Raw genomic sequence first — 55,097 nt, forward strand, 5'->3', positions numbered from 1 at the left:
CGCTGCGCCCCCCACCGCCGCCGCGCCGGCCGTCCCGGCTGCGCCCGCTGCCGGCGCCGCGCCGTCGTCCGGCAGGTCGTACTTCGGCAGCGCGTCGTTGCCCGCCTGCGAGCTCGCTTCGCCGCGCGCGTTGTCGATCAGCATCTGGCGACGTTGCAGATACGCGTTGCGCACGAACGAATACTTGTCGAGCGCGGCTGCGTCGAGCACGTCGCCCGCGCCGAGCAGGTTCGCGCGCGTGTTGACGAGGTTCACGCCGAACAGGCCCCAGCTCAGGCCATCCGGCTTCACGTACGTGAGCGGATTGCCGACGTAGTCGACGCCGAGGCCCGCGGTGTCGCGCAGCGTGCTCGGCCCGAGCAGCGGCAGCACCAGATACGGGCCCGACGGCATGCCGTAGCGGCCCATCGTGATCCCGAAGTCGGCCGTGTGCTTCGGCAGCTTCGCGAGCGTCGCGACGTCGAACAGGCCGCCGACGCCGAATACCGTGTTGATCACGACGCGCATCAGGTCGCCGACGCCGTCCGCGATCCGCAGCTGCACGATGTTGTTCGCCGCGATGTAGACGTCGCCGATGTTCGAGAAGAAGTTCGTCACGCTGTCGCGCACCGGCTGCGGCACCACGTACTGGTAGCCCTTCGCGACCGGCTTCAGCGCGTACGTGTCGACGGTGTCGTTGAACTTGTACATCGTCCGGTTGAAGCCTTCGAACGGATCGCCCTTGGTCGGCGTCTGCACGGTCGCGCAGCCGCTCAATGCGGCGACTGCCGCCACCGCGAGCGCGGCGTGCCTGATGCGGATCGTCTGCATGGTCTTTACCCTCTTGTCTTGTATTCTCTCGTGTGGTTATTGGGCCGCCGAGCCCGACACGGCCGATGCCGGCACCGCCACCGGTGCGGGCGCGGCAGGCGCCGCCGGCGCGCCGGCGGCCGGCTTCGAGCCGCCCGCATCCGCCGCCTTGCTGTACAGGAACTGGCCGATCAGGTTCTCGAGCACGATCGCGGACTGCGTCATCGTGATCGTATCGCCGGCCTTCAGCATTTCGGTGTCGCCGCCCGGCTCGAGCCCGATGTACTGCTCGCCGAGCAGGCCCGACGTCAGGATCTTCGCGGACGAATCCTTCGGGAACGGGTATTGGCTGTCGAGATCGACCGTCACCACCGCCTGATACGTGTTCGTGTCGAAGCCGATCGACTTCACGCGGCCGACCACGACGCCGGCGCTCTTCACGGCCGCGCGCGGCTTCAGCCCGCCGATGTTGTCGAATTTCATCCTCACCGAGTAGGTCGGCTGAAACGACAGCGAGCTCATGTTGCCGACCTTCAGCGCGAGGAACAGCAACGCGAGGAAGCCCACCACCACGAACAGGCCGACCCAGAAGTCGAGAGCAGTCTTTTTCATCGTCATCCCAAAATTTGGCTTGGCTGAGGCTTAGCTGAACATCAGCGCGGTCAGCAGGAAATCGAGGCCGAGTACGGCGAGCGACGCGAACACGACCGTCTTCGTGGTCGCGCGCGACACGCCTTCGGGCGTGGGCTTCGCTTCATACCCTTGAAACAGTGCAATGAACGTCACGGCGAAGCCGAACACGATGCTCTTGAGCACGCCGTTGCCGACGTCGGCCCACACCTGGACGCCGCTCTGCATCTGCGACCAGAACGCGCCCGGATCGACGCCGATCAGCACGACGCCAACGAAATAGCCGCCGAGCACGCCCACCGCGTTGAAGATCGCGGCGAGTAGCGGCATCGCGATGATCCCGGCCCACATGCGCGGCGCGATCACGTTCTTGATCGGATCGACGGCCATCATTTCGAGCGCGGTGAGCTGCTCGCCGGCCTTCATCAGGCCGATCTCGGCCGTGAGCGACGTGCCCGCGCGGCCGGCGAACAGCAGCGCGGTGACGACCGGCCCGAGCTCGCGCACGAGCGACAGCGCGACCAGCAGGCCGAGCGCCTGCTCCGATCCGTAGCGGTTCAGCGTGTAGTAGCCCTGCAGCCCGAGCACGAAGCCGACGAACAGCCCCGACACCGCGATGATCACGAACGAATAGTTGCCGAGGAAATGGATCTGCTTCGTGACGAGCCGCGGCCGGCGCAGCAGCGGGAAGAATTCGAGCACGAGGCGCACGAACAGGCGCGTGCCGTAGCCCGCGCGTTCGAGGCCGCCGATGACGTAACGTCCGATCGCGCTGATCATGCGCGCCCTCCGCCGAGCCCGAAATCCGCAGCGAGCGGCGGGCTTGTGTAATGGAATTTGAACGGGCCGTCCGGCGCGCCGTCGATGAACTGGCGCACGCTCGGGTCGGTCGATGCGCGCAGCTCGTCGGGCGTGCCTTGCGCGATCACGCCGCCGTTCGCGAGAAAGTAGACGTAGTCGGCGATCGCGAACGATTCCGGCACGTCGTGCGTGACGAGGATCGACGTCGCGCCGAGCGCCTCGTTCAGCGTGCGGATCAGGTTCGCGGTGATGCCGAGGGAGATCGGATCGAGGCCCGCGAACGGCTCGTCGTACATGATGAGCTGCGGATCGAGCGCGATCGCGCGCGCGAGCGCGATGCGGCGCGCCATCCCGCCCGACACCTCGGACGGCATCAGGTCGCGCGCGCCGCGCAGGCCGACCGCGTTGAGCTTCATCAGCACGAGGTCGCGGATCAGGTCTTCGGGCAGGTCGGTGTGCTCGCGCAGCGCGAACGCGACGTTGTCGAATACCGACATGTCGGTGAACAGCGCGCCGAACTGGAACAGCATGCCCATCTTGCGCCGCAGCGCGTACAGGCCGTCGCGCGTTTGCGCGCCGACGTCGGCGCCGTCGAACAGCACCTCGCCGCGGCGCGCGCGCACGAGACCGCCGATCAGGCGCAGCACGGTCGTCTTGCCGCAACCGGAGCCGCCCATCACGGCGACCACCTGCCCGCGCGCGAAGCGCATGTTCAGGTTCGACAGGACGAGGCGGTCGCCGTAGCCGAAGTCGACGTCGCGGAGTTCCAGCAGTGTCTCGGTAGGAGAGGGGCTCACGGAGCTGACAGTCCTTTTACGCAGAACGCCGAATTATAGGGCCTGCATCGGAATGATGTCGTGTCGCCGTTTCGAGCCCGGCGGTCAACGATTGTCAAATTGTCAGGGAAAACATTGCTGCAACGCAACGATCGCCGCCCGATAATCCGGCGCGCCCGTCACCGCGCTGACGACCGCGACGCTGCCGACGCCCGTCGCCAGTACGTCAGGCAATGTGTCGAGCGCGACGCCGCCGATGGCGACGAGCGGCGCACGCGCGCCCGCGAAGCGCGCATAGCGGGCGATCCGCGCAAGGCCCTGCGGCGGCGCGGCGACCGCTTTGGTCGCGGTCGCGAACACCGGACCGAGCGCAAGATAGCTCGGCCGTTCGTGCAGTGCGCGGAGCATCTCGTAATAGCCGTGGCTGGACAGCCCGAGCCGCAGCCCGGCGCGCGCGATCGCGGCAAGATCGGCGGTTTCGACGTCCTCCTGGCCTAGATGAACGCCGTACGCGCCCTCTTCTGCTGCGATCTGCCAGTGATCGTTGACGAACACGCGCGCATCCGGATAACGGCGCCCCGCCGCGACCGCCCGGGCGATTTCCCGGCGCAGTACGTCCGGCGTCGCGCTCTTCATGCGCAGCTGCACGGTCCGCACGCCGCAATCCAGCACGCGCTCGACCCAGTCGGCGGTCGGCACGACCGGATAGAGGCCGAGCTGCGCGGGGCACGGCGGAAATGGCGGCTCCGGCGCGGCGGGCAGCCCGGCGATGCGCGGAAAGCGAGCGGCGTCGATCGGCCACGCATCGGCGCTGCGCGTCTCGTCGCCGTCGCACCACGCGAGCGCGAGCACGAGCGCGTCGACCGGCGCGAAGCCGCAATCGAGAAAGGCGGCGAGCGCCGCGATCCAGTCGTCGGCGAGCGGATGCGCGGCCTCGAGCGCATGGCGCGCGCCGGCCGCATGCAGCATCGCATGCTGCTCGCCGAACTCGATCGCGACCGCGTCCGGCGACACCGGCCGCGACACCGCGGACGCGCGCGCCTGGCCCGCGCGGTCGCCGGCCGATACGATCAGCACGTCGCCGTCCGCGGGCGCGTCGGGCGTCGCCAAGCACAGGCGCCACGGCGCCGAGCCGCGCGGCCAGTCGCCGAGACGCGCGCGAATCCGTTCGGCCGCTTCGGCCAGTTCATCGGCCGGCGGCCAGAATGCATCGGCGAAGCGCACCGTCATGCGCCGCTCCCGTCCTGGTGCCAGAACGGCATCCCGACGACCGGCGTGCTCGCGTGCGCGGTCTCGCGCGCGTCCATCGGGCCGGCGAGATACGCGGCCCGGCCGGCTTCGACGCCCTGTGCGAATGCGCGCGCCATGATTTCGGGATGCGTCGCCTGCGACACGGCGGTGTTCAGCAGCACGCCGTCGAAGCCCCATTCCATCACCTGGCATGCATGCGACGGCACGCCGAGCCCGGCATCGACGATCAGCGGCACGTCCGGCAGCCGTTCGCGCAGCACGCGCAGCCCGTACGGGTTCACGACGCCTTTGCCCGTGCCGATCGGCGCGCCCCACGGCATCAGCGCCTCGCAGCCGACGTCGAGCAGGCGTCGGCCGATCACCAGATCTTCGGTGCAGTACGGCAGCACCTTGAAGCCGTCCTTCACCAGTTGCGCGGCCGCTTCGATCAGCCCGACCGGGTCGGGCTGCAACGTATAGTCGTCGCCGATCAGCTCGAGCTTGATCCAGTCGGTCTCGAACACTTCGCGCGCCATGTGCGCGGTCGTCACGGCTTCGGCGACGGTCTGGCAGCCGGCCGTGTTCGGCAGCAGCGGCACCGCGTGGCGCTTGAGCAGATCGAAGAAGCCGGCTTCGGCCGTGCCGCCCGTCATCTGGCGGCGCAGCGCGACCGTCACCATGCCGGGCCGCGACGCGGCGATCGAGTCGGACAGCGACTGCAGCGACGGATAGCGCGACGTGCCGAGCAGCACGCGGCTCGCGAAGGTTTCGCCGTACAGCGTGAGCGCATCGGCGGAGGTGAGGGACGTCATGGCGTTTTCCTGGAAGAGCGGGGACGAACCGGCGGCGCTCAGCCGCCCGCGACGGGATGGACGACGTCGAGCTTGTCGCCCGCCGCCAGCGTGCGCGCCGCGTGCTGCGTGCGCGCGACGAAGTTGCCGTTCAGCGCGACCGCGTACGGCGGACGCGCGCCGTACGCGGCGAGCGCGTCGGCGACCGTCGCGCCGTCGGGCAGCGTCAGCGTCTGTTGATTGATCTGGATATCCATGAGGCTTCGTCGGAATCGGGCGGCGGCGCGCGTCAGGCCGGCTGATGCGCGTCGTCGCGGTGATGAAGGAGCGCCGGCCAGCGTGCCGCATCGCGCCACGCGGCGAATGCGTCGGCGTCGCCGAATGCGCCGCCGAGCGCGGCTTCGGCCAGCGCGACCGCCGCGTGCGCGACTTCCGGCGCGATCATGAAGCCGTGCCGGTACAGGCCGTTGACGGCCAGCGTCGTCGCGCCGTCCCAGATCACCGCAGGGCGATGATCGGGCAGCGTCGGACGGCACTGCGCATTCAGTTCGAGGATGCGCGCCTCGCCGAACGCCGGATGTACCGAGAACGCGGCGCTCAGCAGTTCGAGCGCGGAGCGTACGCTGACGGGCGACATGTCCTCGCCTTCGACTTCGGTCGCACCGATCACGTACAGATCGTTCTGCTTCGGCGCGATGTACAGCGGATAGCGCGGATGCAGCAGCCGCACGGGCCGCGTGAGCCCGATGCCCGGCGCGTGCACGCGCGCGACTTCGCCGCGGATGCCGCGCAGCGCGGGCAGCGCCGCTTTTGCACCGAGCCCGCGGCAATCGATCGTGAAACGGGCGTCCGGCAGGTTCGCATCGTCGATCGCGACGTGCCAGTGCAGATCGACGCCGCGTTCGGCGAGACCGACCGCGAGCGCGCGCAGCGCCTGCCGATTGTCGAGCTGGCCTTCGCGCGGCAGCAGCAGCCCGCGCGCGAAGCGGCCTGCGAGCGCGGGTTCGGCCGCATCGATCTGCGCGCCCGCGAGCGTCACGAAGCCGCCGTCGAGCAGGTCGGCCGGCGCGTTCGCGTACACGCGGCGCTCGAACAGCGGCGCTTCCGCGCGATCCGCGTGATGCCAGACGACGAGCGTGCCGTGATGCTGGAAGAACACCGGTTCGGGCAGCTCGGCGAGCCACTGCGGCCAGCGCGCAAGCGACGCGGCGCCGAGCTCGGCGATCAGCCGTTCCGCGCTTGCGGCCTCCGCGAGCGGCGCGAGCATCGCGGCCGCGATCCACGCGGCCGACTGCTCGCCGTCCGGGCCGCCGCGCTCGTAGAGCGCGACGCGATGCCCGTTGCCCGCGAGCCGCCAGGCGATCAGACGGCCGACGAGGCCGCCGCCGAGCACCGCGAAGTCCGGCCGGGAAGCGGCGACGTTCATTGCGCGCCCTCCTCGCGGCCGGGGCACGTGCGCGATACGCGTCGCGACGTGCATGCGCGGCCACGTGCGGACGCACATGACATCGGATCGGCAGCGGGACAAAAGACTGAAGTTTGAGCGGTCATCATTCCTTCCGTAACGCGCGACGCGCGTACCCAAAGGACGAAACCGGCAACGAAGGCCGGCCGGGCGGAACTCGGGCGCTGACAATGGGATGGCGGCCAGCGCGGCCCGGCGGGATCGGAAACTTCCCTCGCCGGTATTACCCGGATCGGGTGCGAAGGGTCTTTCTCAGCCTCGCGGCGCCTGCCGGAACGCCTGCCGGCCGCACACGAAGCACCCCTGTTTCGTCGTCGGCCATTAGACCATAAAAGCGGAAAGCGCCGCAAACTGTCCCCGTTCGGCGAATTCGAGCGTCGGCCGGCGCCGCTCTGGCACAATGCCCGCAGGCCGGCCGCGCGAGCGGCCGGTTGCCGCGTCACCGCCGGCCCTTAAGCGCCGTTTAAGACGCGCGGGCCACCATCCGAGCGCCCGCGGTCAGTCGGGCGCCTCGCACCGGCATGCCGTATCGCGGCGCGCGTCCGGTTTCGCCCGGCCCGCGCGCCGGCCACTCATCAGGAAGCACATGACCCAATCGATCGATCCCGTCCGCTCCGCCTCCGACGCGCCGCAGGACGAGCGCCCGGTATCCGCATGGAGCCTCATCAAGCCCTACTGGGTGTCGTCCGAATGGAAAGTCGCGTGGGCGCTGCTCGTCACGATCATCGCGATCAACCTCTGCGTGGTCTGGATCAACGTCCAGCTGAACAAGTGGAACGCGCAGTTCTACAACGCGCTGCAGTCGAAGAACGTGCACGATTTCCCGAACCTGCTGATGCAGTTCTCCGCGCTCGCGTTCGGTTTCATCATCCTCGCCGTGTACGGCCGCTATCTGCGGCAGATGCTCGGCTTCCGCTGGCGTCAGTGGCTCACCGAACGCTTTCTCGCGCAGTGGCTCGGCGATCGCGCGTTCTACCGGATCGAGCGCGACCGCCTCGCCGACAACCCCGACCAGCGGATTACCGACGACCTCCAGTCGTTCGCGACCACTACGCTGTCGCTGTCGCTCGACCTGCTGTCGACGGTCGTCACGCTCGTGTCGTTCATCACGATCCTGTGGTCGCTCGCCGGCGCGCTGACGTTCACGCTCGGCGCGACGCCGATCGCGATTCCCGGCTACATGGTGTGGGCAGCCGCGCTGTACGCGGTGGTCGGCTCGCTGATCATCCAGAAGGTCGGCCATCCGCTCGTGTCGATCAACTATCAGCAGCAGCGCGTCGAGGCCGACTTCCGCTTCGGGCTGATTCGTGTGCGCGAGAACGCCGAGCAGATCGCGTTCTACGACGGCGAAAAGACCGAGAACGGCAATGCGCACGGCCTGTTCATGCGCATCCGCGACAACTGGTGGCGCGTGATGAAGTACACGAAGCGCCTCACGTTCGTGCTGAGCTTCTACGGGCAGATCGCGATCATCTTCCCGCTCGTCGTCGCGGCGCCGCGCTATTTCGCAGGCGCGTTCTCGTTCGGCGTGCTGATGCAGATCTCGTCCGCGTTCAACACGGTCAGCGATTCCTTCTCGTGGTTCATCAACAGCTACGCGACGCTCGTCGAATGGCGCGCGACCGTCAACCGTCTGCGCGAATTCAAGCGCGTGATGCGCACGTCGCATCTGAAGGAAAGCCTGTCGCCCGCGACCGAGCACGGCGGCATCAACCTGCACTACGTCGACGCCGCGAAGCTGTCGACGTCGTCGCTGAAGCTGTCGCTGCCGAACGGCAACGCGCTCGCGAACATCGGCGACGTGACGATCGAACCGGGCTCGCGCTGGCTCGTCGTCGGCAAGTCGGGCTCCGGCAAGAGCACGTTCATGCGCGCGCTCGCAGGCCTCTGGCCGTTCGGCGACGGCGCGATCGACGCGCCGGTCGGCGCGCGGATGATGTTCGTGCCGCAGACGAGCTACCTGCCGATCGGCACGCTGAAGGCCGCGCTCACGTATCCGGCCACGCCCGATGCGTTCAGCGACGACGCGTGCCGCGACGCATTGCGCGCGTGCCGCCTCGAAGACTACGTCGACCGGCTCGATGAGACCGCCCACTGGACGCGCGTGCTGTCGCCCGGCGAACAGCAGCGCCTCGCCGGCGCGCGCGTGCTGCTGCACAAGCCGGACTTCCTGTTCCTCGACGAAGCGACGAGCGCGCTCGACGCGGACAACGAGGCGCGGCTCTATCACCTGTTCGCCGAACGGCTGCCGAAGGCGGCGATCGTCAGCATCGCGCACCGCGAGTCGCTCGCCGCGTTCCATGTCGGCACGATCAACGTGGAGCGCGTGAACGACAGCGACAAGGTCGCCGCGTAACGTCGAGAAATGAAAGGCCGGCGCGCGATGCGCCGGCCTTTCTTCGTATGGAGACCCGTATTGCGGTGTGCGGCCTAGCTGCCCGTCTGCCCTGCGGGCACGACCGGCGCAGACACGATCGGCCGATGCGACACGCCGTCGTGCGACAACCGGCTTTCGAACAGCGTCAGCGCGTCGAAGCGCAGTGCGACCGACCGCCCCGGCGCGCCGCCGTGCGCCGGCTGGCCGACCGCGTCGCGCGGCAACCGCGCGAGCGTCACGTGCGGCCGGAACGGGCGACGGTCGGCCGGCACGCCGAGTTCCGCCAACACCGCCGACAACCCGGCATTCAGCGCCGCGCAGGCGGGATCCGCCGCGAGTTCCGCGACGATCAGCCGTGCACGCGGCAAGCTCGGCCACCACGCGATCCGTTCGACCGGCAGCAACGGCAGCGAATGCGCGGCCGCCAGTGCCGGCAGGCGCGCCGCAAGCGCATCGCACCGTTCGCGTTCGATCGCGCCGATGAACGCGAGCGTCACGTGCAACTGTGCGGACGGCGTGCGACGCGCGCCGCGAGTGACCGGCAATGCGTGCAGCGCGTCGCGCGATGCCGGATCGGGCATCAGCGCGACGAATGCGCGAAGGCGGTGGCCGTTGACGGCTTCGACGGCCCCATGCACGTGTGCTCCCATCCGGTGTCCTCGCAAACAGCGACTGAGACGGCTAAAAATCGGCCCTGAATGTCATTAGGGTAGGTGACGCGTCGCGAAAAATACGGAGAAATGCGTCGCACACGGACCTCCTTTGCAATTGCAAAAACCGCGTGCCCTCTCGGACGCCGGTTTCCACGTGATGCTCAAAGTACGCTTCCCGCATCAGTCCGGAATACGCCCCAACCGACCTTGCGTACAGGGCAGTCTTCGCGGATGCCCACACGACGAGCAACCGCTGCAACGCACGTCGGTCGACACAATGCTTCGCCAGGTCAATGTCGCGTAATCGCTGTTCCTGACGCCAAACGCGCCGGGCGCCAACGCCAGCGATTGCGGGACGCATAGGTTGTGGTGTCGTCCACGCCGCTCTTCGTTTGCAATTTGCAGTATTTCGGTCCGCTCGGTAGCCGCATTGGCTCGTGGATTCGCCCCGCTGTCGCAGATCTCAAAAAATATCCGTTCAATCAGCGCATTAGCATCGTTTCTTTCATTTTTATTTCAATCTGAGAGAAACGATGCGCGAGGACCACGACGGTGAAGTTCGGATCGTACTGAGTGCGGCCCAGTTGGCTGCGGTACTGAAGCGCCAGACGATCAGTCCGGGCGAGATGTTGAGCAACCGCTTATGGGGCGGCCTGCAGGTCGTGGGCGGCGTGCTCGAGATGACGGGGGCCGCGGCGTTATGCATCGCGCCGGAGCCGACGGGTCTCACGAAACTCGGTTGTGTCGCGTTCGGCGTACACGGCGCGGACACCGCGGCGGCCGGTCTGAAACAGATCTGGACCGGGCGACAGACGAGCGCACTGCTGCAGCACGGCGTGAGCAAGCTCGTCGACGCAGCAAAAGCGCCGCCGGAAATGGCCGATCATGTGGGATTGTCGCTGGATCTTGCGGTGCCGTTCGGGCTCGCAGGCGCGATCAAGGCGATTCGGGCGTCGAGCATCACGGCGGGGCGGATCGATTTGATTCGGCATGAGGCGACGGCGGTCAACCCGAGGTTGGGCGGACATACGATCGCCAAGCATGTCGGCAAAACGGAAGAGCAGTTGAAGAAAAGGCTGATGTTGGAGCCCCATCTTCGCTTCGCATCATCGTTTATCGATCTCCAGACAGCGGAACGCGCTATTTCGGAAGTCATGCGAGCTCAGGCGCTTCAAATTCAGCGATGGGCAAGCTCGGCCACGCGCAACAGCACGCTTCGGATCATAGGTGATGTCGGTCACACGGTCGGATACACGCTCGCGCGAGGAGCGGGCACCGTTTCCAATTCAACAAAAATAATGATCATCACCAAAATGACCGCATACAACGAGATGCCATACTTCATCCTGACCGCTTTCCTGTTGTAAGGAGCCCCGTTTGAATACGACACACGTCGAACTCGATCAGTTTATTTCCATCTACTTCGGCCAGGATTTCGATCTATTTGGAAATACGATTCCGGAAATCGTTGCCGATTACGTCAATTCCTCGACTGAAACCGAAAGAAAAAAGCTACTTTTTGACATAGACGACTTCATTTCACTTCATCCCACCGACTTGGAAGACGCTTTTGAAAATCAATTCGGCAAATGGTTCGGCGTAGACCTATGGGGCCATACAGCGAAATCGTTTCTCGAAGAAATTAAAAGACTGCTGCTTTGACGGATTAAAGCGCATCCTGGCCGGCCGGCAGCCGCGCCTGTGCCGTAGTCGTGCAAATGACGCCGCCACCCGGCAGGACCGGAACGCGCGTTGGATCGACGTATGTTACCGCCGTCATTTAGCGCTTGATCCATGGATATATCGCATCGACGCGCCGATCAGGCTGCCGACAACGGCACCGACAAAAGCAAATGCAGCTGCCCGACAAAACTCGACACATCACTGCTCTCAGACGATCGCAATACAAAAAAACCGGGCGCCCTCCCGAGCGCCCGGCTTTCATCGCAACGAACTCCGCCGGCAATATTCAGCGCGGCAGTTCCGAATGTCCCATCAGATAGGCGTCCACCGAACGCGCGCACTGGCGGCCTTCGCGGATCGCCCAGACGACCAGCGATTGTCCGCGGCGCATGTCGCCGGCCGCGAACACCTTGTCGACCGACGTGTAGTACGCGCGATCGCCTTCGGTTGCCGCGCGCGCGTTGCCGCGCGCATCTTTCGCGACGCCGAACGCTTCGAGCACCGGCGCGGCTGGCTGCGTGAAGCCCATCGCAAGCAGCACGAGATCGGCCTTCATCTCGAACTCGGAACCCGGCACTTCCTGCATCTTGCCGTCCTTCCACTCGACGCGCACCGCGATCAGCTTCTCGACCTTGCCGTTCTTGCCTTCGAAGCGCTTCGTCGCGACCGCCCAGTCGCGCTCGCAACCTTCTTCGTGCGACGACGACGTGCGCAGCTTGATCGGCCAGTACGGCCACACGAGCGCCTTGTTTTCCTCTTCCGGCGGCTGCGGCAGCAGTTCGAACTGCGTGACGTGCTTCGCGCCGTGGCGGTTCGACGTGCCGACGCAGTCCGAACCCGTGTCGCCGCCGCCGATCACGACGACGTGCTTGCCCTTCGCGACGAGCTGGTCGACGAGCTTGTCGCCGGCGTTCACGCGGTTCTGCTGCGGCAGGAACTCCATCGCGAAATGGATGCCGGCCAGTTCGCGGCCCGGCACCGGCAGATCGCGCGGCGTTTCCGAGCCGCCCGCGATCACGACCGCGTCGAATTCTTCCTTCAGCTTCTCCGGCGAGATCGTTTCCTTCGCGAGGTTGCCGATCGATTCCGGCAGCGGATCCTTGCCGATGAACACGCTCGTGCGGAACGTCACGCCTTCCGCTTCCATCTGGCGCATCCGGCGGTCGATCAGCCACTTCTCGAGCTTGAAATCGGGGATTCCGTAACGCAGCAGCCCGCCGATCCGGTCGTTCTTCTCGAACACCGTCACGTCGTGGCCGGCGCGCGCAAGCTGCTGCGCAGCGGCGAGGCCCGCCGGGCCGGAGCCGACGACGGCGACCTTCTTGCCCGTCTTGTGTTCGGCCGGCAGCGGCTTCACCCAGCCTTCGGCCCAGGCCTTGTCGATGATCGCGTGCTCGATCGACTTGATGCCGACCGGATCGTCGTTGATCCCCAGCGTGCACGCGGCCTCGCACGGCGCCGGGCAGATGCGGCCCGTGAACTCGGGGAAGTTGTTCGTCGAATGCAGGACTTCGATCGCCTGCTGCCAGTCCTGGCGGTAAACGAGATCGTTGAAGTCCGGGATGATGTTGTTGACCGGGCAGCCGTTGTTGCAGAACGGGATGCCGCAATCCATGCAGCGCGCGCCCTGGATCTTCGCGTCCGCATCGGACAGCGCCGCGACGAATTCCTTGTAGTGCTTCACGCGCGTGAGCGGTGCTTCGTACGCCTCGTGGCGGCGTTCGAACTCCAGAAAACCGGTTGCCTTGCCCATAAGGTGCTCTTCTGTTCGGTGTATCGGGTGGGGGAGCCGCGCACGGCGTTCATTCGCGGGCGGCCTTCGCTATGTCGTTCGTCGCTCAGGCGGCCAGCACTTCCTTCGCCGCCTTCTTCGCACCGATCTCGCCCAGCGCGCGCTTGTATTCGTGCGGGAACACCTTCACGAACTGGCGGCGCGCCGCGTCCCAGTTTTCCAGCAGCGATTTCGCGCGCGGCGAACCCGTGAACTGGAAATGACGCTCGACGAGCCCCTTGAGCAGCGCTTCGTCGGTCGTGCCCGCATGCCACAGCGCGCGGTCGACCGTACGCTCCTGCTCGGCCTGCTGCAGCACCGGATCGAGCGCGACCATCGACTTGTTGCACTTCGCCGCGAACGTGCCGTCCGGATCGTAGATGTACGCGATGCCGCCCGACATGCCAGCTGCGAAGTTGCGCCCCGTCTCGCCGAGCACGACGACCGTGCCGCCCGTCATGTATTCGCAGCCGTGATCGCCGGTGCCTTCGACGACCGCCGTCGCACCCGAGTTGCGCACGCAGAAGCGCTCGCCCGCGACGCCGCGGAAGAATGCTTCGCCTTCGATCGCGCCGTACATCACCGTGTTGCCGCAGATGATGTTCTCCTCGGACTTGCCGCGGAAGTCGTTGGTCGGACGGATAATGATCCGGCCGCCCGACAGGCCCTTGCCGACGTAGTCGTTGCCGTCGCCGACGAGGTCGAGCGTCACGCCCTTCGCGAGGAACGCGCCGAAGCTCTGGCCCGCGGTGCCTTTCAGCTGGATGTGCACCGCGTCGTCCGCGAGGCCGTCGTGGCCATGCTTCTTCGCGATCACACCCGACAGCATCGCGCCGACCGTCCGGTTCACGTTGCGCACCGGCTGGATGAACGACACGTGCTCGCCGTTCTCGATCGCGGCCTTCGCCTTCTCGATCAGCACGTGGTCGAGCGCGCGGTCGAGCCCGTGATCCTGGCTTTCGACGTGACGGCGCGCGACGCCTTCGCAGCCTTCCGGCTGATAGAACACGCGCGAGAAGTCGAGGCCCTTCGCCTTCCAGTGCTCGATGCCCTTGCGCGTATCGAGCAGATCGGCGCGACCGATCAGATCGTCGAACTTCGCGATGCCGAGCTGCGCCATGATCTCGCGCACTTCCTCGGCGACGAAGAAGAAGTAGTTCACGACGTGCTCGGGCTGGCCCTTGAACTTCGCGCGCAGCACCGGATCCTGCGTCGCGACGCCGACCGGGCACGTGTTCAGGTGACACTTGCGCATCATGATGCAGCCTTCGACGACGAGCGGCGCCGTCGCGAAGCCGAATTCGTCCGCGCCGAGCAGCGCGCCGATCACGACGTCGCGGCCGGTCTTCATCTGGCCGTCGGCCTGCACGCGGATGCGGCCGCGCAGGCGGTTCAGCACGAGCGTCTGCTGCGTCTCGGCGAGGCCGAGCTCCCACGGCGTGCCCGCGTGCTTGACCGACGACAGCGGCGACGCGCCGGTGCCGCCGTCGTGCCCGGCGATCACGACGTGATCGGCCTTCGCCTTCGCGACGCCGGCCGCGACCGTGCCGACGCCCACTTCCGATACGAGCTTCACCGAAATGCTCGAGCTCGGGTTCACGTTCTTCAGGTCGTGGATCAGCTGCGCGAGATCCTCGATCGAGTAGATGTCGTGATGCGGCGGCGGCGAGATCAGCCCGACGCCCGGCACCGAGTAGCGCAGCTTGCCGATGTAGTCGGACACCTTGTGGCCCGGCAGCTGACCGCCTTCGCCCGGCTTCGCGCCCTGCGCCATCTTGATCTGGATCTGGTCGGCCGACGCGAGGTACTCGGCGGTGACGCCGAAGCGGCCCGATGCGACCTGCTTGATCTTCGAGCGCAGCGAGTCGCCGTCCTTCAGCGGAATGTCGCTGACGACTTCGTCGCCGATCACCGACTTCAGCGTCTCGCCGGCCTTGATCGGAATGCCGCGCAGCTCGTTGCGGTAACGGTTTTCGTCTTCGCCGCCTTCGCCGGTGTTCGACTTGCCGCCGATCCGGTTCATCGCGATCGCGAGCGTCGCGTGCGCTTCGGTGCTGATCGAGCCCAGCGACATCGCGCCGGTCGCGAAGCGCTTGACGATTTCCTTCGCCGGTTCGACGTCGTCGATCGGGATCGCCTTGGTCGGCTCGACCTTGAACTCGAACAGCCCGCGGAACGTCATGTGGCGCCTGGTCTGATCGTTGATCAGATGCGCGTATTCCTTGTACGTCTGGTACGAGTTGCTGCGCGTCGCGTGCTGCAGCTTCGCGATCGAGTCGGGCGTCCACATGTGGTCTTCGCCGCGCACGCGATACGCGTACTCGCCGCCCGCGTCGAGCATGTCGCGCAGGACCGGGTTGTCGCCGAACGCGTCGCGGTGCAGGCGGATCGCCTCTTCCGCGACTTCGAACAGGCCGATCCCGCCGACCTTCGACGCGGTGCCCTTGAAGTACTTCTCGACGAGGTCGCTCGACAGACCGACCGCTTCGAAGATCTGCGCGCCCGTGTACGACATGTACGTCGAGATGCCCATCTTCGACATCACTTTCTGCAGGCCCTTGCCGACCGCCTTCGTGAAGTTGTAGATCGCCTTCTCCGGCGACAGGTCGCCCGACAGCCCTTCGGCCATCTTCGCGAGCGTTTCCATCGCGAGGTACGGATGCACGGCTTCCGCGCCGTAGCCGGCGAGCAGCGCGAAGTGATGCGTTTCACGCGCGGAGCCCGTCTCGACGACAAGGCCCGTGCTCGTGCGCAGCCCCTGCTGGACGAGGTGCGTGTGGATCGCCGACGTCGCGAGCAGCGCCGGAATCGCGACATGCTCGGCGTCCGTCTTGCGGTCCGACACGATCAGGATGTTGTAGCCGGACTTCACCGCGTCGACGGCTTCCGCGCACAGCGACGCAAGGCGCGCCTCGATGCCTTCCTTGCCCCACGCGACCGGATAGCAGATGTTCAGCTCGTACGCGCTGAACTTGCCGCCCGTGTACTGATCGATCGCGCGGATCTTCGCGATGTCCTTGAAGTCGAGCACCGGCTGCGACACTTCGAGCCGCATCGGCGGGTTGATGTTGTTCGTGTCGAGCAGGTTCGGCTTCGGGCCGATGAACGACACGAGCGACATCACCATGTTCTCGCGGATAGGATCGATCGGCGGGTTCGTGACCTGCGCGAACAGCTGCTTGAAATAGTGATAGAGCGTCTTGTTCTTGTTCGACATCACCGCGAGCGGCGAGTCGTTGCCCATCGAGCCCACCGCTTCCTCGCCCTGCTGCGCCATCGGCGCCATCAGGAACTTCAGGTCCTCCTGCGTATAGCCGAATGCCTGCTGGCGATCGAGCAGCGACGCGCCCTGCGCGCGGCCGGCCGCGACTTCCTCGGCCTTCGGCTCGATCTCGTCGAGCTTGATGCGCACGGCGTCGATCCAGCTCTTGTACGGCTTCGCGTTCGCGAGGTTGTCCTTGAGTTCCTTGTCGTCGATGATGCGGCCGTGCTCCATGTCGATCAGGAACATCTTGCCCGGCTGCAGGCGCCACTTCTTGACGATCTTCGATTCCGGGATCGGCAGCGTGCCGGCTTCCGACGCCATGATCACGAGATCGTCGTCGGTGACGATGTAGCGCGCCGGACGCAGGCCGTTACGGTCGAGCGTCGCGCCGATCTGGCGACCGTCGGTGAACGCGATCGCGGCGGGGCCGTCCCACGGCTCCATCATTGCGGCGTGGTATTCGTAGAACGCGCGGCGGTTCTCGTCCATCAGCGTGTGCTGCTCCCACGCTTCCGGGATCATCATCATCACCGCGTGCACGAGCGGATAGCCGGCCATCACCAGCAGTTCGAGACAGTTGTCGAACGATGCGGTGTCCGACTGCCCCGGATAGATCAGCGGCCAGAGCTTCGGCAGATCGTCGCCGAGCACGTGCGACGCGATCGCGCCGGTACGCGCGTTCAGCCAGTTCACGTTGCCCTTCACGGTGTTGATCTCGCCGTTGTGCGCGATCATCCGGTACGGGTGCGCGAGTTCCCACGCCGGGAACGTGTTGGTCGAGAAGCGCTGGTGCACGAGCGCGAGCGCCGACACCACGCGCTCGTCCTGCAGGTCGCGGTAGTACACGCCGACCTGGCCGGCAAGCAGCAGCCCCTTGTAGACGACCGTGCGCGCCGACATCGACGGCACGAAGTATTCCTTGCCGTGCTTGAGCTTCAGCGCCTGGATGCGGTGGCTCGCGGTCTTGCGGATCACGTACAGCTTCCGCTCGAGCGCGTCGGTCACCATGATGTCCTTGCCGCGGCCGATGAAGATCTGACGGATCAGCGGCTCGCTCGCCTTCACGGCGGGCGAAATCGGCATCGTGTGGTCGACCGGCACGTCGCGCCAGCCGAGCACGACCTGGCCTTCGGCCTTCACCGTCCGCTCGAGCTCCTGCTCGCACGCGAGCCGCGACGCGTTTTCCTTCGGCAGGAAGATCATCCCGACCCCGTACTCGCCGGCGGGCGGCAGCGTGACGCCCTGCTTCGACATTTCCTCGCGATAGAACGCGTCCGGAATCTGGATCAGGATGCCGGCGCCGTCGCCCATCAGCGGATCGGCGCCGACCGCGCCGCGGTGATCGAGGTTCTCGAGAATCTTCAGCCCCTGCTGAATGATCTCGTGGCTCTTCTTGCCCTTGATGTGAGCGACGAAGCCGACGCCGCAGGCGTCGTGTTCGTTTTGCGGGTCGTACAGACCCTGTGCGGCGGGTACCGCGGCGAGCGGCTGCTGGTGGTCGTTCATGGGGACACCGTCGTAAAGGGGCCTCGAAGGCCGTTGAACCGTGTTGTTGTTGCCGCCGGTCCCGCTTCCGACGGGAAACGGCGCGGCCGACAGTGGATAGGCAGGCTGCGCCCGGGCCACCGGAATTCGGAATATACGCGACGAATCAAAGGAATAGCAACAAAAACCGCATGATATATCCCTAATTAAATTGATGCCTCGATCTGGTGCCGTTTTATTGGGGGCGTAACAATTTGGTGCAAAAAGAAGCGGCGCCCGCAGCGCCGCTCCGTGACTCGCCTGCCCGCGCTACTGCTGGACCGGCGGCGTGTTTTCGCGCACCTTTCTGGGGCGTCCGCGCGGCAGCGGCGATACGCGGCGGTTCGCGGTGCGCGCCGCCCATTCGCGGTAGTTGTCGCCGCCGAGCACCCAGCCCTTGAGCGTCGCCTGCTGCAGCTGGTCGGCCTGGCGCTCGTCGAGCGGCTGCTCGCAAAGCTCCTTGTATGCGCGCTGGCGGTCGAACGGCGTATTGCCGAGCGCCCAATAGAGCTGATGATCGGTGATCAGGCTGTCGACGGTGAGCCCGACGTGATGCCGGTAGCTCGACCAGCGATAGGCGTCCGGCGTCGCAACGAGCTGCGCGCGCACCGGGCTCAGCTCGACCACGCGGCTAGCCAGCAGGAAATAGCGCTCGCCTTCGATGACCGTCGCGCGATAGCGGCCTTCCCACAGGGTGCCGCGGCGCGAGTAGCGCCGGTTGAAATGGGCGACGTAGCGGCGTCCGACCGCCTGCATCGCCTTCGGCAGGCTCGCTTCGTCGCTCGGCGTGACGAGCAGCTGAACCTGGCGCGGCAGCAGCACATAGGCGTGCACCGAAAGATGGTGATCGCGTGCGGCGGCCTTCAGACAATCGATGAAGAGTTCGTAGTCCTGGTCGTCAACGAACGCGGGTTGCTGATCCAGGCCGCGCAGTATCACGTGCTGCGGCTGGTCGGGAACGTAGAGTCGTGCTAACCGTGCCATGCTGAATGTCCGTTTGAACGCGTTAGGAAATACCCGGAGGTCCGAAAGTGCGCACCTGCGTAGAATGCCTGTCCCTGCGGCGCGCGAAAGCGTACGGTCGTACGAATCCTAGGGAGAAAACTCTAACTTACGAGCTTGTTTGGTTTTAAACGCAGTCGTCATAATGAGCACGCCTTTGATCGGAGGAGACACAATGAAACGAAAACTGGCCATTACGGGGGCCGCTGCGCTCGCATTCGCATTCGCGGGCGGTACGGCACACGCACAATCTGCAGGTGATTTCTACGTCAGTACCGGCTGGTTCCATCTCGCACCGCAGGACAGCAGCGATCCGCTGTACGTGTACGGTGTCGGCGGTACGCCCGTCAATCAGTCCGTTCCCAACACCGGCGCGGGCATCAGCGACGCCGACACGCTCGGCCTTGCGACCGGCTACTTCATCACCGACCACATTTCCACCGAGTTGGTTTTCGGTGTGCCGCCGAAGTTCGACATCAACGGCAAGGGTCAGTTCGCGCGCTTCGGCGTGCTCGGCCGCGCGTATCAGTGGAGCCCGGCGGTCCTGCTGCGTTACCACTTCAACGACGCGAACGCGAAGTTCCGGCCGTACGTCGGTATCGGCGCATCGTACGTGTGGTTCACCGGCGCGAAGATCACGAACGGCGCGTTCGAGAACGGCGTGCTCGGCGGTCCGACCAGCGCGACGACGAGCAACCAGTGGGCGCCGGTCTTCAACGCCGGCTTCACGTACAACTTCACGAAGCACTGGTTCGCCGGGCTGTCGATATCCTATGTGCCCGTGAGCGTCACCGCGACCTTCACGACCGCACGCCGGACGCCGGTCGGCACACTGACCGAAACGTCGAAGGCGCACATCTCGCTGAATCCGATCGTCACGTACCTGAACGTCGGCTACCGCTTCTAAGCGTAGTCGAATATTTGGGGAATGGTTAATCCTGCTGCAATTTGTAGCGGATTTTTCGCCGCGTAACGTCTCCACGATGCAAAACGCCCCGGACGGGCTTCCGCCGGGGCGTCATTTTTCGCCTCGGGTCCGTTCCCGCAAAGGGTTTTGCCCGACGTCGCGACGTGCGCTACGCGACGTCGTCCAGCGCGGCCGGACCGATCAGGTCGATGCGGTCGGTACAGACGGAATCCACGCCCCAGCGCACGAGTTCGCGCGCGCGGTCGAGGTCGTTGACCGTGTAAACCAGGATTCGCAACCCGGCCGACTTGATCGCTCGTACGAGCGGCTCGTCGAGCCGCGCGTGGTTCGCGTGCAGCGATACGCAGTCGAGCGCGTCGACGACCTGCGCGTGCCAGTCGCCGGGCACCGCGTCGTACAGCATTCCGCGCGGCAATTCGGGCGCGGTTTCGCGCGCCTGTCGTAATGCGTCGAACGAAAACGACGACAGCAGCGGCGGCACGGCCGCATCGCGCCAATACGCAGCGGCATCCGCCGCGACGCGCCGCCCGGTGTCGCGCTCGCGCCCCGGGCACGGCTTGATCTCGACGTTCGCGGCAAGCGCGTGCGCGATGCAGCGCACGGCGGCCGCCTCGAGCGTCGGCATCCGCTCGCCGGCGAAGCGCGCGTCGAACCACGCGCCCGCATCCAGCGACGCGAGCGTCGCATAGCGCATGCCCGCGGCCGGCCCGCTGCCGTTCGACGTGCGATCGACCGTGTCGTCGTGCAACAGGAACGTGACGTCGTCGGCCGACAGCTTCGCATCGAACTCGACCATCCGGTGGCCGCGGCGCGCGCCCTCGTCGAGCGCGGCAAGCGTGTTCTCCGGTGCGAGCGTGCCGCCGCCGCGGTGCGCGACGACGCGCGGGTACGGCCAATCTTCACGGGAAATCATCGTGTCGTCCTCGCAGATGGTTCGACGCGTTCAGCCGGCACGCTTGCCGGTGTCGGGATCGAAGAAATGCAGCCGATGCGCAGGCAGCGCCGCGGTCAGCGCGCTGCCGCGCGCCGGACGATCGGCGTGCGGCAGACGCACCGCGACGTCGTGATCGCCCCAGCGGCCGTGCGCGAGATTGTCCGCGCCGAGTAACTCGCACGAATCGACCGGCAGCGTCGCGTGCGGCACGCCGGGCTGCGGCGTCATGTGCTCGGGCCGCACGCCGAGCACCCAGTCGCGGCCCGTCGCGATCGCCGCGCCGATGCCGGGCGCGCCGGCCACCGGCAGCGCGGGGCCGCCGCCTGCGACCGCGAACGTCGCGCCGTCGTCCGACAGCCGGCCGTGCAGCAGGTTCATCGCCGGCGAGCCGATGAAGCCCGCGACGAAGAGCGTCGCCGGCTTCTCGTACACGTCGACCGGCGCGCCGATCTGCTCCGCGTAGCCGCGATTCATCACGATCACGCGCTGCGCGAGCGTCATCGCCTCGATCTGGTCGTGCGTCACGTAGACGCTCGTCGTCGCGAGACGTGCATGCAGCCGCTGAATCTCGAGCCGCATCTGCACGCGCAGTTTCGCGTCGAGGTTCGACAGCGGCTCGTCGAACAGGAACACCGACGGCTCACGCACGATCGCGCGCCCCATCGCGACCCGCTGGCGCTGACCGCCCGATAGCTCGCGCGGCCGCCGCGCGAGCAGCGGACCGAGTTCGAGGATCTTCGCGGCCGCGGCCACGCGCGCGTCGATCGTCGCGCGGTCGATTCCGCGGATCTTCAGCCCGTATCCCATGTTCTGCGCGACCGTCATGTGCGGATACAGCGCGTAGTTCTGGAACACCATCGCGATGTCGCGGTCCTTCGGCTCCAGCGCATTGACCACGCGGTCGCCGATCGCGATCTCGCCGTCCGTCACGCTCTCGAGCCCCGCGATCATCCGCAGCAGCGTGGACTTGCCGCAGCCGGACGGACCGACCAGTACGATGAATTCGCCGTCGGCGATCTCGACGTCGATCCCGTGCAGCACGTACTGCTTGCCGTCGTACGATTTCCTGACGCCTTTCAAGCTCAGCGCAGCCATAGCGGGTCCTTCTCCTCGGTTGCCGTTCGTCGGTTATTTCTCGGCGTCGACGAGGCCGCGCACGAACCAGCGCTGCATCGCCAGCACGACGACGAGCGGCGGCACCATCGCCAGCAGCGTCGCCGCCATCACGTATTGCCATTCGGTCGCGGCATCGCCGCTCGCGATCATCGTCTTGATGCCGACCACCGCGGTCGACAGCGATGCCTCCGTCGTGATCAGGATCGGCCACAGATACTGATTCCAGCCGTAGATGAACGTGATCACGAACAGCGCGGCGATGCTCGTCTTCGACAGCGGCAGCACGACGTCCCAGAAAAAGCGCAGCGGCCCGGCGCCGTCGATGCGCGCCGCGTCCATCAGCTCGTCGGGCAGCGTCATGAAGAACTGGCGGAACAGGAACGTCGCGGTCGCCGATGCGATCAGCGGCAGCGTGAGCCCGGCATAGCTGTTCGTCAGATGCAGCGTCGACACGACCTGCACGGTCGGAAAGATCCGCACCTCGACCGGCAGCATCAGCGTGACGAAAATCAGCCAGAACGCCGTGTTGCGGAACGGAAAGCGGAAATAGACGATCGCGTACGCGGACAGGATCGACACCGCGATCTTGCCGACCGCGATGCCGAGCGCCATCGCGAAGCTGTTCAGCAGCAGACGGCCGAACGGCGCAGCCGTGCCGCCGCTGCCGTGCCCCCAGATATACGCGACGTTCTCGAACAGGTGCGTGCTCGGCACGAGCGACAGCGGCACCGTAAACACTTCCTGCGCATTCATCGTCGCCGCGCAGAACGCGACGTACACCGGGAACACGATCAGCACGACGCCCGCGATCAGCACCGCGTGACAGAACAGGTCGAAACCCTTGCGATTCTCGATCATGCGTATTGCACCCTGCGTTCGACGAAGCGGAACTGGATCACCGTGAGGCCGACGACGATGATCATCAGCACGACCGACTGCGCGCCTGAGCTGCCGATGTCGAGCCCCTGGAAGCCTTCCGCGAAGATCTTGTAGATCAGCGTCCTCGTGCTCTGCGCGGGGCCGCCGGCGGTGGCCGCGTCGATCACCGGGAACGTGTCGAAGAACGCGTAGACGAGATTGACGACCAGCAGAAAGAAGCTCGTCGGCGACAGCAGCGGCAGCACGACGTTGAAGAAGCGCCGCACCGGCCCCGCGCCGTCGATCGCCGCCGCCTCGATCAGCGAGCGTGGAATCGCCTGCAGCCCCGCATAGAAGAACAGGAAGTTGTAGCTCACCTGCTTCCACACCGACGCGAGCACGACGAGGAACATCGCCTGCCCGCCGTTCAGCGCGTGATTCCACACGATGCCGCCCTTCGCGAGCGCATAGGTGACGAGGCCGATGCTCGGATTGAACAGGAACGCCCACAGCACGGCGGCGATCGTCGGCGCGACCGCGTACGGCCAGATCAGCAGCGTGCGGTACGTGCGCGCGCCGCGGATCACGCGGTCCGCGCAGGCGGCGAGCAGCAGCGACACGACGAGCCCGCTGACGGTCACGCATGCGCTGAACACGAGCGTCGTGCGGAACGAGTCGAGATACAGCGGATCGGCGAACAGGTTCGCGAAATTCGCAAAGCCGACGAATTCGCTCGACGTGCCGAACGCGTCCTGCATCTGCGTCGACTGCCACAGCGCGACGCCGGCCGGCCAAAGGAAGAACACGACGGTAATCGCGAGCTGCGGCGCGATCAGCAGATACGGCAGCAGGCTCGTGCCGAAACGGGAACGGGATTGCATCGCGGGCATCCGGTCAGACGAAACGGAAAAGGAACGGCGCCGCCGCGCCGCATACGCGCGTGCGCGATGCAGCCGGCGGCGCGACGCGATGCGGGATCAGCCGCCCGACTTCTCGAAGCGGCGCAGCAGTTCGTCGCCGCGCGACGCCGCCGAGTCGAGCGCGTCCTTCGGCGACTTCTTCTGCGCCCACACCTGCTCGAATTCCTCGTCGACGATCGTGCGGATCTGCGGCATGTTGCCGAGGCGCAGCCCCTTCGTGTACGGCAGCGGCGGCTTGTTCAGCATCTGCTTGATCGCGGTTTCGGCGCTCGGATTCTTCGCGTAGAAGCCCTGCTGGCGCGTGAGGTCGTATGCGGCCGTCGTGACCGGCAGATAACCGGTTTCCTGATGCCACTTCGCCGCGACCGCCGGCGTGCTCAGAAACGCGAGGAATTTCGCGACGCCCTTGTAGGTCGCCGGATCCTTGCCGGCCAGCACCCACAGGCTCGCGCCGCCGATGATCGCGTTCTGCGGCGCGCCCTTCACGTTCGCGTCGTACGGCATCATGCCGGTGCCGTAGCTGAACTTCGCGAACTTCTGCACGTTCGCGAGCGCCCCCGACGACGTCGTCATGATCCCGCAGTCGCCGCTGTAGAACTTCGCCGACGCCTCGTCCTTGCGGCCCGCGTACGTGAACGTGCCGTCCTTCGCCATCTGCTGCAGGAACGCGATGTGCGCGATCTGCTGCGGCTTGTTGAATTCGAGCACCGCGTCGGTACCGTCGAAGCCGTTGTTGCGCGTCGCGAACGGCAGGCCGTGCCACGCGCTGTAGTTTTCGAGCTGGATCCAGCCCTGCCAGCCCGTCGTGAAGCCGCACGCCATGCCGGACTTGCGCAGCTTCTCGGCATCGGCCTTCACTTCGGCCCACGTCTTCGGCGGCTGGTTCGGATCGAGCCCGGCTTTCTTGAACGCGTCCTTGTTGTAGTACAGCACCGGCGTCGAACTGTTGAACGGCATCGACACCAGATGACCCGTCTTCGCGTCGCTGTAGTAGCTCGCGATGGTCGGCACGAACGCCTTTTCGTCGAGCGGTTCGCCCGCCTGCTTGAACACGTCGTAGACCGGCACGACGGCCTTCTTCGCCTGCATCATCGTCGCCGTACCGACTTCGTAGACCTGCAGGATCGCCGGCGCGTTGCCGCTGCGATACGCGGCGATGCCTGCGGCCAGCGCCTGATCGTAGGTGCCCTTGAAGACCGGCACGATCTTGTAGTCGCTCTGCGACGCGTTGAACTGCGCGGCGATCTCGTTGACGCGCTCGCCGAGCGCCGCCTCCATCGCATGCCAGAACTGGATTTCCGTCACGGCGAACGCCGCGTGCTGGATGCCGAACATCAGCGCGCCGCCGAGCGCGATCGAACGAACCAGGCTCCCCGCAGGCTTTTTCTTCATCGACCCTTCTCCTATGAAAACGTTACCAACCGCGTGTGCAACATTCCCGTCGCCATTGGACCGGCGAAGTCTAGTGATCGTTTGTGACAGTCAGTTGTCGTTGACGACGAACAGGCGCTGGTACTCCTTCAGCGCGAACCGGTCGGTCATCCCGGCGATGTAGTGCGCGACGAGCCGCGGCTGCTGCGCGGGATCTTCCGACTGGTACGGCGGCGGCAGCAGGCGCGGATCGTCGGTGAATGCTTCGAACAGCCCGGTCACGACGCGCTGCGCCTTGTTCGCCATGCGCATCACCTTGTAGTGGCGATACAGGTTCTTGAACAGGAAGCGCTTGAGCGCGGCCGCCTGCGCGGCGACAGCTTCGCTGTGCGCGACGAGCGGCGGCGCCGCGCGCACGTCGTCGAGCGACGCGGGCGCGACGCGCGCGAGGTTGCGTGTGGTCTCGTCGATCAGGTCGACGATCAGCGTGTTGATGATGCGGCGCACCGTCTCGTGCACGAGACGCCGGCCTTCCAGATGCGGAAACTCCGCGAGCGCCGCGTCGTAATGGCGCTGCCACAGCTCGACCTCCGCGAGCTGGTCGATCGTGATCAGCCCCGAGCGCAGGCCGTCGTCGACGTCGTGGTTGTTGTACGCGATCTCGTCCGCGATGTTCGCGAGCTGCGCTTCGAGCGACGGCTGACGGCCCTGCAGGAAACGCTCGCCGAGCGCGCCGAGCTTGCGTGCATTCTCGCGCGAGCAGTGCTTCAGGATGCCCTCGCGCGTCTCGAAGCACAGGTTCAGCCCGTTGAATGCGCCGTAATGCTCTTCGAGCTCGTCGACGACGGCAAGGCTCTGCAGGTTGTGCTCGAAGCCGCCGTGCTCGCGCATGCACGCATTGAGCGCGTCCTGCCCGGCATGGCCGAACGGCGTATGGCCGAGGTCGTGCGCGAGCGAGATCGCCTCGACGAGATCCTCGTTCAGGCGCAGATTGCGCGCGACCGACCGCGCAATCTGCGCGACTTCGAGGCTGTGCGTGAGGCGCGTGCGGAACAGGTCGCCCTCGTGATTGACGAATACCTGCGTTTTGTATTCCAGCCGACGAAACGCGGTCGAATGGACGATGCGGTCGCGGTCGCGCTGGAATTCGGTGCGCGCGACCGGCGGCTTCTCCGGGTAGCGGCGGCCGCGCGATTGCGACGCATGCGCGGCATACGGAGCGAGATGGGCTTCCAGCGCCGCCAGCGTCGGCGGCTCGACTACCGGCGCAACGGATGTGCGGCCGGCCTCGGGCAGTTTGCTGCTGGATGTCTCGCTCACGTCTCCTCCATGTCAGGGGCGCCGGGGCATCCGGTCGCCGGTTACCGGGTCGTCTGCGCCAGCGTCGCGAACACGGCTTCGTCGGGCGCTTGCGTGATCAGCGTATCGCCGAATCGCTTCAGCAGGATGAACTTGATCGCGCCGGCTTCGGCCTTCTTGTCGACGCGCATCAGCTCCATGTAGCGCGCATCGCCGAGCGCCGGCCCGCGAACCGGCAGGTGCGCGGCCGCGATCACCGCGTCGAGCCGCTGCCTCGACGCTTCGTCGAGCAGGCCGAGCCGCACCGACAGGTCGGCCGCCATCACCATCCCGCAGCCGACCGCCTCGCCGTGCAGCCACTCGCCGTAGCCGAGCCCGGCCTCGATCGCGTGGCCGAACGTGTGGCCGAAATTGAGGATCGCGCGCAGGCCGCCTTCGCGCTCGTCGGCGGCGACCACGCTCGCCTTGATCTCGCACGAGCGCTTCACCGCGTGCGCGAGCGCGTCCGCGTCGCGATGGTTCAGCGCGTCGACGTTCGCCTCGATCCAGTCGAAGAATTCGGCATCGGCGATCGCGCCGGTCTTGATGATCTCCGCAATGCCGGCAGCCAGTTCCCGCACCGGCAGCGTCGAGAGTGCGCCGATATCGGCGATCACCGCTTGCGGCTGGTAGAACGCGCCGATCATGTTCTTGCCGAGCGGATGGTTGATGCCGGTCTTGCCGCCGACCGACGAATCGACCTGCGACAGCAGCGTGGTTGGCACCTGGATGAACGGCACGCCGCGCATGTAGCACGCGGCCGCAAAACCCGTCATGTCGCCGATCACGCCGCCGCCGAGCGCGACGAGCGTCGTCTTGCGGTCCGCACGCTCGGTCAGCAGACCGTCGAAGATCAGGTTCAGCGTTTCCCAGTTCTTGTACGCTTCGCCATCCGGCAGCACGACCGTCGATACGCGCTTGCCGAGCGGCGCGAGCGCGGCGCGCAGCGTGTCGCCGTACAGCGGATCGACCGTCGTGTTCGTGACGATCGTGACGGACGAGCCGTTGATATGACGGGCGAACAGCTCGGTGCGGCCGATCAGGCCGGCGCCAATATGAATCGGATAGGCGCGCTCGCCCAGGTCGACGTTGACAGTAATCATGCTTGTAGCGGCTTGGCGACGACGCCCGCCAGTTCGAGTTGCATCAGCACCATGTTGACGAGACCGTTGACCGACGGACGACCGGTCTCGATCACGAAGTCCGCGCATTCGCGATACAGCGGGTCGCGCACTTCGTACAGCGCTTCGAGACGCGCCTTCGGATCGTCGGTCTGCAATAGTGGGCGGTTCTTGTCCTTGCGCGTGCGCAGCCAAAGATCGTGCGGATTGGCGCGCAAATAGACGACGATGCCGTTGCTTTTCAGGCACTCGCGATTCTCGGGCCGCAGCACCGCGCCGCCGCCCGTCGCGAGCACGATGTTCGCGCGCTGCGTGAGCTCGGCGATCACGTGCGACTCGCGATCGCGAAACCCGGCCTCGCCTTCCAGTTCGAAGATCACCGGAATGCGGGCGCCCGTGCGAGCCTCGATTTCGTGATCGGAGTCGAAGAACGTCCTGTCGAGCCGGCGCGCGACCGCACGGCCCACGGTGGTCTTACCCGCTCCCATAAGGCCGACGAAAAATACGTTTGCATGTGGGTCCCGCGCTTGCAACGGCTTCCTCTGCTTGAATCTGCTGGTGTGTGGCGCAGCTTACTGGCAAAGCGGCCGCCTTGTCGAGCCTGCGCCGGCGGCTTCCGGCCCCGTTTCTTCCGCGTCTGCATCGCGCGAGCCGGCCGTCTCGCAGCGTGCGCCGACGACGGTCGGCGTGATGAAGACGACCAGTTCGCTGCGCTGATCGCGCCGCGCCTGATGCCGGAAAAGCGCGCCCAGAACGGGTATTTTGCCCAACAGCGGTACCCGCGTCACATCGTCCCGGTTCAACTGCTCGTAAATGCCGCCGATCGCGACGGTTCCGCCGTCCTCGACCTCGACGCGCGTCTGCACGTGCTTCGTGTGGATCGCCGGCCCGGCGGCCGTTGGCTCGCCGACGCTGTCCTTGGTCACGTCGAGATCGAGCACGACCCGGCCGTCCGGCGTGCTCTGCGGCTCCACTTCGAGCTTCAGCGTCGCGCGACGGAACTGCACGCCGCTCACGCCGTTGCCGACCTTCGCCTGGTACGGCAGCTCGGAGCCCTGCTCGACGATCGCCTTCACGCGATCGGCCGTCACGACGCGCGGTCGCGATACGATCTGGCCGCGCCCTTGCGCCTCGAGCGCACTCAGCTCGATGTCGAGCACGCGGCTCAGCGGCGCGGCGAACAGCGTGAGGCCGGCCGTCGCTGCGTCGAAGCCGCCGAGCGGCCGCGCGGCGAGATCGAGTGCGTTGCGCGTGTCGGTGGCGGGCGCAGCGCCGTCGCCGGGCGGCGGCCGCCCCTGCGCATGCAGCGCGAGCCGCGCACCGAGATTGCGCGAAAAGCCCTGCTCGCCCTCGACGATGCGCGCCTCGATTCGCACCTGACGCGACGGCTTGTCGATCGCGTCGATCAAGCTCGCGATTTGCGCGATGCGCGGCGCGAGATCGGTGACGAACAGCAGGTTCGTGCGCGGATCGGCGGCCGCGGCCCCGCGTTTCGACAGCAGGCGCTGCCCCGTCGCACCGGCGAGCAGCCGCTGCACGTCCTGCGCGCGCGGGTAATGCAGCGCGAACGTGCGGCTCGCGAGCGGCTCCAGCTCGGCGGCGCGCGCATGCATTTCGAAACGCTCGCGCTCGCGCACGGCGAGTTCGGCCGCCGACGTGATCCAGATCACGTTGCCGCGCCGGGACATCGACAGCCCGTGTGCGTCGAGCAGCATGTCGAACGCATCGCGCCAGCGGACATTGTTCAGACGTAACGTCACGGTGCCGCGCACCTGCTCGCCGACCACAATATTGAGTCCCGCGAAGCGCGCGAATGCGTCGAACGCAGCGGCAAGCGCCGCGCCGTGCAGGTTCAGCGAGATCCGTCGCGCGTCGTCCGGGTCGCCCGGCTGCCGCGCTGCGGCGTCGTTCATGCGTGCCGGCGGCGGCAGCGGAATCGGCGGCCCTTCCAGCACGGGTGCCGATGCGGTCTTCTCCGCCTGAAGCGCCGCGCGCGCCGCGTGCTCGAACGGCGGCGGCCCCGCGTGCGAGGACGTCGCGCCGCTCGCTTCGTCCGGGGTAAGCGCACCTTCGGGCAGCGGTGCGGCGGCCGGCACATGCGTCGACGCAACCGGCCACACCGCCGGCAGCGGCGGCAGCGGCGGCAACGCCGCATGCGCGGCGGCTGTCGCGCCCGATCCGAGCCACATTGCGGCGACCGCCCACCAACCGTGTTTCGTCATGGCCGGCCTCCGTCGCCGAGCGCGAGTCGGTGCGGGCCGTCGGCGGTCGCGAGCATCACGGCGTCGGCGTCGACGCGCACGACGCGCGACGCGCCGAGCGCTTCGCCCGGCGCGACGGCCGCGAACGCGCCGTCGCCGCCGTCGAACAGCGCGAGCGCGGTGCGCGCGTCGCGGATCGTGCCGGCCAGTCGCGGCGCCGGACCATCGCCGACCGCCGATGACGCTGCGCCGCCAAACGGATCGTCTTCCGGGCCATGCTCCGATGCCGGAGCCGGCGCCACGCCATCCGCGACCTTCGCGCCGGCCAGCGCGGGAAATACGTCGACCGACATCTCGACACGTGCGGCCAGCAATCCTCGCTCGATACGCAGCGCCGTCGGGACCGCGAGCACCGGGAACTCCGCAAGTCCGCCGAGCATGTGCAGCACGGCGGAAAAACCGCCGTGCGCGACCACGCGCACCGTGCGCCGGCCGTCCACGTCCGCGTCGCCTGCGCCGGGTCGGTCTTCGCCCGATAGCCGCTCGCCTTCAGCGTGTTGCGGATCGATCGACGTCACATGCAGACCGCTGCGCACAGCGAGATCGGCCAGTTCCATCATCAGCACCGGCCATTCCGGCGCCCGCGGCAAGCGCTCGTCGTCGGTACCCGCGATGCGCACGTCCTGCCGCCCGGCCGAGGCCGCCAACACACGCTGTGCTTCGGCGACACGCATGTGCGCGGCTGCCAGCAATTCGCGGCTGCGCGCGAGCCCGCTCCAGTCCGCTGAATCCGCCAGACGAATGCCGCCGATCAATGCGGCCGCGAACGCGAGCACGCAGCACGCGGCATGCGAGATCGCCGGTGACACGCGCCGCGTGCTGCCGCGCCGACCGGGAAGGCCGTCGACGATGAGCCGATTCGTGAGTGCCGTCATGCGCGACCTCCCGCCGGTTTCTGTCGCGGCTTCGGGTCGAGCCAGTGAAACTGGACCGAGAACCGGAACGGCGTCGCGACCGCGGACGATACGTCTGCGGCCGGCTTCAACGCGCCGATATCGAGTCGCCAGTCGCGCTGCTCGTGCGCGATCCGCGCGAGCCAGCGCGCCGCAGCACGGTAGCTCGCGGCGTGCGCGTCCAGCGCGGCGCCGGACGACGTGGCGCGCAACGTGTCCAGCCGCACGGTCGCGTCGCGTTCGCGCTCGAGCACGGCCAGCAGCGCCGCGATACGCCGATACGGTGCGCCGAGCGCGGCTGCCTGCGCGTCGCGCCGAGCGGCGGCGGCGGTCGCACGCGCCGCACGGGTTGCCGCGTCCATCTGCGGCTGCCACTGCCGCAACCGCGCCTCGAGATTGGCGCGCTCGGCATCCGCGTGCGTGCGCATCCACGTGGCAGCGCCCGTCCACAGTCCGGCGCCCAGCACGCCGAGCAGGATCGCCGTACCGCACTGCGCGGCTCGGCGGCGGCGCAGCGCCTGTTCGAGCCGCTCACGGTACGGCAGCAGATTGAAGCCGCCCAGCTGCAGATGCCCGGCCGCAGTTCGCCCGATCACGCGATCGGCCATCATTCCCACACCCCGCGCAACGCAAGCCCGAACGCGACGGCAAACGCCGGGCCGGGCGACGCGCCGGCAGGCTGCGACGGACGCCCATCCCAGCCGCAGCAGTCGAACGGCACCGCGGCCGCGCCGAAGGCGTCGCCGATGTCGGCAACCGACATGCCGAAGCGCGCGATGCACGGTTCGTCGCCGGCCACCAGCACGCATCGGACCGGCTCGAGCGCACACTGGCGCAGCGCGTCGGAAAGCGCCGTCGGCACGTCGCCGGACAACGCGAGCATGGGCGCGGCGACCGCGCCGTCCACGCGCCAGCCGCGCACGCCGCCGTCGGAAAACCAGAGCGCGGCGTACGGACCCTGTGCGTCGAGCTCGAACTGCGCGGCATAGCGCAACGCACGCAGCGCAGCGGCCGACTCGCCGTCGACGGCCGTCAGGTCGACACCGGCCTGCGCAGCCACGTCGATCCGCCGCTCGAGCAGCGGCAGCGGGGCGACGGCCACCGCGATCTCGCCCGGCTGCGCGCCGTCGTCCTCGCGCCAGTCGAACGCGAGGCCGTCCGGCGCCAGCCCCGAAATACGCTCGGCCGCCTGGCGCGCGGCGTCCGCGACGTCGTCGCGCCCGGCCAGATCGAGCGTCGCGACGCGCATCTCGTCGTCGGCGAGCGCCATCACGCCGCGCGCATCGCAGCGCACGCCTGCGATGGACAATCGCGACACGGCCGCCGCCAACGCGCGCGCGACCGCCGCCCAGCGCGCATCCTCCGGCCCGTCGGCGAGCCCGACCGGCTCCCGCTCGAGCCCTTCGATTCGCACGTCCGCCATGCGCCCGCGCCGGCTCAGCACGGCGACCCTCACCTCGTGCGCACCGACGTCGATTCCCGTCGCCCGGTGCCTGCCCGGCGTAAACCGCGCCGCCCATCGTTCCGTCATCCCAACCTCCGCGATCGTCGCGGCCCATGCCGCGTTTCCGAGGCTTGATTCTGCAAAGCGACGCACGCGGCCGACAGTCGGCCGAACGGCCAACATCCGCTCGCGACGGCCGTGCAGCGACTATGCTGGCGGCATCGCAACGCACGGCCGGTCGCCGGGCGCCCCGCGCCGGGGCTGGTCAGACCGGGCAGCTATAATCGCGGGACTGTTTTCCGGTAAGCCTATGCAATCCACGTCTCCTACGTCCCCGCCTCCCGCCCCGGAGCCGAAGAAGCGTCCCTGGTGGCAGAAAGCCCTGATCGGCCTTGCCGCGACGTGCGTGGCCCTCGTCGTGGCCGGCGGCCTCGTGCTCGGCTACGCGCTCGTCGTCGCGTGGCCGAACATGCCGTCGCTCGACGCGCTCACCGACTATCGTCCGAAGGTTCCGCTACGCATTTACACGTCCGATCACGTGCTGATCGGCGAATTCGGCGAGGAGCGCCGCGACGTCGTGCATTTCAAGGACGTGCCGGACTCGTTGAAGAAGGCGATCCTCGCGATCGAGGATGCGCGCTTCTACGATCACGGCGGCGTCGATCTCACCGGGATCATCCGCGCCGGCTTCGTCGCGCTGACGAACGGTCACGCGTCGCAGGGCGCGAGCACGATCACGATGCAGGTCGCGCGCAACTTCTTCCTGTCGAGCGAGAAGACGTACACGCGCAAGGTCTACGAAATGCTGCTCGCGTACCGTATCGAGCGTGCGCTGACGAAAGATCAGATTCTCGAGGTCTACATGAATCAGATCTATCTCGGCCAGCGTGCGTACGGCTTTGCGAGCGCCGCGCGCGTCTATTTCGGCAAGGATCTGAAGGACATCACGCTCGCGGAAGCCGCGATGCTCGCCGGGCTGCCGAAGGCGCCGTCCGCGTACAACCCGGTCGTCAATCCGAAGCGCGCGAAGGTGCGCCAGGAATACATCCTGCAGCGGATGCTCGAGCTGAACTTCATCACGCGCGAGCAGTACGACGAGGCGGTCGCTCAGCCGCTCGTCGTGAAGGGCGCGGGCCGCGAGTTCAGCGTGCATGCCGAATACGTCGCGGAAATGGTCCGGCAGATGATGTACGCGCAGTATCGCGAGGAAACCTACACGCGCGGCTTCAATGTCGTCACGACGATCGATTCCGCCGACCAGCAGGTCGCGTACACCGCGCTGCGCAAGGGGATCATGGATTACGAGCGCCGGCACGGGTATCGCGGGCCGGAGGGCTTCATCGAGCTGCCGGCCGGCGCGGACGAGCGCGAGCAGGCGATCGACGACGCGCTGCTCGAGCATCCGGACAACGGCGAACTGGTCGCGGCCGTCGTCACGGCCGCGAGCCCGCGCCAGATCACGGTCGCGTTCATCGACGGCAGCAGCGCGACGATCGACGGCGACAACCTCCGGTTCGCATCCGGCGCGCTGTCGGCCAATGCACAGCCGAATCGCCGGATTCGCCCGGGCGCGATCGTGCGCGTCGTCAAGAACGACGCCGGCAAATGGTCGATCACGCAGCTGCCGCAGGTGGAAGGCGCATTCATCTCGATCGTTCCGCAGGACGGCGCGATCCGCTCGCTCGTCGGCGGCTTCGACTACAACAAGAACAAGTTCAACCACGTCACGCAGGCGTGGCGGCAGCCGGGCTCGTCGTTCAAGCCGTTCATCTATTCGGCGTCGCTCGACAAGGGGCTCGGGCCGGCCACGGTGATCAACGACGGGCCGCTGTACTTCAGCGCGGCGGAAACCGGCGGCCAGCCGTGGGAGCCGAAGAACTACGGCGGCGGCTTCGACGGACCGATGTCGATGCGCACCGCGCTGCAACGCTCGCGCAACCTCGTGTCGATTCGGATCCTCAATCACATCGGCACGAAGTACGCGCAGCAATACATCACGCGCTTCGGCTTCGATGCCGAGCGCCATCCCGCGTACCTGCCGATGGCACTCGGCGCGGGCCTCGTCACGCCGCTGCAGATGGCCGGCGCGTATTCGGTGTTCGCCAACGGCGGCTATCGCGTCAATCCGTACCTGATCGCCGAAGTCACCGATCCGAACGGCGCGATCGTCGCGCGCGCGCAGCCGCTCGTCGCCGAGCAGAACGCGCCGCGCGCGATCGACGCGCGCAACGCGTTCGTGATGAACAGCTTGCTGCAAAGCGTCGCGCAGCGCGGCACGGGCGCCAAGACGAACGTGCTGAAGCGCACCGATCTCGCCGGCAAGACCGGCACGACGAACGACTCGCACGACGCGTGGTTCGCCGGCTATCAGCACACGCTCGCCGCGATCGCGTGGATCGGCTACGACAATCCGCGCAGCCTCGGCGACCGCGAGACGGGCGGCGGGCTCGCGCTGCCGGTGTGGATCGACTACATGGGCGCCGCGTTGAAGGGCGTGCCGGAGTTCAAGCCGACGATGCCCGACGACGTCGAGTCGCTCGGCGGCGAGCTTTACTTCACCGAGTTCACGCCCGGGCACGGCTTCGTGTCGACGGTCGGCGTGCCGCAGGCGCCGGCGCCGCAGGACGTCGACGAGGCGGTGCCGCACGTCGACGAACAGGAAAAACAGGACATCATGAACCTGTTCCGCGGCCACTGAAGAATCGGCCGCGCATGAAAAAAGCGCCCCGCGGGGCGCTTTTCCTTTGATGCGGGCGACGTTGCTCCGCCATCGCGGCCGATGCCGCAACCGTCACGCGCCGAACGTGATCGGCAGGCCGGCCTGCTGCGTCGCGAATTCGCTGAGCGCCGCAAAGAACTCGGTGCCCGTGCGCGTATCGCGCCATGCGCCGTCCACGAAGCGGTAGTGGAAACCGCCTGCTTTCGCGGCAATCCACACTTCCTTCATCGGCGGCTGCAGGTTGACGATGATCTTCGATCCGTTCTCGAACGTCAGCGTCAGCACGCTGCCGTTGCGCTCGAGATCGATGTCATGGTCGCCATCGTTCGCGGCATCGACGGTACGCTCGACGGCCGCGAGCACGGCCTCGGCACGGGTCAGGTATTCGGTATCGGACATGCTAAACTCTGTCGGTTCAATTGTTCAGGGACGATCATGCGAGTCGTTTTCCGGATGAGCGCGATTGTAGCCGCTTTGGCGATTCTTGCCGGCTGCGGTCAACGTGGTCCGCTCTATCTGCCCACCGTGCCGCCGCTGCCGCAAAAGCCGATCCAGCAGCAGGACACGCCGCCGTCGGACGTCATGCCGACCGATGAAAACGCATCGTCCGACAGCGTGCCCGATTCGTCCGGCACGCCGCTCACGCTGACGCCCGAGTTGTCGAGCGTGCCGTCGAAAGCGGCGACGCCCGCATCGAGCCCGGCCGCCGCGCAGTAACCGAGCGCCGCGCTCACGAATCGAGGCGACGACTCACCGGTCGTCGCCTTTTGTTTTTGCGTGCGCGCGCTCAGCCGCGCACACGTCGCCATCCCCACGCAATCAGCCGCCAGCCGAGCAGCGCCGCGACGATCGTCGCGTACAGCTTCGGCTGCGCGAGATCGTGCTTGCCCGCCCGCATCCACCAGAAGTGCAGTACACCGAACACCGCGATCACGTAGATCGCGCGGTGCAGCGTCGTCCAGTGACGACCGAGCCGGCGCACCATCGCGCGCGGCGACGTCGCGGCGAGCGGAATCAGCAGCACGAATGCGGCAAAGCCGACGGTGATGAACGGCCGCTTGCCGACGTCCTTCAGGATCTCGACGACATCGAACCACTTGTCGAACCACAGATACGTCGTGAAATGCAGCGTCGCGTAAAAGAACGCGTACAGACCGATCATCCGGCGAAAGCGCAGCAGCGCAGCCAACCGGGTGATGCGTCGAAGCGGCGTGATCGCGAGCGTGATGCACAACATCACCAGCGTCCATCGCCCTGTCGAACGTGTGATGAATTCGATCGGATTCGCACCGAGCCGGTCGGTGAGCCCGAACAGCACGATACGTGCGAGCGGATAGAGGCCGGCCGCGAACGCCAGCACCTTGGCCGGCACGAGCCAGCGCGGCTCACTCGCGCGCGCCGTCGCACCGTGCCGCGCAGCGCGGGCAGTCGCACCCGGCGCGGCTGCGGGCGCCGATGGCGGCATCGTCGGACGCATGTCGTGGGTCACGGTCGCACTCAGAAATTCTTTTTCAGGTCCATGCCCTGATACATCGACGCCACCAGATCGCCGTAGCCGTTGAACATCAGCGTCTTGCGCTTCGGCGTGAAGAAGCCGTCCTCGCCGATGCGCCGCTCGGTCGCCTGGCTCCAGCGCGGATGATCGACGTTCGGATTCACGTTCGAATAGAAGCCGTATTCGTTCGGCGCATACGTGTTCCAGCTCGTCTTCGGCTGCTTGTCGACGAAGCGGATCTTCACGAGCGACTTCGCGCTCTTGAACCCGTACTTCCACGGCACGACGATGCGCACCGGCGCGCCGTTCTGATTCGGCAATACCTGCCCGTAGACGCCCATCGTCAACAGCGTGAGCGGATTCATCGCTTCGTCGATCCGCAGCCCTTCCGAATAAGGCCAGTCGAGCACCGGCGTCGCGAGGCCCGGCATCTGCGACGGATCGGCAAGCGTGACGAACTGCACGTACTTCGCGCTGCCGGTCGGCTGCACGCGCTTGATCAATTCGGACAACGGCACGCCGATCCACGGAATCACCATCGACCAGCCTTCGACGCAGCGCAGCCGGTACACGCGCTCCTCGAGCGGCGCGAGCTTCAGCAGTTCGTCGATATCGAACACCTTCGGGTGCTGTACCTCGCCCTCGACGCTCACGCGCCACGGACGCGGCTTCAACGTGCCGGCGTTCTGCCCCGGATCGCCCTTGTCGGTGCCGAATTCGTAGAAATTGTTGTACGACGTGATGTCCTTGAACGGCGTGACTTTGTCGGCCGCGACGAATTTCGGATTGGTTTTTGCCGCGAGCTTCGCCGCGCGCGCATCGGGCGATGCATACGCGGCGAACGCCGTACCGCTGCCGCCGATCATTCCGCCCGCTGCTGCGAGCCCGGCGGCCTGCAATATGCGCCGCCGGTTCTCGAACACCGCGCGCGGCGTGATCTCGCTGCGCGCGATGTCGTCACCGTTCAGTACGTTGCGCAAGGTACGTTTGATCCACATCGTGCCGCTCCTCCTGCGTGCGTCGCATGCACGCTTCATCCGCATTCGACCCGGCCGGTCGGGCGCCGTTCGACGCCTGCTTCGTCCGTCCATTATAAAAGAAAACCGCCGGGCACGAAGTGCGCCGGCGGTGTTTTGTCGGACGAGCGTCGAAAATCTTACAGCTTCCCGTAGCTGTGCAGCCCGGACAGGAACATGTTGACGCCGAGGAACGCAAACGTCGTCACGAGCAGCCCGGTCAGCGCCCACCACGCGGCGACCGCACCGCGCAGCCCCTTCATCAGCCGCATGTGCAGCCACGCCGCGTAGTTGAGCCACACGATCAGCGCCCAGGTTTCCTTCGGATCCCAGCTCCAGTAGCCGCCCCATGCTTCCGCCGCCCACAGCGCGCCGAGGATCGTCGCGATCGTGAAGAACGCGAAACCGACCGCGATCGACTTGTACATCACGTCGTCGAGCACGTCGAGCGTCGGCAGGCGATCGGCGAGCACGCCGCGCTCCTTCATCAGGTACGCGACCGACACCATCGCCGACAGCGCGAAGCTGCCGTAGCCGATGAAGTTTGCCGGCACGTGGATCTTCATCCACCAGCTCTGCAGCGCCGGCACGAGCGGCTGGATCTGCTGCGCGTCGCGCGCGATCGAGTACCACATCAGGAAGCCGACCGCCGCGCTGATGACCAGCAGCACGAACGCGCCGAGCGCGCGCGTGCCGTAATGCCCTTCGTAATACAGATAGAGCAGTGCGGTGATCAGGCTGAACAGCACGAACACTTCATAGAGGTTCGACACCGGGATATGACCGACGTCGGCGCCGATCAGGTACGACTCGTACCAGCGCACCATCAGCCCGGTGAAACCCATCAGCACCGCGACCCACGTGAGCTTCTGACCGATCGCGGAACCCGATTCCGAGCGCGCGAGCATGCCGATCCAGTAGAAAACCGTCGCGAGCACGAACAGCGCGCTCATCCACAGGATCGCCGACTGGCTCGACAGGAAGTACTTGAGGAAAAACGCCGAATCGGCGCGCGCGAGGTCGCCCTGATAGATCTGGATCGACGCCAGCGACAGCACGGCGATCGACGCCATCATCAGCCGCGCCGGCTTCCAGCGCCAGCCGAGCGCGACGAGCGCCGGCACGGTGCCGATCAGCACGGCCTTGTCGTAGTAGTCCATGTGCGCGTCGTAGTGCACGAGCGCGTAGCCGGCGCCGACCACCAGCGCCAGTGCGAACAGCCAGTCGATCAGCGACAGGCGCGCGAAGAACGGACGATCGTCGAACAGCGGTGCGGCAGCCGGAGACTGGGCCGGCGCCGCGCGGGAAGAGGAGACTTGACTGAGATCCATGATGTTACCGGGTGGAATTCTCGGAATCGGAACCGCCGGCGGGCGGGCGGGCAGACGATGCCGCACCGGCCGGCGCGGCGTCGCGCGGTGCGGCGCGCAAGGCGGCGCCGGCCGCGTCGCGCGTCTGCACGAATTCTTTCTCGAAATCGAAGGTCTTGCGGGCCGTGGACATCGCCATCACCACGTTGACGCCCGAACCGGCGTCCTTGAGCCAGAACCAGAGGCGCCGCTCGCGCACGTAGAACATCGCGAAGATACCGGCGACCAACAGCAGGCTGCCAAGATACACCAGATTCTTGCCGGGCGCGCGCGTCAGCTGAAATACCGAAGCTTGCACCTGCTTGAACGAATCGAGCTGCAGATAGACCGGCGAACCATACAGGAAGCTGTCGGACAGCGCGTTGATCGCGTTCTGCACGAAGCGGACCGTGTCGCTGCCCTGCTGGGCCGCCGGCTCGCCGGCACGCTCGCGCGCGATCTGCCACACCTCCCACATCGAACCTTCCAGCATCCGCAGCAGCAGACTCGCGGCCTTTTCCTGCTCGGCCTTCGGCACCGAACGGTCGATGAACGTCGCGACCGCCTGGAAGCCGCCGATCGGCTGGCCGTCCGCGCCGCGGCCGATGCTGTCGTCGCTCGCCGCGAACAGGGTCAGCACCTTCGACGCGCTGTCCTGCAGTCGCGCGCGCAGCGACGCGTCGGTGCCCGGCAGCGAACGCTGCGCGAAACGCGCGGCCGCCTCCGCCCGTACCGCCGGATCCTCGAGCGCCGCGCGCAGCCGCATCCATTCGCCGATCGAGTCCTGGCTGTCCGCCGGAATCCGCATGTAGCGGAACGGATCGTTCGGGCTCGCGCGCACGCCGGCGAGGAACACGCGCGCGCCGCCCATGTCGACCGGCAGCATGTAGTTGTTGAATTCGCGCGCCTGGCCATCCTTGCCGCGAATCTTGTACTGCACCGACGGCCCGATGTTGTGCAGCTGCATCGGCTTCGACGTCTTCGCGCCCGAGCCGAGCCGTTCGTCGAACGCCTCCTTCAGCGACTCGGTCTTCGCGACGCCGCGCACGTCCGGCTTGCCGTTCGCGTCGGCCATGTTCTCGACGTTGATCGCACGGAAGTCGGAGAACTCGATCGTGTCGCCGTCGGCGCCCGGCATCCGCAGCGGCGTCGAATTGCCGATCGTGCCTTGCACGGGGAACGGCTTCGCGTTGTCGCCGGTCATCGGATAGGCCGTCATCTGCATCACCGAGCCGCCGTCCTGGAAGCTCGACTGATAGATCGACACGCCCTTGTACGTGAACGGCTTGTTGACCTCGACGCGCGCGGGAATCTTGCGGCCCGTCTCGCGATCGATCACGACGATGTCGCTCGCGAACAGTTTCGGCATGCCGGTCGTGTAGTAGTCGACGATGAACTTGTTCAGCTGGATCGAAAACGGCAGCTCCTGGATCAGCGAGCCGTTCGGCTGATTGAGGATCGCGGTCGACACGAACTGCCCTTCGGGCACCCACGCATAGCCGCGGAACGTCGGATTCGACGCGGACAGCCGATGCTCCGGCGAGATCTCGCTGATCGTCGCGCTCGTGTTCACCGGGCTCTTGCCGAACATCCACATCTGGAATTTGATCGGCAGATTGCTGTCGAGCAGCCCGCCGATACAGATCACGACGATCGCGAGGTGCGCCGAAATGTAGCCCCACTTCGTCATCGCGCCGCGCTTCGCGGAGATCAGCGTCGCGCCGTCGGCTTCGCGCACGACGTGCTTGTAGCCGGCCTTCGCGACGAACGCGGCGAGCGTCGCGGCCACCGCGGCGCGACTGCCCGAAGCCGTGTATTCGGCCTTGTGATGGAACGCGCGCAGGCTGCCTTCGCGGACCTTGTCCTTCCAGCTCTTCGCATCGGCGAGCATCTTCGGCGCATTGCGGATCACGCACAGCGAGATCGACGCGACGAGGAAGATCAGGATCAGCATGAACCACCACGCGCTGTACACGTTGTACAGGCCGAGCGAGCGGAAGATGTCCGCCCAGAATGGCCCGAACTGGTTCACGTAGTTCGGGTAAGGGTCGTCCTGCGTCAGCACGGTGCCGATGATGCTCGCGATCGACAGCACCACCAGCAGCGCGATCGCGAAACGCATCGAGCTCAGCAGCTCGATTGCGCGCCTCGATGCGCGATGACCCGACTTCAACTGCACCCCCGACGTGGTAACGCTCATTCAAACTCCGACTGACAACAAAAAAGGGCAAGGCGGCCGCAACGATGCGGCGCCCCACCCTTTTCTTGTTCTGACACCGGACGCCCGTCGGGCGCCGGTTACACCATTCGCGGCCGGACGTTCAGCGCAGGCCCGCGATGTAGTCCGCGACCGCCTTGATCTCGCTGTCCGACAGCCGTGAAGCGATCTGATGCATCGCCTCGTTGTTGTTGCGCGCGCCGGCTCCTTGCTGGAACGCGGTCAACTGGGCCACCGTGTAATCGGCCCATTGTCCCGACAGACGCGGATACTGGACCGGAATCCCCTGCCCGGTCGGTCCGTGGCAGCTCGCACAGGCCGGTACGCCCTTGTCCGCGATGCCGCCGCGATAGATCTTCTGGCCGATCGGCACGGTCGCCGCGTTGCGTGCGGTGCCGAGCTTCGTCGTCTGCGATGCGTAGTACGCCGCGACGTTGCGCATGTCGTCGGCGCTCAGCGCGCTCGCGAATCCGACCATCACCGCATTGTTCCGGGCCGGCCCCTTCGCACCCGGCTGCGTCTTGAAGTCGTTCAACTGCTTGACCAGATATTCGGGATGCTGACCGGCGAGCTTCGGAAAACTGCCCGATGCGCTGTTGCCGTCGGCGCCGTGACACGACGCGCACACCTGCGCGGCAATCGCCTTGCCGCGGTCCAGATCCGGCTTTGCCGCATCTGCCGCGTTTGCCTCCGCTACGAAACCTACGAACCCTGCTGCAACCTGAAGCACCATCAGAGACTTGCACAGTCGATTCATTCGCACACCCTGTTTCGTCTTGTGGGAATTTGAGGTTCTGCAAAAAACGACGGCGACCAGTCTACCGCAGAAGCCGCATAAAAGCGCGAGGCAGACGCCAGCGACCCTTCGGCAAAACCGCCGTATTGTACAATATCGCGCTGAAAGCTCCGGCGACTATCGGGGCTACCCCGCCTCCACCAAGCGGCTCGCGCCGCCCGTCCCACCGGTTCCCATGGCCTTTCTGCTCCATCAAGCCCGCTTCTATACGACCGTCAATCATCTGCGCGACCTGCCGCCGACGGTGCAGCCGGAAATCGCGTTCGCGGGCCGCTCGAATGCCGGCAAGTCGACGGCAATCAATGTGCTGTGCAACCAGAAGCGGCTCGCGTTCGCGTCGAAGACGCCGGGCCGCACGCAGCATATCAACTACTTCTCGGTCGGGCCGGCTGCCGAGCCCGTCGCGAACCTCGTCGATCTGCCGGGCTACGGCTATGCGGAAGTGCCGGGCGCCGCGAAGGCGCATTGGGAAATGCTGCTGTCGTCCTATCTCGCGACGCGCTCGCAACTCTGCGGCCTGATCCTGATGATGGATTCGCGACGTCCGCTGACCGATCTCGATCGCCGGATGATCGAGTGGTTCGCGCCGACGGGCAAGCCGATCCATACGCTGCTCACGAAGTGCGACAAATTGACGCGGCAAGAGAGCATCAACGCGCTGCGGACCACGCAAAAGGGGCTGGATGCATATCGCGATCAGGGCGTCCAGGGCAAGCTGACCGTTCAGCTGTTCTCCGCGCTGAAGCGCACGGGTCTCGACGAAGCGCATGCACTGATCGAGAGCTGGGTGCGGCCGTCCGTCGCCGACGAAAAAAGCGCGCCTGTAGCACAATGACCGGGCAACGCGCGGCCGGGACGGCTGCGCGCACCTGACGGCACCTGCGATTCGTCCGGCCCATAAAAAAACCCGCCGTTTACCGGCGGGTCAAACAGCCTAATCGAATAACGACAGGCACCCGCTCAGGGAGGAGAAGCGGGGAGCGTCACGCAACGCGCGACGCCCGATCGCTATCATATACCAACGCTCCCGAAAATGACCTAAGGGTTCCGTAAGGTCCTTATTGCCCTGATTTCTACCCAATCGCCATGAGCTTTCATCCGCTTCACCGTCCGCGCCGGATGCGTCGCGACGACTTCTCCCGGCGCATGATGCGCGAAAACCGCCTGACCACCGACGATCTGATCTACCCGGTGTTCGTCGTCGAAGGCACGAACGAACGGCAGCCCGTGCCGTCGATGCCCGGCGTCGAGCGCGTGTCCGTCGATCTGCTGATGCACGTCGCCGAGCAGTGCGTCGAGCTCGGCGTGCCCGTGCTGTCGCTGTTCCCGGCCATCGAGCCGTCGCTGAAGACGCCCGACGGGCGCGAGGCGGCCAATCCGGAAGGCCTGATTCCGCGCGCGGTGCGCGAGCTGAAGAAGCGCTTCCCCGAGCTCGGCGTGCTGACCGACGTTGCGCTCGATCCGTATACGAGCCACGGCCAGGATGGCGTACTCGACGAGAACGGCTACGTGATCAACGACGACACGATCGAGATTCTCGTCGACCAGGCACGCGCGCAGGCCGAAGCCGGCGTCGACATCGTCGCGCCGTCGGACATGATGGACGGTCGCATCGGCGCCGTGCGCGAGATGCTCGAGAGCGACGGGCACATCCACACGCGGATCATGGCGTATTCGGCAAAGTACGCGTCGGCGTTTTACGGCCCGTTCCGCGATGCGGTGGGTTCGGCGTCCAATCTGGGCAAGGGCAACAAGATGACCTACCAGATGGATCCAGCCAACAGCGACGAAGCGCTGCGCGAGGTGCGTCTCGACATCGACGAAGGCGCCGACATGGTGATGGTCAAGCCGGGCATGCCGTACCTCGATATCGTGCGCCGCGTGAAGGACGAGTTCCGCTTCCCGACGTACGTGTACCAGGTGAGCGGCGAGTACGCGATGCTGAAGGCTGCCGCGATGAACGGCTGGCTCGACCACGACAAGGTCGTGCTCGAATCGCTGCTCGCGTTCAAGCGAGCGGGCGCCGACGGCGTGCTCACGTATTTCGCGCTCGACGCCGCGCGTCTGCTGAAAGCGCAGCGCTGATTTACGTTTGAAACGCAAAACGGCGGAACACTTCGGTGTCCCGCCGTTTTTTATTCTCGATCGATAAGCCGCCCGAACGCAGCCGCCGAAGCGATTACACCGTCGGCACCGCGGCCCGATCGAGGCTGCGCAGGAACGTCTCCGCGGCCTGATAGCCGACCACGCGCGCGATTTCCTTGCCGCTGCGATCGAAGAAGATGATGCCCGGCGGCCCGAACAGATTGAAGCGCTTGAGCAGCGCCTGATCGTCCGCATTGTTCGCGGTCACGTCCGCGCGCACGAGATGCAGCTGCGCAAGCCGCGCCTGCACACGCTTGTCGGTGAACGTCAGATGCTCCATCTCCTTGCAGCTCACGCACCAGTCCGCATAGAAGTCGAGCATCACCGGGCGCTCCGACGTCTTCAGCAGCGTGTCGAGCTCGGCGCTGGAACGCACGGGGGCGAACGCGGGACCTTCCTGTCCGGCAGCGGCGCCGCCGGCTGCGGACGCCTCGGTCGATGCGACGGTGCGCGACGCGAGCACGGCCAGCGGCTTGACGGGATCGGTCGATCCGGCGGCCAGGCCGACGAGCAGTGTCGCCGCCCAGATCGCGAGTGCCGCACCGAGACCGCGTCCGAGCCGGCGCCAGATCGACGCGGCGCCGACGTTCGGCGTGAACAGGCCGAGCGCCGCCGCCGCGACGAGCAGCCACAGCGCCGCCAGCGCCATCGTCAGCCAGCCGGCAAGCACCGGCCATACGATCCACAGCGCGGCGGCGAGCAGCACGATGCCGAAGAACACTTTCACACCGTCCATCCACGCGCCGGCGCGCGGCAGCAGCGTACCGGCGCCGACACCGACGACGAGCAGCGGCACGCCAAGCCCGAGCCCCATTGCGAACAGCGCTGCGCCGCCGAGCAGCGCGTTGCCGGTATGCGCGATGAACGCGAGTACCGCAAACAGCGGCGCCGTCATGCACGCGCCGACCACGAGCGCCGACAGCGCGCCCATCGCGGCGACGGCAGCGAAGTGGCCGCCGCGGCGCGCGGCCGACGCGTTCGCAGCGCCGTCCTGCCAGCGCTGCGGCAACGCGATGTCCTTGCCGGCGATCAGCGAGACCGCAAACGCGGTAAGCAGCAAGCCGAATGCACCGAGTACCCACGGATTCTGCAACCACGCGCCGAGACTCTGGCCGACCAATGCGGCTGCGATGCCGAGCACCGTATAAACGAGCGCCATGCCGACCACGTACGTCAGCGATAACGCGAAACCGCGTGCATGCGTCGCGCGCGTGCCTTGACCGATGATGATCGCGGACACGATCGGAATCATCGGGTACGAACAAGGCAGCAGGCTGAGCACGACACCCGCGACGAAATACAGCGCGACGATCGTGAAGAAGCCGTGCCCCTCGAGCAGCGACTGCGCGAAATCGGCGCTCGTCACCTTGTCGAACCAGTTGCCGTCGGTAGCCGGCTCAGTGGGCGTCGCAGATGCAGCGCGCAGCGCAGCGCCGTCCACTTTCACCACATGTTCGGCCGGCGGATAGCAGATCCCTTCGTCCGCGCACCCTTGCGACGTCACGGCGAGCTCGAACGGCCCCGATGCCTGCTTCACCGGCACGTGAATCACGACGTCGCCACGGTAGGTTTCGACGTCTTTCTGGAACGTCTGATCGAACTTCACGTGGCCGGCCGGGAGCTGCGGCTCGCCGAGCGTTGCCTGCCCGCTCTTCACCGCAAACGCGAACCGCTCACGGTACAGGTAGTAGCCGTCCGCGACCTTGAAGCGGACGTCGACCTGCCCCGGCGATTCGCTTGCGCTGAACTTGAATGCGACCGACGGATCGAGAAAATCGTCGGCCGCACGCGCGATCGACACACCGCCGAACACGACCGCGAACGACAACAGGACTGCAAGGAATCGCAGCGCGCGCACGCGCACGGAGAGCGCCATACCGTTAAACATGAAATAGACGTTGAGTTTCGCCGGCCACCCATCGGCCGTATGCGTCCGACGCCGTCGCCTGCCACGATACGATTTCAGGCGTCTCGTACGGATGATGCGAGACAATAAACCGCTCCAGCTCGAGTGCTCGCATCGGGCTCGTCTTGAACAGCAACTGGATCTCGTCGGCCGTTTCGACCTTGCCCTGCCAGTGATAGCGCGACTTGATCGCACCGAGCTCCGACACGCATGCGGCGAGCCGCGCGTCGAGCGCGCGATCTGCGAGCATCGCGGCCGTCGCCGCATCGGGCACCGTCGTCAGCATCAGCACCACTACCATCCGCGCCCTCCACATTCGTTTTCCGGTCATTTCCAGCTGCGCGCGCTGCGTTGCGTGCACTGACCGAGGGTTCGCGCAGGCTCGAAGCCCGCGCCGGTCGCCCCGTATCGTAGCGCAGCCGGCGCGACGTTGCCGGCACGCGGCTGCGACACTCGATCGCAGGCGCCGCCCGAAAAACAAAAAGGGCCAAGCAATCGCTCAGCCCTTTCGGTTACTGCTGCGTGCCGAAGCTTATTCAGCTTCTTGCACGTTTTCGGTTTCGTCGACTTCCGGACGATCCAGCAGCTCGACCAGTGCCATCGGTGCGTTGTCGCCGACGCGGAAGCCGAACTTCAGGATACGCAGGTAGCCGCCCGGACGGTTCGCGAAACGCGGACCGAGCACGTCGAACAGCTTCGCCACCGAGTCACGATCGCGCAGGCGGTTGAACGCCAGACGACGGTTTGCGAGCGACGGCTTCTTGCCGAGCGTGATCAGCGGCTCGACGACCTTGCGGAGTTCCTTCGCCTTCGGCAGCGTCGTCTTGATGACTTCGTGCTCGATCAGCGAGTTGGACATGTTACGGAGCATAGCCAGACGGTGGCTGCTCGTGCGGTTCAGTTTCCGCAGACCATGACGATGGCGCATTTCAGTTTCCTTGATTCAAAGTTTTGATCCAGCTCTTCTATCGCACCCTGGCGGGCGCACGGGCCGGTAACGAAAAAAGCAAGATGCGGATTTTAAAGGAAAATCCGCATCTTTGCCAACTTGAGCTACAACCTTGCTTACTTGTCGAGACCAGCCGGCGGCCAGTTTTCGAGCTTCATGCCGAGCGTGAGACCGCGCGAAGCGAGCACTTCCTTGATCTCGTTGAGCGACTTGCGACCGAGGTTCGGCGTCTTCAGCAGCTCGTTTTCCGTGCGCTGGATCAGGTCGCCGATGTAGTAGATGTTCTCGGCCTTCAGACAGTTCGCCGAACGGACCGTCAGCTCGAGATCGTCCACCGGACGCAGCAGGATCGGATCGATCTGCGGTGCGCGCGACGGCGCTTCCGCTGCCGTTTCCGTGCCTTCCAGCGCCGCGAACACCGACAGCTGGTCGACCAGGATGCGGGCCGATTGACGGATCGCTTCTTCCGGCGTGATCACGCCGCTCGTCTCGATGTTCATCACGAGCTTGTCGAGGTCGGTGCGCTGCTCGACACGTGCGCTTTCGACTGCATAGCTCACGCGGCGAACCGGCGAAAACGACGCGTCGAGGACGATACGGCCGATGATCTTGGCCGTGTCTTCGCCATAGCGACGCACGTTGCCCGGCACGTAGCCGCGGCCCTTCTCGATCTTGATCTGAACGTCGAGCTTGCCGCCCTTCGACAGATGCGCGATCACGTGATTCGGGTTGATGACTTCGCAATCGTGAGCCAGCTCGATATCGCCGGCCGTGACGACGCCTTCACCTTCCTTGCGCAGGGTCACCGTCACTTCGTCGCGGTTGTGCAGCTTGAACACCACGCCCTTCAGGTTCAGCAGCAGGTTGACGACGTCCTCTTGCACACCATCAAGCGTCGAATACTCGTGCACCACGCCCGCGATCGTGACTTCGGTCGGCGCGTAACCGACCATCGACGACAGCAGCACGCGGCGAAGCGCATTGCCCAAGGTATGGCCGTAGCCACGCTCGAACGGCTCCATGACCACCTTCGCATGGTTCTCGCCCAGCGACTCCACGGCGATGATCTTGGGTTTCAACAAACTGGTTTGCATAGGTTTTCCTTTTCAATACCCTCGGCTCGTTACACCGATAAGGCTGACCGGTAACACCCTGAAAATAAACAGCCGAGGTCACCCCTTGCTGCACGCAATCGGGGTACCTCGGCCGTCAATCGGATTAGCGCGAATACAATTCGACGATCAGGCTTTCGTTGATGTCGCCGGCGATGTCGGCGCGCTCCGGCACTTGCTTGAACGTGCCTTCGAACTTCTTCGCATCGACTGCAACCCAGCTCGGCATGCCGCCTTGCTCGGCCAGCGACAGCGATTCGACGATACGTGCCTGCTTCTTCGCCTTTTCGCGGATCGCGATCACGTCGCCAGCCTTCACTTGCTGCGACGGGATGTTCGCGACGATACCGTTCACCGTGATGGCCTTGTGGCTCACGAGCTGACGCGCTTCAGCGCGGGTCGAGCCGAAGCCCATGCGGTACACGACGTTGTCGAGACGCGACTCGAGCAGCTGCAGCAGGTTTTCACCCGTGTTGCCCTTGCGGCGGTCGGCTTCGGCGAAGTAGCGGCGGAACTGACGCTCGAGCACGCCGTAGATGCGCTTGACCTTCTGCTTTTCACGCAGCTGCGTACCGTAGTCGGACGTACGTGCGCCCGAGGTACGGCCGTGCTGACCCGGCTTGCTGTCGAGCTTGCACTTGTCGGCGAGCGAGCGGCGCGCGCTCTTCAGGAACAGGTCGGTGCCTTCACGGCGGGACAGCTTGGCTTTGGGGCCGATATAACGTGCCACTTTGCATTCCTTTATCAATCAGTCACGCGGATCGAAATCCGCGCTAGTTCGCGCCCTTTGGGGCGAACGGTGGGCTTAGTCAATCAAAAAAGCAACGCCCGTCGACGCTGCGCGGCGACAGGCAATGTGCCAGCACGAACGTGCCAGCACATCCTCAGATACGACGACGCTTCGGCGGACGGCAGCCGTTGTGCGGAATCGGGGTGACGTCCGAAATCGCGGTGATCTTGATGCCGAGGCCGTGCAGTGCGCGCACTGCCGACTCGCGACCCGGGCCCGGGCCCTTGATCCGCACTTCCAGATTCTTCACGCCGTATTCCATCGCGACGCGGCCGGCCGACTCGGCAGCGACCTGTGCAGCGAACGGCGTCGACTTGCGCGAGCCCTTGAAGCCCTGGCCGCCCGACGTCGCCCATGCCAGTGCGTTGCCTTGGCGATCGGTGATCGTGATGATCGTGTTGTTGAACGACGCGTGAACGTGAACCACGCCTTCAGCGACGTTCTTCTTAACCTTCTTGCGAACGCGTTGCGCCGCGGTGTTCGAAGCCTTAGCCATTACGTTTTCCTGTAACTGTCAGTTCCGCTTACTTCTTCAGCGCTTGCGCTGCACGACGCGGACCCTTGCGAGTGCGCGCGTTCGTACGCGTACGCTGACCGCGCATCGGCAGGCCCTTGCGATGACGAACGCCACGGTAGCAACCGAGATCCATCAGGCGCTTGATGTTCATCGTCACTTCGCGGCGCAGATCGCCTTCGACGACAAACTTGCCCACTTCTTCACGCAGCTTTTCGAGGTCTGCGTCGGTCAGGTCCTTGACCTTCTTCGAGAAGTCGACGCCCGCTGCCACGCAGATGCTGCGCGAGCGCGTGCGGCCGATACCGAAGATTGCCGTCAGGCCGATCTCGGTATGCTGGTGATTCGGGATGTTAACCCCTGCGATACGAGCCATTGTTTTTCCTCAAACAAAAAGCGCAAACAAACGCGCGGTCAGCCTTGGCGCTGCTTGTGGCGCGGATCCGAGCTGCAGATCACGCGAACGACGCCTTTGCGCTTGATGATCTTGCAATTGCGGCAAATGCGCTTAACCGATGCCATCACTTTCATGATAATACCCTTTTTTCAAATCACTTCGCCCGGAACACGATCCGCGCACGAGACAGATCGTAAGGCGTCAATTCAACCGTCACCTTGTCGCCCGGCAGGATGCGGATGTAGTGCATCCGCATCTTTCCGGAGATATGCCCCAACACGACATGGCCGTTTTCCAGCTTCACGCGGAAGGTCGCATTCGGAAGGTTTTCAATCACCTCGCCCTGCATCTGGATTACATCGTCTTTGGCCATAGTCCTTTTTAACGCATTGGGATGTTGCCGCCCTTGAAGTTGGCCTTCTTGAGCAGCGACTCATACTGTTGCGACATAACGTACGACTGCACCTGCGCCATGAAGTCCATCGTGACGACGACAATGATCAGCAGCGACGTTCCACCAAAATAAAACGGCACGTTCCAGCGCAGCACCAGGAATTCCGGCAGCAGACACACGAAGACGATGTAGATCGCACCGGCCAGCGTCAGACGCGTGAGGATGCGGTCGATATATCGTGCGGTCTGCTCGCCCGGACGGATGCCCGGCACGAACGCGCCGCTCTTCTTCAGGTTGTCCGCGGTTTCTCTGCTGTTGAACACCAGCGCGGTGTAGAAGAAGCAGAAAAACACGATTGCCAGCGTGTAAAGCAGCACATAGACCGGCTGGCCCGGCTTCAGCGCCTCCGCGACGTTGTGCAACGTGTTGGAGATCCAGCTCCCCGTCGGCTGACCCGTGCTGAACCAGCCGAGAATCGTCGCCGGGAACAGGATGATCGACGACGCGAAGATCGGCGGAATCACGCCCGACATGTTCAGCTTCAGCGGCAGGTGCGACGACTGCCCGCCGTAGATCTTGTTGCCGACCTGGCGCTTCGCATAGTTCACGAGGATCTTGCGCTGACCGCGTTCGATGAACACGACCAGGTAAGTCACCGCTGCAATCAGCACGACGATGATGATCGCCGAAATGATGCTCATCGAACCCGTACGCACCAGCTCGAACAGCCCACCGACGGCATTCGGGAACCCTGCTGCGATCCCGCCGAAGATGATGATCGAGATGCCGTTGCCGAGACCGCGCTCGGTGATCTGCTCGCCGAGCCACATCAGGAACATCGTACCGGTGACCAGCGTCACGATCGTCGTCAGCCGGAACAGCATGCCGGGATCGGTGACGAGGCCCGGCTGGTTTTCCAGCGCGGCCGCGATACCGAAGGCCTGGAAGGTCGCGAGCACCACGGTGAAATACCGCGTGTACTGCGTGATCTTCCGCTGCCCTGCCTGCCCTTCCTTCTTCAGCGCCTCGAGCTGCGGCGACACGATCGCCAGCAGCTGCATGATGATCGACGCCGAGATGTACGGCATGATCCCCAGTGCAAAGATCGTGAAGCGGGAAAGCGCGCCGCCCGAGAACATGTTGAACATGCCCAGGATGCCGCCCGCCTGGCTCTGGAACAGCTTTGCCAGTTGATCCGGATCGATGCCCGGCACGGGAATGTGCGCGCCGATGCGATAGACGATCAGCGCCAGGAGCAGGAACATCGCTCGCCGGCGCAGATCGCCGAACTTCGCCGTGCTTCGACCGGGTTTTGCAAGACTCGGGCTGTTAGCCAAGTACCTTCTCCGATGAATGCAAGTGACGACGCGCTACGCGTGTCACTCGGCGAACGAACCGCCAGCCGCTTCGATCGCGGCGCGCGCACTCTTCGTGGCGCCGAGACCCTTCACGACGATCTTGCGCTTCAGTTCGCCCGTCGCGATGATCTTTGCGCTCTTCGTCAGCTCGCCGACCAGGCCGGCTTGCTTCAGTGCGAGCAGATCGATTTCGTCGACCGGCAGCTTCTCGAGGTCGCCCAGGCGCACTTCACCGACGAATTCCTTCGTCAGCGACGTGAAGCCGCGCTTCGGCAGACGACGTTGCAGCGGCATCTGACCGCCTTCGAAACCGACCTTGTGGAAGCCGCCCGAACGCGATTTCTGACCCTTGTGACCACGGCCAGCCGTCTTGCCGAGGCCCGAACCGATGCCGCGGCCGACGCGACGCTTGGCGTGCTTTGCGCCAGCGGCCGGCTTCAGGTTATTCAATTCCATATCAACTCCTTGATCCGTAGGGCCGCTTACGCGATGACCTTAACGAGGTACGAGACCTTGTTGATCATGCCGCGGACCGCCGGCGTGTCCTGCAGCTCGCTAACCGAGTTGAGTCGGCGCAGGCCCAGGCCACGCACGGTCGCGCGGTGCGATTCGCGGGTCCCGATCAGGCTCTTGACGAGCTGAACCTTGACAGTTTTCTCAGACATGGTGACCACCCGGGCTTAGCCCAAAATTTCTTCGACGGACTTGCCGCGCTTCGCCGCGATGTCTGCCGGGGTCGACTGCTTGCGCAGGCCGTCCAGCGTCGCACGGACGAGGTTGTACGGGTTCGTCGAACCGTGGCTCTTCGCCACAACGTTCTGAACGCCCATCACGTCGAACACTGCGCGCATCGGGCCGCCGGCGATCACGCCGGTACCGTCCTTCGCCGGAGCGAGGAGGACCGTCGATGCGCCGTGCTTGCCGTGCACTTCGTGCTGCAGCGTGCCGTTCTTGAGCGGCACCTTGAACATGTTGCGGCGAGCTTGTTCCATTGCCTTCTGGACAGCGACCGGCACTTCCTTCGCCTTGCCCTTGCCCATACCGACGCGGCCATCACCGTCGCCGACCACGGTCAGTGCGGCGAAGCCGAGAATACGGCCACCCTTCACGACCTTGGTCACGCGGTTGACCGAAATCATCTTTTCGCGAAGGCCGTCGTCGCGCTCGTCAGCCTGAACTTTCGCTTGCATCTTTGCCATGACGAATTCCTTCCTTAGAACTTGAGCCCAGCTTCACGAGCTGCCTCAGCCAGCGCCTTCACGCGGCCGTGGTAGCGGAAGCCCGAGCGGTCGAAGGCGACGGATTCGATGCCGGCGGCCTTGGCCTTCTCGGCAATACGCTTGCCGATCAGCGTCGCGGCGGCGACGTTGCCACCCTTGCCCGACTTGTCAGCGAGCTCTGCGCGCACTTCGGCTTCGAGCGTCGACGCACTGGCGAGCACCTTGGTGCCGCACGGCGAAAACACTTGAGCGTAGATGTGCGTGTTCGTGCGATGCACGGCGAGACGCGCGACCTGCAGCTCGGCGATCTTGATACGCGTCTGGCGAGCGCGGCGCAGGCGAGATTGAGTCTTATCCATGATTGCGCACCCTTACTTCTTCTTCGTTTCTTTGAGGATCACAACCTCGTCGGCATAGCGCACGCCCTTGCCCTTGTAGGGCTCCGGCGGACGGTAGCCGCGAACTTCCGCAGCCACTTGGCCAACTTTCTGCTTGTCGATCCCCTTGATCACGATTTCGGTTTGCGTCGGGGTTTCAGCCTTGACGCCTTCCGGCATCTGGTGCACCACCGGGTGCGAGAAACCCAGCGACAGGTTCAACTTGTCGCCTTGCGCTTGCGCACGGTAACCGACGCCAACCAGCGTCAGCTTGCGCTCGAAACCCTTGGTCACGCCGTGCACGGCATTCGCGATGATCGCGCGCATCGTGCCCGACAGTGCATTTGCTTCGCGGCTTTCGTCGGCCGGCGCCAGGTTCAGCGTGCCGTCGTTGTTCGCCACTTTCACGAGCGGGTTCACCGCTTGCGTGATCGTGCCCAGCGGGCCCTTGACGGTGATGACGCCGTCGGCCAGCTTGACTTCCGCGCCTTGCAGCGCGATCGGGCTCTTACCTACTCGAGACATGTTTCTCTCTCCTCGGCTTTAAGCGACGTAGCAGATGACTTCGCCGCCGACGCCCGTTGCGCGCGCCTTGCGGTCGGTCATCACGCCCTTCGGCGTCGACACGATAGCCACACCGAGGCCATTCATGACCTGCGGAATCTCGTTACGGCCGCGGTACACGCGCAGACCCGGCTTCGACACGCGCTCGAGGCGCTCGATCACCGGACGGCCCGCGTAGTACTTCAGCGCGATGTTCAGCTCAGCCTTCGCGCCTTCGCTCTTCACCGCGAAATCGTCGATATAACCTTCGTCCTTCAGGACTTGTGCGATTGCAACCTTGACCTTCGACGAGGGCATCGCGACCGATACCTTCTCGACCATCTGCGCGTTGCGGATGCGAGTCAGCATATCGGCGATAGGATCACTCATGCTCATTTACGTTTCTCCTATTACCAGCTCGCCTTGGTCAGGCCAGGAATCTCGCCACGGAATGCGATTTCACGAATCTTGTTGCGCGCGAGGCCGAATTTACGGAACGTGCCACGCGGACGGCCCGTGATCGCGCAGCGGTTGCGCTGGCGGGTCGGGTTTGCGTTGCGGGGCAGTTGCTGCAGCTCAAGGCGTGCTTCGTAGCGCTCTTCTTCCGACTTGCTTTGGTCTTCGACGATCGCCTTCAGCGCTTCGCGCTTCGCTGCGAACTTCGCGACCAGGCGGGCGCGCTTCTTTTCACGTTCGATCAGTGCCAGTTTAGCCACGGTAACCTCAGTTTCTGAACGGGAACTTGAAGCTGGCGAGCAGAGCCTTTGCTTCGTCGTCGGTCTTCGCAGTCGTCGTGATGCTGATGTTCAGCCCACGCAGCGCGTCGATCTTGTCGTAGTCGATTTCGGGGAAAATGATCTGCTCTTTCACACCGATGTTGTAGTTGCCGCGGCCATCGAATGCACGACCCGACACGCCGCGGAAGTCGCGCACGCGGGGCAGCGCAACCGTCACCAGACGATCGAGGAATTCGTACATCGCACGGCCACGCAGCGTCACCATCGCGCCGATCGGGTAGCCCTGGCGGATCTTGAAGCCTGCGATTGCCTTGCGAGCCTTCGTGACGACCGGCTTCTGGCCGGCGATCTTCGTGAGGTCGCCAACGGCGTTCTCGATGATCTTCTTGTCGGCGACGGCTTCGCCAAGACCCATGTTCAGCGTGATCTTGGTGATGCGCGGCACTTCCATGACCGACTTGTAACCGAACTTCTCGATCAGGCCGGGCACAACCTTTTCTTTGTAAAACTCTTGCAAACGAGCCATTTTTTACTCCGCTGCGTCAGGCGCTCAGTACAGCACCGGTCGTCTTCAGGAAGCGAACCTTCTTGCCTTCCTCGACCTTGATGCCAACACGCGACGCCTTGCCGTTCGCGTCGACAACCGCGACGTTCGAAATATGGAGGGGCATCGTCTTCGCTTCCACGCCGCCCGTCGTACCCTTCATCGGGTTGGGCTTCACGTGCTTCTTGACGAGGTTGATACCTTCAACCGTCACGCGGTCGGCGGCCACTGCCAGCACGACACCGCGCTTGCCCTTGTCCTTGCCTGCGATGACGATGACTTCGTCACCCTTGCGAATCTTGTTCATCGCGACTCCTTACAGCACTTCCGGCGCCAGCGAAACGATCTTCATGAATCGTTCGCTACGCAGCTCACGCGTAACCGGCCCGAAGATGCGGGTGCCGATCGGCTCGAGCTTGTTATTCAAAAGCACAGCGGCGTTGCCGTCGAACTTGATCAGCGAGCCGTCTTGACGGCGCACGCCCTTGGCGGTGCGGACCACCACGGCGTTGTAGATTTCGCCCTTCTTCACACGCCCGCGCGGCGTTGCCTCTTTGACGCTCACCTTGATGATGTC

58 protein-coding genes and 1 riboswitch (1 of these 59 running past the window's edge) are annotated in these 55,097 nt (G+C 65.6%); of the genes, 8 read left to right on the top strand and 50 right to left on the bottom strand.

Annotated features, from left to right (window positions below; translation table 11 throughout):
* The 8 genes from BUB20358_RS16945 to BUB20358_RS16980 all read right to left on the bottom strand — a co-directional run.
* On the bottom strand, positions 1–810 hold an 810-nt coding region (locus BUB20358_RS16945), incomplete at its 3' end, for an MlaA family lipoprotein (protein ID WP_174905091.1).
* Between the two features lie 36 nt (positions 811–846).
* On the bottom strand, positions 847–1,407 hold the full coding sequence (mlaD, locus tag BUB20358_RS16950) for an outer membrane lipid asymmetry maintenance protein MlaD (protein ID WP_006765377.1): 561 nt from the start codon (positions 1,405–1,407) through the stop codon (positions 847–849).
* Positions 1,408–1,431: 24 nt separating this feature from the next.
* On the bottom strand, positions 1,432–2,199 hold the full coding sequence (mlaE, locus tag BUB20358_RS16955; RefSeq protein WP_006765378.1) for a lipid asymmetry maintenance ABC transporter permease subunit MlaE: 768 nt from the start codon (positions 2,197–2,199) through the stop codon (positions 1,432–1,434).
* Positions 2,196–3,017, bottom strand: coding sequence for an ABC transporter ATP-binding protein (locus tag BUB20358_RS16960; protein WP_006765379.1), 822 nt, complete (start codon positions 3,015–3,017; stop codon positions 2,196–2,198). Before BUB20358_RS16960 ends, mlaE begins: the two co-directional genes overlap by 4 nt.
* Positions 3,018–3,119: 102 nt before the next feature.
* Positions 3,120–4,226 carry a thiamine phosphate synthase gene (thiE, locus tag BUB20358_RS16965; RefSeq protein WP_035973165.1) on the bottom strand — a complete coding sequence of 369 codons (1,107 nt, stop codon included), beginning with the start codon at positions 4,224–4,226 and terminating at the stop codon, positions 3,120–3,122.
* Positions 4,223–5,038 (bottom strand): thiazole synthase, encoded by an 816-nt coding sequence (locus tag BUB20358_RS16970; RefSeq protein WP_035973167.1) that lies wholly within the window; start codon positions 5,036–5,038, stop codon positions 4,223–4,225. The genes thiE and BUB20358_RS16970 overlap by 4 nt, the downstream gene beginning before the upstream one ends.
* Before the next feature lie 38 nt (positions 5,039–5,076).
* Positions 5,077–5,274, bottom strand: a complete 198-nt coding sequence (thiS, locus tag BUB20358_RS16975; protein WP_006765382.1) for a sulfur carrier protein ThiS — start codon at positions 5,272–5,274, stop codon at positions 5,077–5,079.
* A gap of 32 nt (positions 5,275–5,306) precedes the next feature.
* Positions 5,307–6,443: an FAD-dependent oxidoreductase gene (locus BUB20358_RS16980; RefSeq protein WP_006765383.1), complete on the bottom strand. Its 1,137-nt coding sequence runs from the start codon at positions 6,441–6,443 to the stop codon at positions 5,307–5,309.
* 231 nt (positions 6,444–6,674) lie between these two features.
* Positions 6,675–6,797, bottom strand: a riboswitch (TPP riboswitch).
* A 271-nt stretch (positions 6,798–7,068) separates the two neighbouring features.
* On the opposite strand from BUB20358_RS16980, the gene BUB20358_RS16985 reads away from it, so the two are divergent.
* A complete protein-coding gene (locus BUB20358_RS16985) occupies positions 7,069–8,838 on the top strand; it encodes an ABC transporter ATP-binding protein/permease (protein ID WP_035973169.1) in 1,770 nt (589 codons plus the stop codon).
* Between the two features lie 74 nt (positions 8,839–8,912).
* Here the strand turns inward: BUB20358_RS16985 and thpR are convergent, their stop codons facing one another.
* Positions 8,913–9,509 carry an RNA 2',3'-cyclic phosphodiesterase gene (gene thpR, locus BUB20358_RS16990; RefSeq protein WP_006765385.1) on the bottom strand — a complete coding sequence of 199 codons (597 nt, stop codon included), beginning with the start codon at positions 9,507–9,509 and terminating at the stop codon, positions 8,913–8,915.
* Between the two features lie 536 nt (positions 9,510–10,045).
* Between thpR and BUB20358_RS16995 the strand changes: the two genes are divergently transcribed.
* Complete coding sequence (locus BUB20358_RS16995; RefSeq protein ID WP_045552491.1) at positions 10,046–10,879, top strand: RNase A-like domain-containing protein; 834 nt, start codon at positions 10,046–10,048, stop codon at positions 10,877–10,879.
* Between the two features lie 10 nt (positions 10,880–10,889).
* On the top strand, positions 10,890–11,174 hold the full coding sequence (locus BUB20358_RS17000) for a contact-dependent growth inhibition system immunity protein (RefSeq protein WP_081293619.1): 285 nt from the start codon (positions 10,890–10,892) through the stop codon (positions 11,172–11,174).
* Positions 11,175–11,481: 307 nt separating this feature from the next.
* Here BUB20358_RS17000 and BUB20358_RS17005 read toward each other — a convergent pair whose 3' ends face one another.
* The 3 genes from BUB20358_RS17005 to BUB20358_RS17015 all read right to left on the bottom strand — a co-directional run bounded on the left by BUB20358_RS17005 (position 11,482) and on the right by BUB20358_RS17015 (position 18,739).
* On the bottom strand, positions 11,482–12,948 hold the full coding sequence (locus BUB20358_RS17005) for a glutamate synthase subunit beta (protein ID WP_006765386.1): 1,467 nt from the start codon (positions 12,946–12,948) through the stop codon (positions 11,482–11,484).
* An 85-nt stretch (positions 12,949–13,033) separates the two neighbouring features.
* Positions 13,034–17,737 carry a glutamate synthase-related protein gene (locus tag BUB20358_RS17010; protein ID WP_006765387.1) on the bottom strand — a complete coding sequence of 1,568 codons (4,704 nt, stop codon included), beginning with the start codon at positions 17,735–17,737 and terminating at the stop codon, positions 13,034–13,036.
* A 288-nt stretch (positions 17,738–18,025) separates the two neighbouring features.
* On the bottom strand, positions 18,026–18,739 hold the full coding sequence (locus tag BUB20358_RS17015; protein WP_006765388.1) for a transposase: 714 nt from the start codon (positions 18,737–18,739) through the stop codon (positions 18,026–18,028).
* Between the two features lie 193 nt (positions 18,740–18,932).
* On the opposite strand from BUB20358_RS17015, the gene BUB20358_RS17020 reads away from it, so the two are divergent.
* A complete protein-coding gene (locus BUB20358_RS17020; protein ID WP_006765389.1) occupies positions 18,933–19,664 on the top strand; it encodes an OmpW/AlkL family protein in 732 nt (243 codons plus the stop codon).
* A gap of 169 nt (positions 19,665–19,833) precedes the next feature.
* On the opposite strand, the gene ugpQ is transcribed toward BUB20358_RS17020, so the two are convergent.
* From ugpQ to BUB20358_RS17080, 12 genes are all read right to left on the bottom strand, one after another.
* Positions 19,834–20,598 (bottom strand): glycerophosphodiester phosphodiesterase, encoded by a 765-nt coding sequence (gene ugpQ, locus BUB20358_RS17025; protein WP_035973174.1) that lies wholly within the window; start codon positions 20,596–20,598, stop codon positions 19,834–19,836.
* A 30-nt stretch (positions 20,599–20,628) separates the two neighbouring features.
* On the bottom strand, positions 20,629–21,714 hold the full coding sequence (locus BUB20358_RS17030) for a sn-glycerol-3-phosphate import ATP-binding protein UgpC (RefSeq protein WP_006765391.1): 1,086 nt from the start codon (positions 21,712–21,714) through the stop codon (positions 20,629–20,631).
* A gap of 33 nt (positions 21,715–21,747) precedes the next feature.
* Positions 21,748–22,593, bottom strand: a complete 846-nt coding sequence (gene ugpE, locus BUB20358_RS17035) for a sn-glycerol-3-phosphate ABC transporter permease UgpE (RefSeq protein WP_006765392.1) — start codon at positions 22,591–22,593, stop codon at positions 21,748–21,750.
* Positions 22,590–23,474, bottom strand: a complete 885-nt coding sequence (gene ugpA, locus BUB20358_RS17040) for a sn-glycerol-3-phosphate ABC transporter permease UgpA (RefSeq protein ID WP_035973446.1) — start codon at positions 23,472–23,474, stop codon at positions 22,590–22,592. Before ugpA ends, ugpE begins: the two co-directional genes overlap by 4 nt.
* Before the next feature lie 96 nt (positions 23,475–23,570).
* Positions 23,571–24,905 carry a sn-glycerol-3-phosphate ABC transporter substrate-binding protein UgpB gene (gene ugpB, locus BUB20358_RS17045; protein ID WP_006765393.1) on the bottom strand — a complete coding sequence of 445 codons (1,335 nt, stop codon included), beginning with the start codon at positions 24,903–24,905 and terminating at the stop codon, positions 23,571–23,573.
* A gap of 90 nt (positions 24,906–24,995) precedes the next feature.
* A complete protein-coding gene (locus BUB20358_RS17050; RefSeq protein ID WP_094190634.1) occupies positions 24,996–26,180 on the bottom strand; it encodes a deoxyguanosinetriphosphate triphosphohydrolase in 1,185 nt (394 codons plus the stop codon).
* Positions 26,181–26,245: 65 nt separating this feature from the next.
* Positions 26,246–27,325: a 3-dehydroquinate synthase gene (gene aroB, locus BUB20358_RS17055; RefSeq protein ID WP_006765395.1), complete on the bottom strand. Its 1,080-nt coding sequence runs from the start codon at positions 27,323–27,325 to the stop codon at positions 26,246–26,248.
* Positions 27,322–27,876 (bottom strand): shikimate kinase AroK, encoded by a 555-nt coding sequence (aroK, locus tag BUB20358_RS17060; RefSeq protein WP_081293620.1) that lies wholly within the window; start codon positions 27,874–27,876, stop codon positions 27,322–27,324. The genes aroB and aroK overlap by 4 nt, the downstream gene beginning before the upstream one ends.
* Positions 27,877–27,915: 39 nt before the next feature.
* Positions 27,916–29,565: a type IV pilus secretin PilQ gene (locus BUB20358_RS17065; protein ID WP_006765397.1), complete on the bottom strand. Its 1,650-nt coding sequence runs from the start codon at positions 29,563–29,565 to the stop codon at positions 27,916–27,918.
* Positions 29,562–30,479, bottom strand: a complete 918-nt coding sequence (locus tag BUB20358_RS17070; RefSeq protein ID WP_035973176.1) for a hypothetical protein — start codon at positions 30,477–30,479, stop codon at positions 29,562–29,564. The genes BUB20358_RS17065 and BUB20358_RS17070 overlap by 4 nt, the downstream gene beginning before the upstream one ends.
* Entirely contained in the window at positions 30,476–31,108 is a 633-nt protein-coding gene (locus BUB20358_RS17075; RefSeq protein ID WP_094190596.1) for a fimbrial protein, read from the bottom strand. Before BUB20358_RS17075 ends, BUB20358_RS17070 begins: the two co-directional genes overlap by 4 nt.
* Positions 31,105–32,028: a type IV pilus biogenesis protein PilM gene (locus BUB20358_RS17080; protein ID WP_035973181.1), complete on the bottom strand. Its 924-nt coding sequence runs from the start codon at positions 32,026–32,028 to the stop codon at positions 31,105–31,107. Before BUB20358_RS17080 ends, BUB20358_RS17075 begins: the two co-directional genes overlap by 4 nt.
* Before the next feature lie 223 nt (positions 32,029–32,251).
* On the opposite strand from BUB20358_RS17080, the gene BUB20358_RS17085 reads away from it, so the two are divergent.
* Positions 32,252–34,639 carry a penicillin-binding protein 1A gene (locus BUB20358_RS17085; protein WP_006765399.1) on the top strand — a complete coding sequence of 796 codons (2,388 nt, stop codon included), beginning with the start codon at positions 32,252–32,254 and terminating at the stop codon, positions 34,637–34,639.
* A 93-nt stretch (positions 34,640–34,732) separates the two neighbouring features.
* Here the strand turns inward: BUB20358_RS17085 and cyaY are convergent, their stop codons facing one another.
* A complete protein-coding gene (gene cyaY, locus BUB20358_RS17090) occupies positions 34,733–35,059 on the bottom strand; it encodes an iron donor protein CyaY (RefSeq protein ID WP_006765400.1) in 327 nt (108 codons plus the stop codon).
* 36 nt (positions 35,060–35,095) lie between these two features.
* On the opposite strand from cyaY, the gene lptM reads away from it, so the two are divergent.
* A complete protein-coding gene (gene lptM / locus BUB20358_RS17095; protein WP_081293621.1) occupies positions 35,096–35,377 on the top strand; it encodes an LPS translocon maturation chaperone LptM in 282 nt (93 codons plus the stop codon).
* Positions 35,378–35,447: 70 nt separating this feature from the next.
* Here lptM and msrQ read toward each other — a convergent pair whose 3' ends face one another.
* The 5 genes from msrQ to BUB20358_RS17120 form a co-directional block, all read right to left on the bottom strand.
* Complete coding sequence (gene msrQ / locus BUB20358_RS17100) at positions 35,448–36,125, bottom strand: protein-methionine-sulfoxide reductase heme-binding subunit MsrQ (protein ID WP_035973447.1); 678 nt, start codon at positions 36,123–36,125, stop codon at positions 35,448–35,450.
* Between the two features lie 32 nt (positions 36,126–36,157).
* On the bottom strand, positions 36,158–37,153 hold the full coding sequence (gene msrP / locus BUB20358_RS17105) for a protein-methionine-sulfoxide reductase catalytic subunit MsrP (RefSeq protein WP_035973185.1): 996 nt from the start codon (positions 37,151–37,153) through the stop codon (positions 36,158–36,160).
* 158 nt (positions 37,154–37,311) lie between these two features.
* Positions 37,312–38,502: a c-type cytochrome biogenesis protein CcsB gene (gene ccsB, locus BUB20358_RS17110; protein WP_035973186.1), complete on the bottom strand. Its 1,191-nt coding sequence runs from the start codon at positions 38,500–38,502 to the stop codon at positions 37,312–37,314.
* 4 nt (positions 38,503–38,506) lie between these two features.
* Positions 38,507–40,720, bottom strand: a complete 2,214-nt coding sequence (locus BUB20358_RS17115; RefSeq protein WP_035973187.1) for a cytochrome c biogenesis protein ResB — start codon at positions 40,718–40,720, stop codon at positions 38,507–38,509.
* A gap of 121 nt (positions 40,721–40,841) precedes the next feature.
* Entirely contained in the window at positions 40,842–41,495 is a 654-nt protein-coding gene (locus tag BUB20358_RS17120) for a c-type cytochrome (RefSeq protein WP_035973189.1), read from the bottom strand.
* Positions 41,496–41,709: 214 nt separating this feature from the next.
* On the opposite strand from BUB20358_RS17120, the gene yihA reads away from it, so the two are divergent.
* A complete protein-coding gene (gene yihA / locus BUB20358_RS17125) occupies positions 41,710–42,369 on the top strand; it encodes a ribosome biogenesis GTP-binding protein YihA/YsxC (protein ID WP_006765407.1) in 660 nt (219 codons plus the stop codon).
* Positions 42,370–42,620: 251 nt separating this feature from the next.
* Positions 42,621–43,619, top strand: a complete 999-nt coding sequence (gene hemB, locus BUB20358_RS17130) for a porphobilinogen synthase (RefSeq protein WP_006765408.1) — start codon at positions 42,621–42,623, stop codon at positions 43,617–43,619.
* Between the two features lie 94 nt (positions 43,620–43,713).
* Here the strand turns inward: hemB and dsbD are convergent, their stop codons facing one another.
* The 20 genes from dsbD to rplN form a co-directional block, all read right to left on the bottom strand.
* Positions 43,714–45,567, bottom strand: coding sequence for a protein-disulfide reductase DsbD (gene dsbD / locus BUB20358_RS17135; protein ID WP_006765409.1), 1,854 nt, complete (start codon positions 45,565–45,567; stop codon positions 43,714–43,716).
* Positions 45,560–45,886: a divalent-cation tolerance protein CutA gene (gene cutA / locus BUB20358_RS17140; RefSeq protein ID WP_006765410.1), complete on the bottom strand. Its 327-nt coding sequence runs from the start codon at positions 45,884–45,886 to the stop codon at positions 45,560–45,562. The genes dsbD and cutA overlap by 8 nt, the downstream gene beginning before the upstream one ends.
* A gap of 231 nt (positions 45,887–46,117) precedes the next feature.
* A complete protein-coding gene (gene rplQ / locus BUB20358_RS17145; RefSeq protein ID WP_006400638.1) occupies positions 46,118–46,513 on the bottom strand; it encodes a 50S ribosomal protein L17 in 396 nt (131 codons plus the stop codon).
* Positions 46,514–46,650: 137 nt separating this feature from the next.
* Positions 46,651–47,628, bottom strand: a complete 978-nt coding sequence (locus BUB20358_RS17150) for a DNA-directed RNA polymerase subunit alpha (RefSeq protein ID WP_006765411.1) — start codon at positions 47,626–47,628, stop codon at positions 46,651–46,653.
* Between the two features lie 124 nt (positions 47,629–47,752).
* Complete coding sequence (gene rpsD, locus BUB20358_RS17155; protein WP_006765412.1) at positions 47,753–48,376, bottom strand: 30S ribosomal protein S4; 624 nt, start codon at positions 48,374–48,376, stop codon at positions 47,753–47,755.
* Between the two features lie 154 nt (positions 48,377–48,530).
* On the bottom strand, positions 48,531–48,932 hold the full coding sequence (gene rpsK / locus BUB20358_RS17160) for a 30S ribosomal protein S11 (protein ID WP_004197937.1): 402 nt from the start codon (positions 48,930–48,932) through the stop codon (positions 48,531–48,533).
* A 28-nt stretch (positions 48,933–48,960) separates the two neighbouring features.
* A complete protein-coding gene (gene rpsM / locus BUB20358_RS17165) occupies positions 48,961–49,326 on the bottom strand; it encodes a 30S ribosomal protein S13 (RefSeq protein ID WP_006400641.1) in 366 nt (121 codons plus the stop codon).
* A gap of 38 nt (positions 49,327–49,364) precedes the next feature.
* Complete coding sequence (gene rpmJ / locus BUB20358_RS17170) at positions 49,365–49,481, bottom strand: 50S ribosomal protein L36 (RefSeq protein WP_004199844.1); 117 nt, start codon at positions 49,479–49,481, stop codon at positions 49,365–49,367.
* Positions 49,482–49,501: 20 nt separating this feature from the next.
* A complete protein-coding gene (gene infA, locus BUB20358_RS17175) occupies positions 49,502–49,720 on the bottom strand; it encodes a translation initiation factor IF-1 (RefSeq protein ID WP_004521905.1) in 219 nt (72 codons plus the stop codon).
* Between the two features lie 8 nt (positions 49,721–49,728).
* The gene (gene secY / locus BUB20358_RS17180) at positions 49,729–51,078 is read right to left on the bottom strand and encodes a preprotein translocase subunit SecY (RefSeq protein ID WP_035973190.1); all 1,350 of its coding nucleotides are present in this window, start codon (positions 51,076–51,078) and stop codon (positions 49,729–49,731) included.
* Positions 51,079–51,120: 42 nt separating this feature from the next.
* A complete protein-coding gene (rplO, locus tag BUB20358_RS17185; RefSeq protein WP_006400643.1) occupies positions 51,121–51,555 on the bottom strand; it encodes a 50S ribosomal protein L15 in 435 nt (144 codons plus the stop codon).
* 26 nt (positions 51,556–51,581) lie between these two features.
* Positions 51,582–51,764: a 50S ribosomal protein L30 gene (gene rpmD, locus BUB20358_RS17190; RefSeq protein WP_006400644.1), complete on the bottom strand. Its 183-nt coding sequence runs from the start codon at positions 51,762–51,764 to the stop codon at positions 51,582–51,584.
* Positions 51,765–51,779: 15 nt separating this feature from the next.
* Positions 51,780–52,298: a 30S ribosomal protein S5 gene (gene rpsE / locus BUB20358_RS17195; protein WP_004197945.1), complete on the bottom strand. Its 519-nt coding sequence runs from the start codon at positions 52,296–52,298 to the stop codon at positions 51,780–51,782.
* Between the two features lie 14 nt (positions 52,299–52,312).
* Positions 52,313–52,678 (bottom strand): 50S ribosomal protein L18, encoded by a 366-nt coding sequence (gene rplR, locus BUB20358_RS17200; protein ID WP_006400645.1) that lies wholly within the window; start codon positions 52,676–52,678, stop codon positions 52,313–52,315.
* Positions 52,679–52,690: 12 nt separating this feature from the next.
* Entirely contained in the window at positions 52,691–53,221 is a 531-nt protein-coding gene (gene rplF / locus BUB20358_RS17205) for a 50S ribosomal protein L6 (RefSeq protein WP_006400646.1), read from the bottom strand.
* Positions 53,222–53,239: 18 nt separating this feature from the next.
* The gene (rpsH, locus tag BUB20358_RS17210; RefSeq protein ID WP_006765415.1) at positions 53,240–53,635 is read right to left on the bottom strand and encodes a 30S ribosomal protein S8; all 396 of its coding nucleotides are present in this window, start codon (positions 53,633–53,635) and stop codon (positions 53,240–53,242) included.
* A 14-nt stretch (positions 53,636–53,649) separates the two neighbouring features.
* Complete coding sequence (gene rpsN, locus BUB20358_RS17215; protein ID WP_006482884.1) at positions 53,650–53,955, bottom strand: 30S ribosomal protein S14; 306 nt, start codon at positions 53,953–53,955, stop codon at positions 53,650–53,652.
* A 7-nt stretch (positions 53,956–53,962) separates the two neighbouring features.
* Positions 53,963–54,502, bottom strand: a complete 540-nt coding sequence (gene rplE / locus BUB20358_RS17220) for a 50S ribosomal protein L5 (protein ID WP_006400649.1) — start codon at positions 54,500–54,502, stop codon at positions 53,963–53,965.
* 16 nt (positions 54,503–54,518) lie between these two features.
* The gene (rplX, locus tag BUB20358_RS17225; protein ID WP_006400650.1) at positions 54,519–54,827 is read right to left on the bottom strand and encodes a 50S ribosomal protein L24; all 309 of its coding nucleotides are present in this window, start codon (positions 54,825–54,827) and stop codon (positions 54,519–54,521) included.
* A 9-nt stretch (positions 54,828–54,836) separates the two neighbouring features.
* Positions 54,837–55,097: the 3' portion of a 50S ribosomal protein L14 gene (rplN, locus tag BUB20358_RS17230; RefSeq protein ID WP_004197951.1), read on the bottom strand. The gene runs 108 nt beyond the window's last position; the window shows 261 of its 369 coding nt (coding positions 109–369); its start codon lies off the right edge, out of view; its stop codon occupies positions 54,837–54,839.

The organism is Burkholderia dolosa (assembly GCF_902499135.1).
In the GTDB taxonomy this organism is placed as follows: domain Bacteria; phylum Pseudomonadota; class Gammaproteobacteria; order Burkholderiales; family Burkholderiaceae; genus Burkholderia; species Burkholderia dolosa.

Excerpts from the sequence above, each read along its gene's own strand:
- mlaD (WP_006765377.1), bottom strand. The coding sequence starts at position 1,407 with ATGACGATGAAAAAGACTGCTCTCGACTTCTGGGTCGGCCTGTTCGTG.
- mlaE (WP_006765378.1), bottom strand. The coding sequence starts at position 2,199 with ATGATCAGCGCGATCGGACGTTACGTCATCGGCGGCCTCGAACGCGCG.
- thiE (WP_035973165.1), bottom strand. The coding sequence starts at position 4,226 with ATGACGGTGCGCTTCGCCGATGCATTCTGGCCGCCGGCCGATGAACTG.
- BUB20358_RS16970 (WP_035973167.1), bottom strand. The coding sequence starts at position 5,038 with ATGACGTCCCTCACCTCCGCCGATGCGCTCACGCTGTACGGCGAAACC.
- thiS (WP_006765382.1), bottom strand. The coding sequence starts at position 5,274 with ATGGATATCCAGATCAATCAACAGACGCTGACGCTGCCCGACGGCGCG.
- BUB20358_RS16980 (WP_006765383.1), bottom strand. The coding sequence starts at position 6,443 with ATGAACGTCGCCGCTTCCCGGCCGGACTTCGCGGTGCTCGGCGGCGGC.
- BUB20358_RS16985 (WP_035973169.1), top strand. The coding sequence starts at position 7,069 with ATGACCCAATCGATCGATCCCGTCCGCTCCGCCTCCGACGCGCCGCAG.
- thpR (WP_006765385.1), bottom strand. The coding sequence starts at position 9,509 with ATGGGAGCACACGTGCATGGGGCCGTCGAAGCCGTCAACGGCCACCGC.
- BUB20358_RS16995 (WP_045552491.1), top strand. The coding sequence starts at position 10,046 with ATGCGCGAGGACCACGACGGTGAAGTTCGGATCGTACTGAGTGCGGCC.
- BUB20358_RS17005 (WP_006765386.1), bottom strand. The coding sequence starts at position 12,948 with ATGGGCAAGGCAACCGGTTTTCTGGAGTTCGAACGCCGCCACGAGGCG.
- BUB20358_RS17010 (WP_006765387.1), bottom strand. The coding sequence starts at position 17,737 with ATGAACGACCACCAGCAGCCGCTCGCCGCGGTACCCGCCGCACAGGGT.
- BUB20358_RS17015 (WP_006765388.1), bottom strand. The coding sequence starts at position 18,739 with ATGGCACGGTTAGCACGACTCTACGTTCCCGACCAGCCGCAGCACGTG.
- BUB20358_RS17020 (WP_006765389.1), top strand. The coding sequence starts at position 18,933 with ATGAAACGAAAACTGGCCATTACGGGGGCCGCTGCGCTCGCATTCGCA.
- ugpQ (WP_035973174.1), bottom strand. The coding sequence starts at position 20,598 with ATGATTTCCCGTGAAGATTGGCCGTACCCGCGCGTCGTCGCGCACCGC.
- BUB20358_RS17030 (WP_006765391.1), bottom strand. The coding sequence starts at position 21,714 with ATGGCTGCGCTGAGCTTGAAAGGCGTCAGGAAATCGTACGACGGCAAG.
- ugpE (WP_006765392.1), bottom strand. The coding sequence starts at position 22,593 with ATGATCGAGAATCGCAAGGGTTTCGACCTGTTCTGTCACGCGGTGCTG.
- ugpA (WP_035973446.1), bottom strand. The coding sequence starts at position 23,474 with ATGCAATCCCGTTCCCGTTTCGGCACGAGCCTGCTGCCGTATCTGCTG.
- ugpB (WP_006765393.1), bottom strand. The coding sequence starts at position 24,905 with ATGAAGAAAAAGCCTGCGGGGAGCCTGGTTCGTTCGATCGCGCTCGGC.
- aroB (WP_006765395.1), bottom strand. The coding sequence starts at position 27,325 with ATGATTACTGTCAACGTCGACCTGGGCGAGCGCGCCTATCCGATTCAT.
- BUB20358_RS17065 (WP_006765397.1), bottom strand. The coding sequence starts at position 29,565 with ATGACGAAACACGGTTGGTGGGCGGTCGCCGCAATGTGGCTCGGATCG.
- BUB20358_RS17070 (WP_035973176.1), bottom strand. The coding sequence starts at position 30,479 with ATGACGGCACTCACGAATCGGCTCATCGTCGACGGCCTTCCCGGTCGG.
- BUB20358_RS17075 (WP_094190596.1), bottom strand. The coding sequence starts at position 31,108 with ATGATGGCCGATCGCGTGATCGGGCGAACTGCGGCCGGGCATCTGCAG.
- BUB20358_RS17080 (WP_035973181.1), bottom strand. The coding sequence starts at position 32,028 with ATGACGGAACGATGGGCGGCGCGGTTTACGCCGGGCAGGCACCGGGCG.
- BUB20358_RS17085 (WP_006765399.1), top strand. The coding sequence starts at position 32,252 with ATGCAATCCACGTCTCCTACGTCCCCGCCTCCCGCCCCGGAGCCGAAG.
- cyaY (WP_006765400.1), bottom strand. The coding sequence starts at position 35,059 with ATGTCCGATACCGAATACCTGACCCGTGCCGAGGCCGTGCTCGCGGCC.
- lptM (WP_081293621.1), top strand. The coding sequence starts at position 35,096 with ATGCGAGTCGTTTTCCGGATGAGCGCGATTGTAGCCGCTTTGGCGATT.
- msrQ (WP_035973447.1), bottom strand. The coding sequence starts at position 36,125 with ATGCCGCCATCGGCGCCCGCAGCCGCGCCGGGTGCGACTGCCCGCGCT.
- msrP (WP_035973185.1), bottom strand. The coding sequence starts at position 37,153 with ATGTGGATCAAACGTACCTTGCGCAACGTACTGAACGGTGACGACATC.
- ccsB (WP_035973186.1), bottom strand. The coding sequence starts at position 38,502 with ATGGATCTCAGTCAAGTCTCCTCTTCCCGCGCGGCGCCGGCCCAGTCT.
- BUB20358_RS17115 (WP_035973187.1), bottom strand. The coding sequence starts at position 40,720 with ATGAGCGTTACCACGTCGGGGGTGCAGTTGAAGTCGGGTCATCGCGCA.
- BUB20358_RS17120 (WP_035973189.1), bottom strand. The coding sequence starts at position 41,495 with ATGAATCGACTGTGCAAGTCTCTGATGGTGCTTCAGGTTGCAGCAGGG.
- yihA (WP_006765407.1), top strand. The coding sequence starts at position 41,710 with ATGGCCTTTCTGCTCCATCAAGCCCGCTTCTATACGACCGTCAATCAT.
- hemB (WP_006765408.1), top strand. The coding sequence starts at position 42,621 with ATGAGCTTTCATCCGCTTCACCGTCCGCGCCGGATGCGTCGCGACGAC.
- dsbD (WP_006765409.1), bottom strand. The coding sequence starts at position 45,567 with ATGTTTAACGGTATGGCGCTCTCCGTGCGCGTGCGCGCGCTGCGATTC.
- cutA (WP_006765410.1), bottom strand. The coding sequence starts at position 45,886 with ATGGTAGTGGTGCTGATGCTGACGACGGTGCCCGATGCGGCGACGGCC.
- rplQ (WP_006400638.1), bottom strand. The coding sequence starts at position 46,513 with ATGCGCCATCGTCATGGTCTGCGGAAACTGAACCGCACGAGCAGCCAC.
- BUB20358_RS17150 (WP_006765411.1), bottom strand. The coding sequence starts at position 47,628 with ATGCAAACCAGTTTGTTGAAACCCAAGATCATCGCCGTGGAGTCGCTG.
- rpsK (WP_004197937.1), bottom strand. The coding sequence starts at position 48,932 with ATGGCTAAGGCTTCGAACACCGCGGCGCAACGCGTTCGCAAGAAGGTT.
- rpsM (WP_006400641.1), bottom strand. The coding sequence starts at position 49,326 with ATGGCTCGTATCGCAGGGGTTAACATCCCGAATCACCAGCATACCGAG.
- rpmJ (WP_004199844.1), bottom strand. The coding sequence starts at position 49,481 with ATGAAAGTGATGGCATCGGTTAAGCGCATTTGCCGCAATTGCAAGATC.
- infA (WP_004521905.1), bottom strand. The coding sequence starts at position 49,720 with ATGGCCAAAGACGATGTAATCCAGATGCAGGGCGAGGTGATTGAAAAC.
- rplO (WP_006400643.1), bottom strand. The coding sequence starts at position 51,555 with ATGGAATTGAATAACCTGAAGCCGGCCGCTGGCGCAAAGCACGCCAAG.
- rpmD (WP_006400644.1), bottom strand. The coding sequence starts at position 51,764 with ATGTCTGAGAAAACTGTCAAGGTTCAGCTCGTCAAGAGCCTGATCGGG.
- rpsE (WP_004197945.1), bottom strand. The coding sequence starts at position 52,298 with ATGGCAAAGATGCAAGCGAAAGTTCAGGCTGACGAGCGCGACGACGGC.
- rplR (WP_006400645.1), bottom strand. The coding sequence starts at position 52,678 with ATGGATAAGACTCAATCTCGCCTGCGCCGCGCTCGCCAGACGCGTATC.
- rplF (WP_006400646.1), bottom strand. The coding sequence starts at position 53,221 with ATGTCTCGAGTAGGTAAGAGCCCGATCGCGCTGCAAGGCGCGGAAGTC.
- rpsH (WP_006765415.1), bottom strand. The coding sequence starts at position 53,635 with ATGAGCATGAGTGATCCTATCGCCGATATGCTGACTCGCATCCGCAAC.
- rplE (WP_006400649.1), bottom strand. The coding sequence starts at position 54,502 with ATGGCTCGTTTGCAAGAGTTTTACAAAGAAAAGGTTGTGCCCGGCCTG.
- rplX (WP_006400650.1), bottom strand. The coding sequence starts at position 54,827 with ATGAACAAGATTCGCAAGGGTGACGAAGTCATCGTCATCGCAGGCAAG.